Origin of the sequence: Alishewanella aestuarii B11, from assembly GCF_000280055.1 — a bacterium.
Taxonomy (GTDB): Bacteria; Pseudomonadota; Gammaproteobacteria; order Enterobacterales; family Alteromonadaceae; genus Alishewanella; species Alishewanella aestuarii.
This window is the reverse complement of the sequence record NZ_ALAB01000007.1, coordinates 1-57,291: the sequence shown is the minus strand read 5'-3', so window position 1 is coordinate 57,291 and position 57,291 is coordinate 1. Positions and strand designations below refer to the sequence as shown.

Sequence of the window (57,291 nt, the reverse complement as noted above, 5' to 3'; positions counted from 1 at the left end):
CGCCGATTCAGAGGTGCTGGTGGTAAATCACAGCCTGCTGCTATCTGATCTGCTGGCCGGTAATGCGGTATTACCGGCACCGGAAGACTGCATCTATGTGATAGACGAAGCCCATCATCTGGCTGATTGCGGCCGGGACTTACTCAGCGCCAGCGCGCAGTTAAACCAGCAACAAGCCTGGCTGGAGAAAGCCCGCAAGCAGCTACAGCTACTGCAAGGGCTGTTGACCGAGCGTAGCTTAAAAGATTTGTTAAAGTTAGATGATTTACTCAGTGACTTTGCCGCTGCGCTGAAACCTGTTGAGCGCAGTTTAAAAGACTTTCTGCCGCAGTGGTTTCAGCAAGCTGAACAAACCGAGTACCGTTTTCCACATGCGGCTTTACCACGGCTATGGCAGCAGCAGGCCGAACCCTTGGCAGAGGCCAGCAATAAAGCCTTAACGACCTCAGAGCGGCTACTGAACGAATTACAACAACAGTTGACTGAACAACCGAAATTGCTGCGCAGCCAACCGCAGCTGATCCATGAACTGGCCAGCCTGCGCTTAAGACTTGAGCAGCAACAACAACTGTGGCAACTGCTGGCGCAACCACAAAAAGACATTGCCAGCCAGGCACGCTGGCTAAGCCGCGCCAGTGCGCAGAGCCCGCTGTATTTACATGCCTGCCCGCTGAGTGTCAGTTATAAGCTACAACAGGTACTGTTTCAGCCGGCCTTTGCCGTGGTGCTGTGCTCAGCCACACTCAGGCTACTGAACAGCTTTGAGCATGCCAAACGCGAACTGGGCTTACTGGACTTCGAGGCACTGCAGTGTTTACAGGTCGACTCGCCCTTTGCCTATGCCGAGCAAGCGGAAATGATTTTACCTCCTACCCGCTGTGAGCCGACTGATCCCGCCTTTAGCCAGGAACTGATCCGTTTATTACCCAGTTATCTGGATCACACTGCTGGCACGCTGGTGCTGTTTGCCTCTTACTGGCAAATGCAGGAGGTCGCCAGTGCGCTGCGGAGCAGCGGTTTTTCGTTACTGGTACAGGGGGAAGCCTCACGGCAAGCCCTGTTGCAACTGCATCAGGAAAAGGTACAGGCCGGTGGTAGCAGTATTTTATTCGGCACCCAAAGCTTTGCCGAAGGTCTGGATCTGCCGGGCAAGTTGCTGACTAACCTGATTATCACCAAACTGCCGTTTGCGGTGCCGACCTCGCCACTGGAAGCAGCACAGAGCGAAGCGATTAGTGCCCGCGGCGGCAATGCGTTTTTACAACAGAGTTTACCGGCGACTGCGAAGAAACTGGTGCAAGCTTGTGGTAGACTGCTACGACAAGAGCAGGACCACGGTCGGATCGTGATCCTGGACCGGCGGCTGGTGACTAAAAGCTATGGCAAGGCTATGCTGGATACGCTGCCGCCGTTTCGCCGAACCATTCAATACTGACTGTTGCAGCAGTAAACCTAACAGGACCTGGCCTTGCTTGTGGATCTGAATCTGACCTTTGAACTCTTATTACTGCTCTGTGGTGTCGCCTTTATCGCCGGCTATATTGATGCCATTGCCGGTGGCGGTGGTTTATTGACGGTACCAGCCCTGCTGACGGCCGGTTTACCGCCGCATGTGGTACTGGGCACTAACAAACTGGCGGCAACCTTTGGCTCCTTTACCGCCTCCTTAACCTATTATCGTAAGCAGCTATTTAACCCACATTACTGGCGCAACAGTTTAGTCTTTACCGCCATCGGTGCCCTGCTCGGCACACTGGTGGTCGATCAGCTCAGCACCGCCCTGCTGGAAAAGATCCTGCCGTTACTGATCCTGTTTGCCGCCATCTATACCCTGTTCAACCGCATGCAGCCGGATGACCGCCTGACACTGCCAAACGCTGGGCCAAAACTTTACTGGCAACAACGGGCCCAGGGCCTGACGCTGGGTTTTTATGATGGCGTCGCCGGTCCTGGTGCCGGCGCGTTCTGGATGGTGTCGACCATGGCGCTGTATAAAATTAATTTGCTGCTGACCAGTGGCGTCGCCCGTACCATGAACTTTGTCAGCAATGGCTTTTCACTGGCGGCCTTTATCGTGCTGGGACACGTGCATTTTACGCTCGGTATTGCCATGGGGCTGTGCCTGATGCTGGGGGCTTATTTGGGCGCACACTCGGCGATCCGCTTTGGCAGCAAGTTTATCCGGCCAGTCTTTATCTGCGTGGTGATCGCCATAGCGGTGCGTCTGGCCTGGCAAGCCTGGAGTAACGGCGGATGAGCACCTTATCAAAGGCGCAACTGGCTAGGCTAGAACAACAACTACAACAGCTGTGGCAGCAGGCCAGTGAGTTAGATCGGCAACCGGCAGCAGGTAAACCGCAACATTGGTTTGATTCGGCTTTGTTTAGCGTACACTCGCCTTATCTGGCTGATTATGTGGCACAAAGCCAGCGCCATCTGGCGCATTTAGCTGAACAAGGACAGCAGTTATCGTCAGCCGCCAGGCAGCGGCTAACCGAGCGTTTGCAACAACAAATTGAGGCACTGCTTCGCGCCTTTGTAAATAGCCCGGTGCGGCAAAAGCATGCCAAAACCTTAAAGCAGCGCACCAAAGCTGTGGTACAACAGTTAACGACCTCAAGCCAACAGCTATATCAGCAATTATCCGACTATCAGCAATTTGAAAGCCGGTTACAGGATATGCTGCGCCTGGCGGCACAAGATCAGAGTCAGGACGGCACCACTAAGCAATTACAATTACAGGCCCGCCTCGGCCGCTGCCGGCGCGCTATCGATGAAGTGGAGCAGCAGATCCAGCGACTGGAAAGCGGGAAAAGCTAATGTCTGCCCTGCTACCGCCATTGATTTATCACCCTTGCTATAGTGAACTGACACTACCAGCAAACCATCGTTATCCGATTGGCAAATACCGCACCCTATATCAGCGACTGCTCGCGCTGGGCGTGCCGGATAGCGCGTTTTATCTGCCACAAGCCATTAAAGCGCAAGCGCTAGAGCTTTTACACGAGCCGGCTTATGTCAACGCCCTGTGTCAAGGCACCCTTGATGCCAGGGCAATGCGCCGGATTGGCTTTCCGTGGTCGCCAGAGCTGATTACACGTTCACTGACCTCGCTGGGTGGCACCTTACTTTGCGCTGAGCTGGCATTGGAGCAGGGTTTGGCACTACATTTAAGCGGCGGCTATCACCATGCCTTTTATGCTGAGGGCAGTGGCTTTTGCTTATTTAATGATTTGGCCTTTGCTGCCCTTAGCATACAACAGCGCGGCATCGGGCCGATTCTGATATTTGATTGTGATGTACATCAGGGCGATGGCAGCGCAGCACTGTTTGCCGATAACAGCGGCATTATTACCGCGTCACTGCACTGTGAAAAGAATTTCCCGGCGCGCAAACAACGCTCAGACTGGGATATCGGCCTGGAGCGGGACTGCACCGATCAGACTTATCTGGAAGCCGTAAGCCAGAGCCTGGATACCTTACTGCGCTGGTATCAACCGGAGTTGGTGCTCTATGATGCCGGCGTCGATATTCACCGCCAGGATGACCTGGGCCTGCTAAATATCAGCACCGCCGGAGTATTGGCACGCGATACGCTGGTATTGCAACGTTGTCATGACGCCGGTATTCCGGTCGCCGCAGTGATAGGTGGCGGCTATCAACGCGATCTGCAGGCGCTGACTCAGGTGCACCTGCAGTTGTTTAAAGCCGCCTTTGCCGTTCAGGGCTCAGCGCTGTGGCGCGAAATAGAAACCTAGCTGGCGTTTAATACTCAGCGGTAATTCCGGCAACGCCGACTTCGGCAATAAAAAGGTGGCCATGGTAAAGAGATCGGTAAAGATCCGGTTTTTCTCCGTGGTTCGCTTTAAATAGTCATGGCCGGAAGAACCGCCGGTGCCAATTTTACTGCCCAGCATCCGCTGTACCATCATCGCATGCTTGTAACGCCAGATGGTCAGCTGTTCATCAATTTCCGTTAAGCAAGTCAATAACTGAAACGGCAGGTTAAACAACGGCTCTTCCTGATAGAGTTTAATAAAGAGTGCCGACAGCATGGCCTTTTGGCTGAGCCGAAAACTGCCCTCTTGCTGTAACTGCTGATATTTACCGGCATCCAGTAAGGCGGCAAACTTTTCCCGGGTGCGACCGATCTCGGCCAGCTGCAGTTGCCGCTCAGATTCTGCAATTTGCGCAATTTGCTCAACTATCGCCTGGTCCTGCTGCAGCATCTGCTCGGTAGCCTGTTGATACATCTGCCAGAAGCTGAAATCATCAAACTGCAAAAACGGCATCCGCTCCAGCCATTTTTCAATCCGCTCAAACAGGCTTGGCGCTTGTTCCAGCTGCTGTAAAAACTCCCGGTCAGCCTGTTTTAGGCGGCTATAGAAGGAGTTCTTATCAAAATCGATGCGATATTCGCTTTTTAAACCCAGGCCAATTTCCAGCATCTTAAACTGAATGCTCTGGAAACCCGAGGCCGGCACCAAATAATCGCGAAACGCCATAAAATCCTGCGGTGTCATGGTTTCCAGTACCGCAATTTGTTGATTCAGTAATTGCTGAATACTGATAATGCGTTTTAGTTTATGCACTATGCCGGTCAGTTGCTGATCTTTGACTTCTGCCTCAGCAAATACTGCCATCACAGCCTTTAACTCATGCAGAATTTGCTTAAACCACAGCTCATACACCTGATGCACAATAATAAACAGGGTTTCGTCATGTGCTTCCTGGCCATAACGGGCGCTTTCCGGCGCCTGAGCAGTCAGGATTTTATCCAGCTGCAGATAATCGCCGTAATAACAGGGGGTGGTATTTTTTTGCATTTTTATGTTACCTGATGACCTTGACCGCGGCATTGTAACAAGGCCCTGACCTAACACAATCTTTCTGTGGCGTTTTGCCGGCAAGCTGATTATGCTTAAACAACATTATGACCGGAGTTAGCTATGAAACTCGATGATGATATTCACAACTATTATGAAAAACTGGTGCTGGACCATATTGTGGAATTAGGCCTGGAGCAAGACAAGGACGCCGAATATCTGGCCGATCTTTGTTGTATCAGTTTAAATCTGCTGCCACCGCGTTATATTCGCTTTGAAGTGGATATGGCGTTTTATCTGCCGCAAAGTGAACGCTTTGAAATGATGATGCGGGTAAAAGAAGCGGTAAAGCGGGCGAGAGAATTTTTAGATCATCAACCCTAAGAAGTCACAACCTGGTATAAAGTGGGCTGTTTGGGTGGCAGCCCCACCAGCCACATCCCGGCACATACATCATAAACTATGGCTGCTTCCTTCCGGACCTGACCAGGTTCGCTTACTAGTATTGCGAGAGGACCAATGGGGCTACCATTGAACTGTCGTGATGACAGGCGCGCATTATCCGCAAATGGCGGCGGCAATGCAAGGGCTGTTACACTCAAGCTGAGGGCCTTGCTCAGAAAAGCAGCAAGGCTCAATCTGTTGGCAGATTACTGCCGCAACTAATTGCCCAGCACCTGCTGATAAGTGCGTAATAAGGCTTTAAAGCGCTGCTGTTGCTGCGGCGATAAGCGCAGCACCTGTTTTTGTGCTTCCGGTAGCTTTTCCAGTGCCGGATCAGCATAGGTAAACATCACCGAAGGCCGGCTTAACTCAGCGCCGGGTTTGACCTCAGGCGTGCTTAATAAAACGCTAATTGCCTGCCGTAAGCGCTGATCAAAGGTCAGATCAGGGTACCCTAACTCGGCGAACGCCTCGTCCAATAACGGCTGATAGCGACGTTTTAACGCCAGGATTTGCCGGGCCGGCACGCTTTCCAATAGCTGAAGGTAAGGCTCATAGCGTAAGGTGTTATCCGCAGCAGTAACATAACGATCATCGCCGAGTTGCTGCACCTTGTAACCATCGGCGGGTTTTGCCAATACCGGGTGGCCGGCGACCAAACGCCCCTGCGCCACATTGTCCACCGTCACCACAAAATTACGGATCATCTCTTCGCGATTAAATAGGCCTGCTAAACCGGCTTTCCAGTTCAGTGCCAGTAGCGCCTGGCCAAGCTCGGTATCCGACTCGTCCAGCAGTGGTAGAGGTGCAGGCGGCGCTTGCTCCGACTCTATACTTTCGGGTTCATCCGTAACCGCGGGTACGGCTTCGGGTTCAGTGAGGGTAACGGGCTGCTCAGGCAAAGGAGTAGGTTCAACAATTTCAGGTAGCGTCACTGGCGGCAAGGGCGCTGGCTCCGTTACCGGTGAGCTGTCGCGAAATAACAGCCAGACCGCAAGCACTATTACCAGTGCTACCGCAGCCAGACCTGCATAGTAAAAGGATTGCGCAGTCGCTTGTTTTGTCATAACGGTTACCCGCAGGTTGAGAAAATTGTTGGCAATAGCAAAGTCGCAATTGCAATATCTTGCTAAATCAGCGATATATTAAACCAAGAACACCGGAGCGTAAAAAAGTTCCTTCGCGTTTATCAATAAAGGTCTTTATGTCAGACGCCAAAGTGTCAACCGAGAGTAAAACGGCATTGTTGCTTACCGGCGGCGGAGCCAGAGCCGCTTATCAGGTAGGGGTATTAAAAGCCATTGCCAGCGCCTACCCGCGCAGTAGCCCGCTACCCTTTAAAATATTGTGTGGCACCTCAGCCGGTGCCCTTAATGTTGCGGGCCTGGGTTGTTACGCCTCCTGCTTTCATCTCGGCGTAAAGAAAATTGAGTCCGTCTGGCGTAACTTCCATACTCAGCAGGTTTATTATGCGGATTACTGGCACCTGCTGTTGCATCAGGCCCGCAATTTATACAGTGCTTTCCAGGCCGACTATGCCAATAAAAAGCCGGTTAGTTTACTGGACAACCGGCCGTTAAAGCAGTTATTGCATCGGATCCTGGATCTGCCAAGAATTGATCGTAATATTATGCGCGGGCATTTATCGAGCTTGGCCGTAACAGCTTCCTGCTATAACAACGGCGACTCCATCACTTTTTTTCAATCCGATCGCGCCACCGACTGGCGGCGGGCGAAAAGATGTGGCCAGCGCACGCTGTTGGGGATCCATCATCTGATGGCCTCGGCAGCGATACCGCTGATTTTTCCTTCGGTGCGGATCCATCAGCAATATTTTGGCGATGGCTCGGTAAATCAACTGGCGCCGCTCAGTGCCCCGATCCACTTAGGTGCTGACAAAATTCTGATTATCGGGGTCGATGATCCGCGCCCTACTGAACCGGCAGATCGGCAATTACACCATCCGGATCTGGCAACCATCGCAGGCCATCTGTTGGATACAGTTTTTACCGACACACTCAATTTCGATATCGAGCGTATGCAAAGAGTTAATAAAACGGTTGAGTTACTGCAACAGCACCAGATTGCGACTGAGCTAAAGCCGGTGCAGAGTTTACTGCTAAACCCAAGCCAAAACTTTAATCAGCTGGCAAGTGAATATTTCCTTTGTCTGCCGATGGCAATCCGTACCCTGTTACGGGCCTGTGGTATCAGACAGCATTCAGATTCCAGTATGGTCAGTTATCTGCTGTTTGAACAGAAATACACCAGGCGTCTGATTGAACTCGGCTATCAGGACGGCCTGCAGCAACTTGACCAAATTTTGCCGTTTTTAGCCGCGCCAGGGACTTTAGCAGCGGCAAAAACTTGACGCCCACTGCCGACGAGCCTTTAAAAAAGCTTAATATCAATAACTTAAAATAATGGTCTAAATATTGCTTTAGCTTGCCTATGATAGGTTCTCAGGCAGAAACAGCAATGTGGCAAGATACAGCAGGTTTTAACTTCAGCAGTGCCGATTTAGCATTGGATAGTCAGTTACATGAGTTAGCCGATACCGGTGCCATTAGCTTGATCAGTCAGTTGCAAACTACGTTGGATCTGCAGCAACAGCTGGATATTTTTGCTATGCATGCCAGCCGGATCCTACCGCTCACGGCATTAAACCTTAGAACAGCACAGGGGCATTTTGCCGCGGCCGGCTCAATGGCCGGTCAGCATCAATACCACACTGAACTGCAGCTCGAGCAACACTTGCTGGGACAGCTTAGTTATCAAAGCAATCATCCGTTTAGCTCACTGGTGCAACGGCAGTTGCTGCTGCTGGAATCTGAATGGCTCTATGCATTGCGCAATGCGCTGCTGGTCAACCGCTTACAGCAAATGGCACTGAAAGATCCCTTGACCGGGCTCGGCAACAGACGATTTTTTGACGATAGCTACAGCAAAGCCATTCAATTGGCAAAGCGTCATCAACAGCCATTTGCGCTGCTATTACTGGATCTGGATAACTTTAAGCAGGTTAATGATCTCTCTGGTCACAGTACCGGCGATCAGGTGCTGCTGGCTGTTGCCGATTGTATGCGTGAAACGCTGCGCGCTACCGATAGCTTATTCCGCTTTGGTGGTGATGAATTCGCGCTGTTGTTACAGGATCAGGACGCAGACCATGCCGAGTTGATCGCTTGCCGCTTACAACAGAAAATCAACCAGCATCCACTGCTAAACCTGCATCAGGTTGGCTGCAGCATTGGTCTGGCATGGCTTGCTGCCGAACAACAGGAACGCGACCTGTTTCATCAGGCCGACGAAGCCCTGTATCAGGCGAAAACCACAGGCAAAGGCAAGGTGGCGGCAGAAAGGCTGAGCGTGAAAGGGCTGAGCCAGCCACGCTCCGGCATCAACAAAGTGAGCGCTAGCCTGGCTGCTGCCAGTTGATCCAGCAGCTAGCTGCACTCGCCGCAACACTACTTTGATAACCTGCCACTACTTGTAACTGTCCGTCTTGCAGCAATAGCGGGATCCGCTGTCGCTGCCACGGCGGCACCTGCCACAACTTAAACCATTGTTTTAACGGCTTGCCCGGTTGGTTAACCGGTTTAAATGTCTGGCTTAAGCTGCCAAAGGCTAACTGAAAGGCAGTTCCCGCCGCCGGCAAAGCTCCTTGTTCTGGCTGTAACTGACAGCTCAGCTCACCCAGGGCCGCCGGTAACAGCAGCCGCTGTCCACAATGCAAAGACGGCGTATAGTCTTTTGGCACGACAGGCAACTTAGGCAGCAGATATAAGCGCTGCTGGAAACGTCGCAACTGCCAGTGTCCCAATATTAAACAAGGCTGAGCATCTTCACTGGCTGCTATTACTTGCTGTTTCAGTGTGCTTAACCATTGAGTTGATGGGTTAAGGCCAGTGCGAGCCAGCCATTTTCTAAGTAACAGATCCTGCTGCAACGCCGGCTGTAACGCCAGTTGCTGTAAATCGAGGTAATCAGGGGTTGCACAGTCAGCCAAAGCCCGTTCGGTATAGTAATCGGCTAACTCAAGCGCCTGCTGCAAATGCCGACTGGTCCTGGCACTGGTGGTAATAAGAGCTGGCCAGCGCTCGCTAAGCTTGGGGATCACCTCAAGCCTTAAAAAATTCCGGTCAAATTCAGCACTTTGATTACTCTCATCTTCCACCCAACTCAACTGCAAAGCCCGGGCGACATGCTCTAGCTGCTGCCGGGAAAAGTTAAGCCAGGGTCTTAGCAGTAATCCCTTACCGAAAGGGCGGCTTTCTGCCATACCGGCCATACCAGCCAGGCCAGCACCACGCTTTAACGCCAGCAATAAGGTTTCCAGTTGATCATTGGCATGATGCGCCGTCACCAGGGCGCTATCGCGCGCAGTCACATAGTCAGTGAGGACCTGATAACGGGCATCTCTGGCCTGTTGCTCCAGAGCGCTGCGGCCTTGTAGTTGTACCCAATGCAACTTAAAGTTGACGCCGAGCTTTTGGCATTGCTGCTGGCAAAACTCAGCCCAGGCATCGGCATGGCGACTGATGCCATGATGAATATGCACCGCGGTCAGGGTAATACCGAGAGTCTGGCAGGGGGCAACCAGTAAATGCAGTAACAGTTGAGAGTCCAAACCGCCGCTGTAGGCCAGCGTCAGTTGGCGGGGAGCGTAGCGCCGCAGCAGTTGCTGCAGCGCCAGCTGCAAGTCTGAAAGGTCAGACAAGGGCCTCAGCCTTAGCAGTAACCGTAAGACATCAGTCGCTGGTAACGCTTTTCCAGCAGCTCTTTGGTGCTCAATTTTTGCAGTTTTTCCAGATCGCGCACCAGAGCTGTTTTTAACGTTGCCGCCATTTGCTCCGGCGAGCGGTGGGCGCCGCCCAGTGGCTCGGCAATGACTTCATCGATCAGTTTCAGCTCTTTCAAACGATCAGCAGTAATACCCATCGCATCAGCGGCCAATGGCGCTTTTTCGGCGCTCTTCCACAGGATAGAAGCACAGCCCTCCGGCGAAATCACCGAATAAGTACTGAACTGCAGCATATTGACCTTATCGCCAACACCAATAGCTAAAGCACCACCTGAGCCACCCTCACCGACCACAGTACAGATCACCGGCACTTTTAAACCAGCCATCACTTTCAGGTTACGGGCGATGGCTTCGGATTGGCCGCGCTCTTCGGCACCAATGCCCGGATAAGCACCCGGCGTATCGATAAAGGTAATAATCGGCAACTTAAAGCGCTCGGCCATTTCCATTAAGCGTAATGCTTTACGATAACCCTCGGGGCGGGGCATACCAAAATTGCGGCGGATCTTCTCTTTGGTATCGCGACCTTTCTGATGGCCAATCACCATCACCGCCTGCTCACCTAAGCGGGCAGTACCACCGACAATGGCATTGTCGTTAGCAAAGGCGCGGTCACCGCAGAGTTCATCAAAGTCGCTGAACATATGCGCGATATAATCAAAGGTATAGGGGCGGCGTGGATGGCGCGCCAACTGGGCAATTTGCCAGGCTCCTAACTCAGAGAAGATTTTTTTGGTTAGCGTCAGGCTTTTTTCTTTTAGTTTGTTAATCTCTTCTTCTAACCCAAGATCATAATCGCCATTGCGACTGACATTGCGTAATTCGTCTATTTTTGCTTCCAGTTCGGCAATCGGTTGCTCAAACTCTAAATAATTCAGCATCATCGACTATCACTACCTAAATTAGTTAAATTCCAATTCTATTGTCGCCAGCTGCTTAAGCTGATGCAACAAAGCGTCGGCGGGCGTCACCCACCAGGCTGTCCCTAACTGCAGTCTAACCTGCCCTTCCTCACGCTGGTACCAAAGATAAACCGGTACTGTACCGGCACGATACTCCGCCAGCGCGTCTTGTAACTTTTGCAGATAATTCTGGTCTATCTGCTGCGATTGTACAGTGATATTCAGAGATTTCAGCGATTTTTCGCGCATAGCGGTAATTTCGCTGACATCGCGGCCGGACATTGTAAGGCCACCATTAAAATCATCAAAGCTGACCTGTCCGGTTACTACTAAAATGCGGTCTTTTTGCAGCAGATGTTCAAAGCTTTCCAGCTGTTCCGGGAAAAAGCGCACATCCAGCCGTGCCGACTTATCATCCAGTGTCACAATAGCCCAGCGCCGGCCTTTTTTGTTAATCATCACCCGCACCGACACGACGAGGCCAGCTACCTGAATGCTTTGATCTTTCTTGGTAGGCTGCAATTCAACCAGCCGGCAGTTCACGTAATGCTTTAGCTCGTCGCGATAGCGATTGATCGGATGGCCGGTTAAATATAAGCCCAGCGTCTCCCGCTCGCCATCCAGCCAAATTTCATCCGGCCACAGCGGTACCAGCTTATAGCTACTGCTACTGCTGTCAGTATCTGCTGCCAATAAGCCAAACAGGTCGTCCTGCCCTACCGCCTGCGCCTTGGCATGTTGCTCCGCCGCCCGCATCGCCTCTTCCAGATTAGCCATCAAAATAGCCCGCTGCGGACCGGCATGCTGACCTTTAGCCAGTGGCGGGCCGAGGCGGTCCATGGCGCCAGACAGGATCAGTTTTTCCATCACCCTTTTGTTCAGCCGCTTTAAATCGACCTTGGCACAGAAATCAAACAGGTCGCTAAAGCTGCCATGCTGATTACGCGCTTCAATAATGGCTTCAATCGGGCCTTCACCGACCCCTTTAATAGCGCCGATACCGTAAACAATATGCCCCTGCTCGTTAACGGTAAACTTGTACTGGCCGGTATTGACATCCGGCGGGATCAGCGTCAGCTGCATCCGCTCACACTCATCAACCAGGGTTACGATCTTGTCGGTATTGTCCATATCAGCCGACATTACGGCGGCCATAAACTCAGCCGGGTAATGCGCTTTCATCCACAGCGTTTGGTAGGAGACCAGTGCATAGGCAGCCGAGTGTGACTTGTTAAAGCCATAACCGGCAAATTTCTCTACCAAATCGAAGATTTTCATCGCCAGCTCGGGGTCAATACCGTTTTGTACCGCCCCGTCGCGGAAGGTATCACGCTGCTTGGCCATTTCCTCCGGCTTTTTCTTACCCATGGCACGACGTAATAAGTCGGCACCACCAAGTGAATAGCCGGACAAGACCTGGGCAATCTGCATCACCTGTTCCTGATACAGGATAATACCGTAGGTCGGTTCCAGAATGGGTTTTAACGACTCATGCTGCCAGGTCGCATCCGGATAGGAGATTTCTTCTCGGCCGCGTTTACGGTCGATAAAGTTATCTACCATGCCCGACTGCAGCGGCCCCGGCCGGAATAATGCCACCAATGCAATCATATCTTCGAAGCAGTCCGGTTGCAGACGGCGGATCAGATCTTTCATGCCACGCGATTCCAGCTGGAATACCGCTGTGGTATCGGCCCGCATCAACATCTGATAGCTTTTGCTATCCTGCAGCGGGATGCTGTTGATATCGACCAGCGGCTTGCCTTCCTTGCGCAGCCGGGCATTGGCCATATTCACCGCCCACTGCAAAATGGTCAGGGTGCGCAGGCCGAGGAAGTCGAATTTGACCAGGCCGGCATATTCCACATCGTTTTTATCAAACTGGGTAACCGGGTTCTGACCATGCTCGTCGCAATACAGCGGTGAAAAATCAGTAATCTTGGTCGGGGCTATCACCACACCACCAGCATGCTTACCGGCATTACGGGTTACACCTTCCAGCCGGCGCGCCATATCAATCAGATCGCGGACTTCTTCATCCGAGTCATACAGCTCGGGCAGGCGTGGCTCTTCTTTAAAGGCTTGCTCCAGCGTCATGCCGGGCGTCGGCGGGATCAGTTTCGAAATGCGATCGACAAAGCCATAAGGATGGCCCAGTACCCGGCCAACATCGCGGATCACCGCCTTGGCTGCCATAGTACCGAACGTAATAATCTGTGACACCGCTTCGCGGCCATACAGCTCGGCGACGTGGTCGATCACCTCATCGCGGCGATCCATACAGAAGTCGACGTCGAAGTCTGGCATCGATACCCGCTCCGGGTTTAGAAAGCGTTCGAATAGCAGGTCAAACTCAAGTGGATCCAAATCCGTGATCTTTAGCGCATAGGCCACCAGCGAGCCGGCGCCGGACCCCCGCCCCGGGCCTACCGGAATATCATTATCCTTACTCCACTGGATAAACTCCATTACCACCAGGAAGTAGCCAGGAAAGCCCATCTGGTTAATCACATCGAGTTCAATCTGTAGCCGCTCGTCATATTCGCCGCGCCGCGCTGCCCTGACCTGCTCATCCGGGAACAGCTGTAATAAGCGCTGCTCCAGACCCTCACGTGATTTCAGTACCAGATAATCGGCATCCGACAAGCCGCCGGTCGGAAAGGCGGGCAGGAAGTATTCCCCGAGCCGGATGGTGACATTACAGCGTTTGGCAATTTCCACGCTGTTTTCCAGCGCTTCCGGCAGATCGGCAAACAGCTCGGCCATCTCCTCGCTGCTACGCAGATATTGTTCTGCGGAGTAATTTTTTGGCCGGCGCTTATCATCCAGCGTAAAACCATCATGAATAGCCACCCGGATCTCATGGGCGGCAAAGTCTTCCGGCTTTAAAAATACGACTTCATTGGTCGCCACCACCGGTAACTGCTCAGTCTCGGCCAGTAGCACCGCCTTTTGTAAATACCGCTCTTCATCCGGGCGATTAGTGCGTATCAGCTCCAGATAGAACCGCTCTGCAAAATACTGCTGATAAAAATCCACCAGCGCTCTGACACTGTGCGGATTTTCTTTTAGTAAGGCTTTGCCCAGCGGGCCATCTTTGCCACCGGATAATACAATAATGCCGCTGCTGTGCTCGGCCAGCCAGTCATGCTCCAGCTGTGGCTTGCCATCGACATGGCCACGCAAATAAGCTTTAGATATCAGCTGGGTTAAATTCTGATAACCAGCATTGTCCGCTGCTAATAGCAGCAACCGGCTGCTTTCACCCGGGAACAGCGGATGTAGCACCCAGCAATCGACGCCGATAATCGGTTTGATGCCTGCTTCATGCGCGGTACTGTAAAAACGCACCAAGCCACAGAAGTTCATCTGATCGGTCAGCGCCAAGGCAGGCATACCCTGCGCTGCCGCCGCTTTGATAATAGGTTTCGTTTTGGCCAGGCCATCGACCATTGAAAAGTCGCTATGCACCCGTAAATGGATAAAACGCGGTTCACTCATCAGCGACTGGCCTCCAGCTGCTCAGCGATCAGCCGCACCGGTTTAAAGCTGCGCCGGTGCGCCGGCAAAATGCCGTGTTCGCTAATGGCTTGCAGGTGTGCCGCAGTTGGATAACCTTTATGGGCGGCAAAACCAAACTGTGGGTACAGCTGATCCAAGTCGGCCATTTCCTGGTCGCGCGCTACCTTGGCCAGAATCGAGGCGGCACTGATTTCCGCTACCAGACTATCACCTTTGACGACGGCACTGGACGGCATCGCAAGCGCCGGACAACGGTTACCATCAATCAGCACCCACTGTGGCTGGATCGCCAAAGCGGCCACTGCGCGCTGCATCGCCAGCATGGTGGCATTCAGGATATTTAGCTGGTCAATTTCCGCCGGCTCGGCCCGGCCCAGCGCCCAGCACAGCGCCTTGGCTTTAATTTCTTCAGCGAGCAGCTGACGCTTTTTCTCGGTCAGTTTTTTTGAGTCATTTAATCCCAGGATCGGCTGTGCCGGATCCAGAATCACTGCTGCCGTTACCACAGCACCAATTAGAGGGCCGCGCCCTACTTCATCGACACCAGCGATTAACTTAACGTCGGGCCTTTGATAACTCATGGCGCCATCACCTCAGCGATGGTTGCGGCGGCAACCTGACTGGCATTCTGACGCAATACCTGATGTAAGCTCTGATATTCGGCCAGCAATGCCTCTGGTGCACCCGCGACCAGCGGTTGCATCGCCTGCAGCAAGGCCGGTACTGTTAAGGCATCCTGTAGCAGTTCAGTCACCAGCTCACGTCCAGCCAGTAAATTTGGCAGGCTGACATGCTGCAGTTTCACCAGTCGCTTGGCGATCTGATAGGTTAGCCAGTTGGTGCGGTAGCCTACGACCATCGCGCATTTTGCTAACATGGCTTCTAAAGTCGCGGTGCCGGAAGCAATAAAGGTGCTGTCTGCGGCCAGTAATACCTGCCGCGCCTGGCCGGTAAATTCGCTGATCTCAAGCTCAGGCGCCACCTGCGCTTTAATACTTTGCCAAAGCGCCGCTTTTTCGGCGGTGACCATATTGGTCACCAGCTGTAACTGTGGATTTTGCTGTTGCAGCGACGCTGCAGCTTTTAGAAAATCCGGCGCCAGCAGTTTGATTTCATTAGTCCGGCTGCCTGGCATAATCGCCAGCACTGGCCTTAACGGATCTAGTCCCAATTCGGCTTTGGCCGTGGTTTTATCTACCGTTAGCGGCATGCTGTCAGCAAGGGTATGGCCGACAAAGGTACAAGGCACCTGATAGCGGTCGTAAAAGGCTTTTTCAAAGGGTAATAGCGATAACACCATATTGGTGGCTTTGGCAATTTTAAAAATCCGTTTATGGCGCCAGGCCCAGACCGAAGGGCTGACATAATGCACGGTTTTAATGCCTTGTTGCTTTAATGCCAACTCGACCGGCAGATTAAAGTCCGGTGCATCGATACCGATAAATACTGCGGGTTGCTCAGCCAGAATAGCGGCTGTGATGTCTTTCTTAATTTGCAGCAAGCGTCTGAGCCGGCCCAATACTTCGACCAACCCCATCACCGCCAGCTCTTCCATTTCGAACAAGGCCCGAAAGCCGAGTGCCTGCATCCGCGGGCCGCCAATACCAAAAAACTCTGCATCCGGGTAGCGCTGTTTTAGCGCTGTAATCAAATCGGCACCGAGAATATCTCCGGAATGCTCACCGGCAATCAGCGCAATTTTTAACGGGGGTGTCTGTTGAACCATCATCCGGCGGTCTTTTCCTGAGTTCTGTGCTAAGCGTCACGCTATTATTCTTAGAAAGGTTTGCTATCTTAACGGCTCGTGACGGCGAGTTAAACCTTCAAATAAAAAACGCGCCATTAAAGCGCGCTTTCTAAGCTACAGTAAGCGTTAACGCACAATACCACGGCTGGCATTGGCGATAAAATCGGTAAAGACTTTTAACTCGGGTACCTGTTCCGCTTTATCAGCTAATGCCGCCAGCGCTTCTGGCACCGTCTGGCCTTTACGATAAACCTCTTTATAAGCCCGACGCAGTTCTAACAGCACGTCAGCGTTAAAACCGCGGCGCTTTAAACCTTCGGTATTCATGCCTGCCGGCACACAAGGTGAACCATGCACCATCAGGTATGGCGGCACATCTTTCAGCACAATAGAGCCGCCACCGCAGAAACTATGGGCACCGATATGCACAAACTGATGCACCCCAGTCATACCGCCTAAGATCGCCCAATCACCAATATGCACATGACCGGCCGCCTGCGCGCCACTGGCAAAAATAACATGACTGCCAATCACACAGTCATGCGCGACATGGGTGGTATTCATAAACAGGTTATGGCTTCCGATGATGGTCTGGCCTTTATCCTGCACTGTACCGCGGTGCACCGAACAGCCCTCACGGAATACGTTATAGTCGCCAATCACTAACTCCGTTGGCTCACCCTTATATTTTTTATCCTGACAGGCTTCACCAATACTGGCAAATTGATAAAAGTGATTACCTTTACCAATCTTTGACGGTCCTTTGATGGCGACATGCGATTCTAATACACAGTCATCACCCAGTTCGACATCATGGCCGACATAACAAAAGGGGCCAACTTTTACGTTCTGACCAATTTTAGCGCTTGCTTCAATTACCGCGGTAGCATGGATCACGTTACATCTCTCTTCTGGCACACATCAGTTCAGCGCAGCACACTACCTGGCCGTCGACCTTGGCTTCGCCATAGAATTTCCACATGTTCCGCCGCTCCTTAAGGAACTTCACTTCCAGGATCATGGTATCACCTGGTACTACCGGCTTTTTAAAGCGCGCTTCATCAATGGCCGCAAACAAATACAGCTCGTTGTCGCTACGCTCTGTGACGGTTTTAAAACCCAGAATACCGGTAGCTTGCGCCAGGGCTTCCAGAATCAGTACGCCCGGGAAAATTGGCATCCCCGGGAAATGCCCGGTAAATACCGGCTCATTCATGGTGACATTTTTCACCGCGGTCAGACTTTCACCCGGCGTATAATCCAGCACTTTATCAATTAACAAAAACGGATAACGATGCGGCAACAATGCCATAATTTCCTGAATATCCAGGCTATTAAGTTGATTAGCCAAAATTAATCCTCTGTGGCAGCAGGGGCGTCTTCACCACTGGCTGCAAATTGTTTTTCTAGTTGTTTAACCCGCTGATACAGCTGATCAATCTGCCGTAATTTCGCCGTGTTACGACGCCATTCGGCATTGGTCGTGGCTGGTAAACCTGAAGTATAGACGCCTTTTTCTGTTACCGGTTTCATTAACATCGCCATACCGGAAACCTGGGCACCATCACAAATTTCAATATGACCGTTAATGACGGCAGCGCCGCCTATTATACAGTATCGGCCGATAGTAGTACTGCCGGCAACAGTGGTACAACCAGCGATAGCTGTATGGTCACCAATCTTCACGTTATGGGCAATTTGGCAGAGGTTATCGATAATCACATTATTGCCAATTAGCGTATCTTCAATAGCGCCACGGTCGATACAGGTGTTGGCGCCAATTTCACAATCATCACCGATCCGAACCGAACCGGTCTGTGGAATTTTTAGCCAGCGGCCACGTTCATTGGCAAAACCAAAGCCATCGGCACCGATCACGGCACCACTTTGGATCACGCAACGCTGGCCAATCTTAACACGATGATAGATAGCAACATTGGCCCACACTTTGGTCGCGGCACCAATCTCGGCCCCTTCACCGATAAAGCAACCGGCACCAATCTGCGCACCGGCACCAATGACCGCCTGTGCTGAGATCACGGCCTTGGCACCGATGGCGGCATCAGCAGCAATGTGGGCACTGGGGTCGATAACGGCCGTCGGGTGAATACCTGTTTGCGCGCTGGCCGGCGTGGTATCCAATAACTGCGCCGCCTTAGCAAAGGCAACGTACGGATCGGCAACCACTAACACATTAACGCCAGGCGCAACAAAGGGCACATCATCGGCTTTTATCAAAACCGCAGTGGCATTGGTTTCGGACAGAAAAGGACGATACTTACTATTTGACAGAAAACTGAGTTCACCTGCTGCGGCATTTTCCAGGGACGCAACAGCAGAAACGCCGCAAGCGGCGTTTCCAATCAGCTCTGCGTTCAGCTTTTCAGCTAAGACAGATAATAAAATCACAGTTTAGTTCGCTCTGCCAACCTGCTGAATAACTTTTTCAGACAGGTCATATTCTGGTTTCGCATACACCGCAGCATTGGCGTTTAATACCACATCGAATTTCTCGCGCTCAGCGACAGCATCAATAGCGGTTTTGATCAGACCCAGAATACGATTGCGCTCTTCGTTCTGACGCTGACGAATTTGCTCATCCAATGGGCGGGCCAGTTCTTCGTATTGCTGACGCTGCTTGTTGATAGCTTCTGCCAGTTCTTGCTGTTGCTTTTCGCTCATGGTTGGGCCGTCACGACGCGCCTTTTCCATATTGAAATTGATATCACGTTCCAGCTTGTTAACTTGTTCAATCCGCGCGGCGAATTCAGTGCGGATAGTTTCCTGTACTTGCTGTGATTGCGGGATGCTGGCGGCAACCGCCTGTACATCAACGAAACCGATTTTTACTTCTTTTGCTTGCAGGCTGCCAGCAGCTAACATTGTCGCGACTACGAAGACTGCAGACTTAAATAAATTACTGTTAAACATCTTGATTCCCGTCATGTTTTAGAATGTTGTACCGATATTGAAACTAAAGTTTTCTTGTAAATCGCCTTCGTACTTTTTGATGATCTTCGCCAGGCTGAAGGTGAGAGGGCCCATTGGCGAAATCCATTGTACCGAAACCCCCGCCGTGGCGCGGATCAGACTAGGATCAGAATAATCCACAAGCAAAGGCTCACGGCTGTTTTCACTACGCAACTGTACCAAATTGGCATAGCGATTAATATCAAATTCTGTATCCCAGACATTACCAGCGTCGATGAAAATACTGGTACGTACTGAATTGCGATTTTCCTCTTTCAAAAATGGCGTCGGCGTAATTAACTCCAGTGTTAACATCGCCATCGCATTGCCACCAATTGACCGGGTCGACACATTATAAGTGTCGTTTTGCGGATCAGTTGGGAAGCTGCTGCCACCACCAATAGGATCCGGTACCCCAGGTACAAAGGTTGCGGAGCGGAAAATAGCTCGCGGACCGATAATCCGGCTTTCAAAGCCACGGATATTCTGACCACCACCGTAGAAATTCTCAGTAAATGGCAGCGTGAAGTCATAGCCATTCTTGCTACCATAACCATTACCATAGCCCAGCTCGAGCTTACTGCGGAATGACCACTGATGATCGCGGCTTAGCGGAATATATTGCTGCGCCTCAAACAATGTTTTGTAGTACTGAATATCTGAGTTTGGCGTGGTAGCGCGTAAAGTTAAACTTACCATACGGCCGGCCGTGGGGAACAAACCACGGTTTAACGTACTATGCAACCAGCCCGCGCTGAGTTCATAGTTAGTGAAGTTATAACCGCCGTCAGGATTACGGGCATCAATTAACACGGCCCGGAAATGCCGTAACTGATCATATTCATTAATCGAATTAATCTTATTCACCGTAATATTACCGCCAAAGTTTAAGCGGTTATATTCGTTGATTGGATAACCGATATTAGCACCTACGCCATAGCGACGTTGATTATAAGCTTCAAGGTTAGACGAGGCACGGGTGTAGTCGAGATCAGAATAGAATAACTGGCCACCCAGGCTGACACCATCCAGCGTAAAATACGGGTCCGTAAAAGATAAACTGACACCCTTCTGGTATTTGTTAGTGCTTAAACTAATACCAGCAGCATTACCCGAACCAAAGAAGTTGTTTTGCTCCACACCGATCTGGAACGACAACCCCTGGAAACTACCGTAAGAGATACCGGCATTAAAACTACCTGATGGCTGTTCTTTAATGGTAAAGCCGATATCGACTAAGTCATCAACACCGGGGACCGGAGTGGTGGCAAAATCCACTTTTTCGATATACATCAGGCGTTGGATCCGCTCTTTTGATAACTCCAGCGCATCATTTGATAACCAGGCACCTTCCATCTGCCGCAGTTCACGGCGAATAACTTCATCTTTAGTGCTGGCGTTACCTTTAACATCGATCCGTCTGACATAGACCCGCTTGCCCGGATCGACACTGATGGTCAAGGCGACTTCTTTGGTATCGTCATTGATATTCGGGATCGTACGGACCCGCGAATTCGCATAACCAAAGCGCGCCAGCACGCGGGCAATATTCTCTTCAGTAAAGGTGACCAAGGCACCGTTATACAGTTGGCCTTTTTGTAACGGCACTATGGCGCGGATAATTTCTTCCTGACCAATCAAATCACCGACAAAGTTAATATCACTGATATTGTACTGCTCGCCTTCGGTAACGTTGAGTGTGACATAGACTGAAGTTTTATCGGGGCTGACAGCGACCTGAGACGATTCTACGCCAAAGCGCAGATAACCACGATCCAGGTAGTAGCTGTTAATTTTTTCGATATCGCCCTGCAGCGTTTGTTTTTGATAGCGGTCGGAAGTCCAGAACCGCCACCAGGGCATATCCTGCTTCGATTCAACAACGCTTAACAACTCTTCATTACTGAAAATATTGTTACCGACGATATTAATCTGCCGTACTGAGGCCGCATCACCTTCTTCAAACTCGAAAGTCAGATTTACCCGGTTTCGCGGCAGGTAATTCACCTTAACTTCAACCTTGGCCTGATACTTACCGACGCCATGGTAAAACTCGGTTAAACCATTCTCGATATTACGCAGAATCGTCTTATCCAGTGGCTCACCCACTATGATACGGTTGCCGGTTAAGCTTTCTGTTAGCTGTTCATCCTTAATATCTTTGTTCCCTTTGAACTCGATATTATTGATAGTAGGCCGTTCACGCAGACGGTAAATGACGGTGTTACCATCACGAAATACCCGGATATCATCAAAGTGACCCGCACTGTAAAGCGTGCGGATACTGCGGGACAGGGTATAGTCGCTGACGGTGTCACCGATGGTAAAAGGCAAATTATTTAGCGCCGCACCCAAGGCAACGCGTTGCAGACCTTCGACCTGAATGTCCTGTACCGTAAAAGATTCTTCAGCAAACACTGAGTGGCTGCCTGTAGCAAGCAAGATCGCAGCTACTAATCGCTTAATTGTCATTATTTGAACTACTTATGATTAGTTTATTACAAACGAGAAATATCGTTGAGCAGCGCAATTCCCATTAACATCAGCAGGACTAAAGCACCGAAGCGAAAACCTATTTCCTGCGCTCTCTCAGAGACAGGTTTACCGCGTATTAGTTCCACCACAAGATACATTAAATGGCCGCCATCCAAAATAGGCAGCGGCAATAAATTGATAACCGCCAGGTTGACACTAATAAGTGCCATAAAGGACAGAAAAGCAATCAAACCAATACTGGCCGTAGTACCCGCCCCCTGCGCGATTGAAATAGGACCGCTCAGATGCTTAACCGACACATCGCCGGTAAGTAGCTTGCCAATCATCGCAAAGCTTAAGCGCGTCAACTGCCAGGTTTGGGCTATACCCTCGCCAATGGCGGCCAGTATGCCATAACGTTGGGTATAGAGCAGCCCTTCCGGCCAGGGTGATACCTGAGGTACTACCCCTAACAGGCCCTGACTAAAGCCATCTGCCGCTGTGGTTAATTGCGGTACAGCCCGCAATTCCAGTAACTCGCCGGCACGGCTGATCTGTAACACTAACTCGCGCTCCGCGCTATTGCGGATCCGTTGCTCCAGCTGCGACCATTCGCTAATGGTCTCACCATCAATAGCCAATACTGTATCGCCAGCCTGCAGACCGGCGCGCTCGGCGGCAGAATCAGGTGCGATCTGCGCCAGCGTTGTTGTCGCCTCCGGCAACAGCATCTTTAAGCCAAGACTTTGAAACACCGATTGTTGGTCAGGGTTAAATTGCCAGTTGCGGGTATCTAATACCAGTTCGCGCTCAGCCAGCGTCTGGCGCTGCTGCAGTTGCAAGCGGATTTGCGGCCGCCCCAACTGCTCAACCAGTAACAGATTGGCGCTGCGGATATCCCGTACTGGCCGGCCATTAATCGCCAGGATTTGTTCATCCGGTCTTACCCCGGCCTGATAAGCGATAGACTGCGGCGCTGCGCCTGCCAATACCGGTTTCACTTCCGGTACGCCAATCAGATACATCAACCACAACAGAAAGATCGCAAAAATAAAGTTAGCGCCTGGTCCGGCAGCGATAATCGCCATCCGTTGCCGCACTGTCTTATGATTAAACGCCAGATCCCGAAATTGCGGCAATACCGGATCAATCCGCTCGTCCAGCATCCGCACATAGCCGCCCAGCGGAATAGCCGCTATCACAAATTCAGTACCCTGACGATCGCGCCAGCTAAATAACGATTTGCCAAAACCAATCGAAAAACGTTTTACCAGTACACCGTTTTTGCGTGCCACCCAAAAATGACCGAACTCATGTACGGTAACCAATACACCGAGGGCAACGACAAAACTGAGCAGGTTCCACAACAACGCAGACATCAGAACTTTCCTATTAGCGCACGGGCAAAGGCACGGCTTTGTTGATCAACCTCCAATATAGCATCCAGACACTGCGCGTCATAGTGCGCAAATTCTGTCAGACAGCGCTGGTTAACCTCACTAATGCGGTTAAAGGCCAACTGCCCCTGTAAGAAAGCCGCTACCGCTTCTTCATTGGCGGCATTCAGCGCTGTGGTCGCCCCCTGTCCGGCGGCACAGGCATCGATTGCCAGATACAGATTGGGATAACGCGCCGGCTCGGGTTCGGTAAAGGTAAAGGCCGCCAACTTACTAAAGTCCAAAGCCGGGACCGGACTACTGATCCGCTGTGGATAGGCCAGAGCATGTGCGATAGGAGTGCGCATATCCGGTTGTCCCAGCTGCGCCAGCACTGAGCCGTCACTGTACTGCACCATAGAGTGAATAATGCTTTGCGGGTGGATCACCACCTGGATATCTTGCGGCACACAGTTGAATAGCCAGCGCGCTTCAATAAACTCCAGCCCCTTGTTCATCATGGTGGCACTATCAACTGAAATTTTCTGCCCCATACTCCAGTTCGGATGCGCTACCGCTTCCGCCGGCGTAATCGCAGCAAAACTGTCCAACGGCCGGGTTAAAAAAGGGCCGCCACTGCCGGTAAGCAGCAAACGGCTAATACCATGCTCAGCTAACTGACCCTGGCTGGCCGCTTGTTGCAGTGCCGGAGGTAAGCATTGAAAAATCGCATTATGTTCGCTGTCAATTGGCAGCAAGGTTGCGCCATGCTGCGCCACCTTGGCCATAAAGAGGCCACCGCTCATCACCAGCGCTTCTTTATTGGCCAGCAAAACCTTTTTGCCGGCTTCAACTGCCGCCAGGGTTGGAAGCAAGCCGGCCGCACCGACAATAGCGGCCATCACGATATCCGCGTCCGGATGCGCCGCCAGTACCGTTAAACCGGCGGTACCCGATAACACTTCTGTTGTCAGCCCGGCTTGTTGCAAGCGGAACTTGAGCTCAGCCGCAGCCTTACTATCTTGCATAGCTGCATAACGCGGTTTTACTGCCAGACACTGTTCGAACAGCTTATCGACTGCGGTCGATGCCGTTAGAGCCAGCACCTGAAACTTATCCGGATGCGCTGCGACCACCGATAAGGTACTGCAGCCGATAGAGCCGGTTGCGCCAAGGATCACCAACTGCTTCATAAAAATTGGTTACCCAGAAACGCCAGCAGTAACGCATACAGGGGTGCTGTGGCGGTTAAGCTGTCGATACGATCCAAAATTCCACCGTGTCCCGGTAAAAAAGCACCGCTGTCCTTTTTACCCGCCACCCGTTTAAACATACTCTCACTCAGATCGCCAAATACCGACAATACCGTTAGCGCTATAGCAGCCAGATACCAGTGCCAGCTTACGCCTGGCCAGTCACGCCAGACCAGTAACGCCGTCAGCACCAAGAGTACAAAACCAAGACCGCCAAGCATACCTTCCAGCGTTTTACCGGGGCTGACTTTAGGCAACAACTTAGTTTTACCAAAGGGCTTACCGACCAGATAGCCACCGATATCGGCGGCCCATACCAGACCCAGTAACGCGAAAATCAGCCAGGCACCATAGAAAGAGGACTGCTCGTAACCAAGACCGCGGATATATAACAGTGCAGCCCAGGCCGGCAACAAGGTGCACCAGCCCATCAGTGCGCGACGCCAATCACTGCTGGCCCACAGCCGCTGACTAGCCGGAAAGGTTAATACCAGCACAATGGCCAGTAACCACCAGGCGGCGCCAAGCATTAAAATTGAAAATAACGGCAAGTTATGTAACACCTGTTGGTTGGGATCGAGTGGCGTTACGGCATAGAACAAGGCCATTAGCGCGGCGGTTAATACCACATACAGTGCCCGGCTGCGTTTATTGGCCAGGCCACAAAAACCACTCCATTCCCAGGCACCGAGTAAAAAGGCTGCAGACAACACGGCAGCAAATAAATACAGGGGCAGATAAAATACCGCTGCCAGCGCCAGTGGCGCCAGGATCAGGGCTGTTATCAGACGTTGTTTAAACAATATGCTTATCCTTTATTATTATTGATAGCGGCAAGCTCACGGATCTGGGCACCGGTACAGCCAAAGCGGCGCTCCCGGTTGATATAGGCGGCAATGGCTTCAGAGAATACCTGCTGATCAAAATCCGGCCATAAGGTTTCGGTAAACCACAGCTCCGCGTAAGCGGCCTGCCACAGCAAAAAGTTACTGATGCGTAAATCGCCACCGGTACGGATCAATAGATCCAGCTCCGGTTGCTCCGCCATTTGCATCTGGCTACCCAGTAGCTGCTCATTAATCTGTGCTGGCTGCAAAGTGCCGCTTTGTACCTGCTCCGCCAATTTCCGGCTGGCTGCGACGATATCCCAGCGCCCACCATAATTAGCCGCAATATTCAGCGTCATGGCGGTATTTGCCGCCGTCAATTGCTCTGCCTTGCGGATACTTTGTACCAGCTTATCGCTAAATGCCGATAAATCACCAATTATTTTTAACCGGATATTATGCTTGTGCAGGGCTTTGACTTCTTTCTGCAGCACCATTAAAAACAGCTGCATCAGCGTACTGACTTCGTCTTCTGGCCGCCGCCAGTTTTCACTGCTAAAAGCAAATAACGTCAGCGACTGGATGCCCAACTCACGGCAAAAACTAACACTACGCCGCACCGCTTCCACACCTTTTTTATGGCCCCAGACCCGCGGCTTACCTTGCCGCTCGGCCCAGCGTCCATTGCCATCCATGATAATGGCCACATGTTGTGGCAAATTTTGCTGTTTCAGCTGGGGTACTGCCGTCATCCGTAAAACCTGTGTAAGAATAGTGCCATAAACCGCTTAGTCAGCTGTTCCCGTTGCAGAGTTCAGCTTGCGCTTAACAAAAAGCGCCGCGAAGTAAAACTGGCACGGCGCTTTTTTAAGTATTCAACCGAACAGTAGCAACAGAAGTCTACAATCAGACTTCCATCAGCTCCCGCTCTTTTTCCGCTAACACTTCATCGATTTTCTTTACAAAGATATCGGTCAGCTTTTGAATTTCATCTGCAGCTTTACGCTCATCATCTTCACTGATTTCTTTATCTTTCAGTAAGGCTTTAAAGTCAGCATTGGCATCACGACGAATATTACGCACAGCAACCCGGCCGCCTTCCGCTTCGCCACGTACCAGCTTGACCAGATCTTTACGACGCTCCTCGGTCAGCGGTGGTAATGGCACCCGGATCACAGTACCGGCTGACATCGGATTTAATCCCAGATTCGAGGCCATAATGGCTTTTTCTACCGCCTGGGTCAGGCTTTTATCAAATACGGTGATCGCCAGCGTACGAGAGTCTTCAATCGACACGTTAGCAACCTGGCGTAACGGGGTGTCGGCACCGTAGTACGACACTTGAATACCGTCCAGCAAGCTGGGGTGGGCCCGGCCAGTGCGAACCTTAGTAAGTTGGCTTTTCAGCGCTTCAACGCTTTTATCCATCCGGACTTTTGCATCAGCAATAATGTCGTTAATCACGATCGTTATCCTTTTATTGATCCAGCTGTGGCGCCAACGGCGCCATTAGGCCGGCTAGTTTACTGTAAATTTTCCTGATGGTCGATGGTTGTGCCTTCGGCCTCACCCATAATCACCCGCTTCAGCGCGCCAGGTTTGTTCATATTAAAGACGCGGATTTGCAGATTATGGTCACGAGCCAGAGTAAAGGCCGCCAGATCCATGACCTTCAGTTCTTTATCCAATACCTCGTTATAGGTCAGTTGGCTGTATAGCGTCGCGGCAGGATCCTTTACCGGATCCGCAGAATAAACGCCGTCCACCTTGGTGGCTTTTAAAACTGCATCGGCTTCAATCTCGATACCGCGTAAACAGGCAGCTGAATCCGTAGTAAAGAACGGGTTACCGGTACCGGCGGAGAAAATGACTACCCGGCCCGATTTTAATAAACTGATGGCCTCAGCCCAGCTATAGGCATCACAGACGCCGTTTAATGGGATGGCGCTCATCATCCGCGCGTTGACATAAGCCCGGTGCAGGGCATCACGCATCGCCAGGCCGTTCATTACAGTAGCCAACATGCCCATATGGTCGCCGACGACACGGTTCATACCGGCTTTGGCTAAACCTTCGCCACGAAAGATATTACCGCCACCTATGACGATACCTACCTGCACGCCCAGTTCGACTAATTCTTTGATTTCCTGAGCCATCCGATCCAACACCTTAGGATCGATACCAAAGCCTTCATCCCCCATCAGGGCCTCGCCACTGAGTTTTAACAGGATGCGCCGATACATTGGTTTTGGATTGATACTCATGGTTACCCCTAGTGCTGTTGGTGTTGTTATGCAGTTATACCCTTTAACCCTGCAGATGCGGGGTGTTGGCTACCCGGATCTGCGAGGTTTTTGGGTGTATGCGAGCCGGGCAAAAAAAAACCGCGACTTAGGTCGCGGTTATTTTAGCGGTTTTACGCCATTTGCTAAAGCGCAAATTACTTCTTAGCAGCAGCGATCTGAGCCGCAACTTCAGCTGCGAAGTCTTCTTCTTTCTTCTCAATACCTTCGCCTACTTCCAGACGAATGAAAGAAATGGCTTTCGCGCCGTTTTGCTTCAGGAATTCGCCAGTAGTGATTGACGGATCTTTCACGAATGGCTGGCCAGTTAAGCTGACTTCGCCAGTGAACTTGGTCATCCGACCGGCAACCATTTTCTCAGCGATTTCTTGTGGCTTGCCTGAGTTAACTGCGATTTCAACCTGGATTTGACGCTCACGCTCTACCACTTCGGCAGATACGTCTTCCGGGTTAACATAACCTGGGTTATTCGCTGCAACGTGCATTGCCACATCTTTAGCGATATCTTCGTTACCGCCTTCCAGCACAGCTAATACACCAATGCGGCCGGAGTGGATATACTGACCAATCACCGCGCCTTCAACTTTGGCAATGCGACGTACGTTGATGTTTTCACCGATTTTGGCTACCAGAGTAGCGCGGGTATCTTCCACAGAAGTACCGTTCAGATCCGCGGCTAACAGCGCTTCAACGTTGTCGATGTTCTGAGCCTGGGCCAGATCAGCAACGCTATTGGCAAAGGCCAGGAAGCTGGTGTCACGTGCTACGAAGTCAGTTTCGCAGTTAAATTCAATCGCCAGACCAACACCGTTAGCAACGCGGGTTAATACCACGCCTTCAGCAGCGATACGGCCAGCTTTTTTAGCCGCCTTGGCTAAACCGCTTTTACGCATGGCGTCGATTGCCGCTTCGATATCACCTGCGGTTTCTTCCAGCGCTTTTTTACAATCCATCATGCCAGCGCCAGTGCGCTCGCGTAATTCTTTTACTAATGCGGCAGTTACAGCCATGGGAGCTTCCTCGTAATTTAGTTCAGACAAACAGGGGCGAGACGCCCCTGTTGCAAAGTGATCCTGAATCTCAGCCGAGCTTACACCCGGCTGATGACAGAATAATTATTCTGCTTCAACGAAGGCTTCGGCTTCAGCCTGGACTTCGATGGTTTTGTCACGACCTTCCTGGATCGCCTGGCCAACAGCGCCCAGATATAACTGGATAGCGCGGATAGCGTCGTCGTTACCAGGGATTACGTAGTCAACACCTTTAGGATCTGAGTTAGTATCTACAATAGCTACTACCGGAATACCCAGGTTGTTGGCTTCTTTGATCGCGATATGCTCGTGGTCAGCGTCGATAACGAACAGTACGTCCGGTAAGCCGCCCATCTCTTTGATACCGCCTAAGCTCTTTTCCAGCTTGTCCATCTCACGGGTACGGTCTAAAGCTTCTTTCTTGGTCAGCTTGTCGAAAGTACCGTCCTGGCTTTGTGCTTCCAGGTCTTTTAAACGCTTGATTGACTGACGAACAGTTTTCCAGTTAGTCAGCATACCACCTAACCAGCGGTGGTTTACGTAGAACTGGTCAACTTTAACTGCGGCTTCTTTGATCGCTTCTGAGGCAGCGCGCTTGGTACCTACGAACAGGATCTTGCCCTTTTTCGCTGATACTTGCTGAATGAAAGCCAGGGCGTCATTCATCATTGGAACAGTTTGTTCCAGGTTGATGATATGTACACGGTTACGGGCGCCGAAAATGAATGGCTTCATTTTTGGGTTCCAGTAACGGGTTTGGTGACCGAAGTGTACGCCCGCCTGGAGCATGTCGCGCATTGAAACTTTTGCCATGATAATTTTCCTGTTTAGGGGTTAGGCCTCCATGCATCCCATATGCCGACCCGGTTTTCACCAGGCACCCCGGAATACGTGTCGATGCATGTGTGTTGTTTAATTAAGTGTTTTGCAGTTTGCTAACGTCAAAAACGACTCACTTATAACCAGAAATTCTGTAAAGCTACAGCACTCCGGCGCTAAGTTAGGGTACAATGTCATTTGCGAAATTGCGGCGCGCTTTATACCATAATGCCGTATTAAATACAATCTGATGGGCAAATAAACAGCAGTTTAGCGCCAATGGATTTCAAGATGCACGGCGATAGCCGCACAATAAGTTAGAGAGAACAAGCATGACAGCACCGATTAAAACTCCGGCCGAAATAGAAAAAATGCGCATTGCAGGTCGTTTGGCCGCCGAAGTGCTGGAAATGATCGAACCCCATGTCAAAGCCGGTGTCACTACCGATGAGCTGAATACCATCTGCCATGACTATATTGTCAATGTGCAGCAGGCTGTACCGGCACCATTGAACTACCACGGTTTTCCAAAATCCATCTGTACCTCAGTGAACCATGTGATCTGTCACGGTATCCCTGGCGACAAGGTGCTAAAAGACGGCGATATTATCAATATCGATATCACCGTGATAAAAGATGGCTATCACGGCGATACCTCTAAGATGTTTGTGGTGGGCAAACCGAGCATTCTGGCTGAGCGCTTAATTCGTATCACCCAGGAAGCCATGTACCTGGGTATCAAAAAAGTCAAAGACGGCGCCCGTTTGGGTGATATTGGCCATGTGATCCAACAACATGCCGAAAAACATAGCTATTCGATAGTACGTGAATACTGTGGCCATGGTATCGGCGCCGTGTTCCATGAGGAACCTCAGGTACTGCACTATGGCAAGCCGGGAACCGGTGAGGTGTTAAAAAGCGGCATGTGTTTAACCATCGAACCGATGATTAATGCCGGTGCCCGTCACAGCAAGCTGTTAAAAGATGGCTGGACAGTCGTTACCAAGGATCGCAGTTTATCCGCCCAGTTTGAACATACCATTCTGGTCACCGATACTGGTTGCGAAATTTTAACGCTACGCAGCGATGACACCATCGAGCGGATTGTTACCGCAGAGTAACCTAACAATACACAGCAGAAGGAGTTCCTCTTGAGTCAGGTCTTAAGTTTTAACCGCCCCCTGCCCGAGCGGTACTCCCTGGATGCCTATAAAAAGCACTTCGCTGAGTTTCAGGAATTTCAGGCCCGCGCCTTTCACAGCCAGCCAATTAATGCGCTGGTCAAAGCCCGCGCCCGCTTTGTCGACGAAGTACTGCTGCAGCTGTGGCAATATTGCGATCTGGCAAAAGATAAAAGTATCAGCCTGCTGGCCGTTGGCGGTTATGGCCGTGGCGAGCTGCATCCCTATTCCGATATCGATTTATTACTGCTGGTCGAAAAAAGGCCCGGCAGCGCGCAGCACGAAGCCATCGGCCGCTTTATTACACTGCTGTGGGATCTGCGGCTGGAAGTCGGCCACAGTGTCCGCACCCTAAAAGAAACCCTGAGTCTGGGCAAAGAAGACATTACCATTGCCACCAATTTGCTGGAAATGCGACTGCTCACTGGCAATAAGCAACTGTTTAACGAGTTGCACGAAGCCGCGATGAGTGAGAGTTTCTGGACCAGTCAGGCGTTTTTTCAGGCGAAACGACATGAACAGCAACAGCGCCATGCCCAGTATCATGGCACCGCCTATAACCTGGAACCGAATCTGAAAGCCAACCCGGGCGGACTGCGTGATATCCAGACCATCGGTTGGGTTGCCAAGAAACACTTTAATACCCGTACCATGCGCGAGCTGGTGGCCTATCAGTACCTGACGGAAGATGAATATCAGGAATTGATGGAGTGTGAAGCTTATCTGTGGCAAATGCGTTTTGCACTGCATCTGGAAGCTGGCCGTAACGAAAACAGGATCCTGTTCGATTATCAGCCAGCTGCCGCCGAACGGCTGGGTTTTGGTGCCGATGGTAAGGCCTCGGTCGAGCGGATGATGAAGCGGTTTTTCCGCACCGTACAGCGGGTTAGCGAACTGAACGAAATGCTGTTACAACACTTTGAAGGCAGCATTCTGAATTCGCAGCAAAAAGTTAAAGTCAGTCAACTGGACGATTACTTTGAATTACATGGCCATCTGATTAAAGCCAGTGATAATGCGGTCTTTGCCAAACGCGATAATTTACTGCGGCTATTCTGGCATATTGCCAATAACTCCAATATTACCGGCGTACACTCGACGACCATCCGGCTTATCCGCCAGGTGCGGCGGCGTTTGATGGGTGACCTGCAGGATTATGAAGCCTGTCGCCAGTTGTTTCTGGCACTACTGCGCCACCCGCGCGGCATGGACAAAGCCATTACCCTGATGCACCGCTACGGCATTCTGGCCGCTTATCTGCCACAGTGGCGTAATATCGAAGGCCAGATGCAGTTTGACTTGTTTCATGCCTACACCGTGGATGAACATACGCACCGGCTGTTAAAAAACCTGTATAAGTACAGCTTGCCAGAGCATGACAGCGAATTTCCGCTCTGCTCCGATATTGTCAAAAAAATGGAGAAACCGGAGCTGCTGTACCTCGCCGGCATCTTCCACGATATTGCTAAAGGCCGCGGCGGCGATCACTCCGAACTGGGCGCCATGGATGTGCGCGAGTTTGCCAAGCTGCATAAACTCAGTGACTTTGACAGCAAGCTGATTGCCTGGTTAGTCGAAAACCATCTGTTAATGTCGGTGACGGCACAGCGCCGCGATATTCATGACCCGCAGGTGGTGGCCGAATTTGCCGAAAAGGTGCGCGATGAAACCCGGCTCAATTATTTGTATTGCCTGACCCTAGCTGACATCCGCGCCACCAATGATAATTTGTGGAACGACTGGAAAGGCTCACTGTTACGCGAACTGTTTTTAGCGACCCAGAAAGCCTTCCGCCGCGGTTTGGAAAAACCGATGGATCTGCGCGATCTGATCCGTGAAAACCAGGCCGAAGCCCTGCCGCTGCTGATAAAACAAAGCTTTATCGAAAGTGAGATCCTACAGTTGTGGAGCCGGATCAAAGCCGATTATTTTGCCCGTTACAGCCCGAAGCAAATTGTCTGGCATACCGAACATATTCTGCGGCACAAAGATCCCAATGAACCCCTGGTGCTGGTCAGTAAGGCGCCGATTAAAGGCGGCACCCAGGTGTTTGTTTATACCCGCGACCAGGCTGGCCTGTTTGCGCGGATGGTGGCGGCTTTAGACAGTAAAAAGGTAAATATTTACGACGCCCAGATTATGACCAATAAAGATGGCTTTGCCATGGATACCTTTGTGGTACTGGAGCAAAACGGGGAAGCAGTGACCTCGCCCAGCCGCCAGCAAAGTATCAAGAAAGCGCTGGAGCAGTTTATTGCTGGCAAACCGGATCTGTCGCGGCAAAAACCGCGGCTATCACGCCAGATGCGCCAGTTTAGTGTGCCACCCAAGGTGGTGTTTTTACCCGGTAATACCAAACACCGCACCATGCTGGAAATCGCCGCGCTGGATACGCCAGGCCTGCTTTGCGATCTTGGCCAGGTGTTTCAGCAATGCGGGGTCAATATCCATGCCGCAAAAATTACCACTATCGGCGAGCGTGCCGAAGACTTTTTCTTAATATCCAACGCAGCAGATGATGCATTAACCGCCGAGCAGCAAAGCGAGTTAAAACGCAGCCTGATTGCACAACTCTCACAGCAAACAGAAGGTTAAGTAACGAATGTCTGATTTAAAAAGCATTATTGAAACCGCATTTGAACAGCGTGCCGACATTACGCCGAAAACAGTCAGCGCCGAAGTCAAACAGGCGGTGGAGCAGGTGCTAAGCATGCTGGACAACGGCAGCGCCCGTGTCGCCGAGAAAATTGCCGGCGAGTGGGTGGTCCATCAATGGCTGAAAAAGGCAGTGTTACTGTCATTCCGGATCAATGATAACGAAGTAATGGACGGTGCCGAAAACCGCTTCTTCGACAAAGTACCGATGAAATATGCCGGCTACACCGATGCGCAGTTTCGCGCTGATGGCGTAAGAATTGTACCGCCAGCCGCAGTGCGTCGCGGCAGCTATATCGGCAAAAATGTGGTGGTAATGCCTTCATACGTCAATATTGGCGCCTATGTCGGCGAAGGTTCCATGGTGGATACCTGGGCCACCGTCGGTAGCTGTGCCCAAATTGGTAAAAATGTGCACCTCTCTGGTGGTGTTGGTATCGGTGGCGTATTAGAGCCACTGCAGGCGAATCCAACCATTATCGAAGATCACTGTTTTATTGGTGCCCGCTCTGAAGTGGTGGAAGGCGTGATTGTGGAAGAAGGCGCTGTGCTGTCAATGGGCGTCTACATCAGCCAGAGCACGCGGATTTACGATCGCGAAACCGGCGAAATCAGCTATGGCCGGGTACCTGCCGGCGCCGTAGTGGTACCAGGTACTATTCCAGCTAAAGATGGCAGCCACAGCCTGTATGCCGCCATTATCGTGAAGAAAGTCGATGCCCAAACCCGCGCCAAAGTCGGCATCAATGCCCTGCTGCGCAGTATTGAAGAGTAACTAAAATGGCAAATTGGTTAGCAGTACTTTGCCCGGCGCTGTGGTTTACACTGCAGCTGCTGTTATTACTGGCAGCGCTGATTTGCGCTGTGTTAATCGTTTTTCCGTCGAGCAGCGAGGATCCTGAAAAGCGCTTTGAGCAGCGGCTGGAATATGTGATCTTTACCATCGGTATGACGGTGCTGTGGTTATTAGTGACCTTTGCCCCGCGCTAGCAGTATCAACAGGAGCCTGATTCGGGCTCCTGCCTTTCCCCTGACATAGCTTGTTACGCTTTCCTGCTCGGCGCTGACCGAACTGCAGGCTATACTCCGATTTCAACATCAGGGGAGGCTGTGTATGGGCTTTTTTTTAAAAGGCTTACTGCTATTAAAGCAAAAAGGCTTAAAGCGTTTTGTGCTGATCCCACTGTTAATTAATATCGTGCTGTTTAGCATCGCCTTTTATTGGCTGTGGCAATTACTGCGGCAACTGATTACAGCGGTGCAAAGTGCGCTGCCGGCCTGGCTACACTGGCTGGAGTATTTGCTGATCCCGCTGGGTATCATGTCACTGCTACTGAGTTTTGCCTATAGCTTTACCATGCTAGCCAATTTTATCGCCGCGCCCTTTAATGGCCTGCTGAGTGAAAAAACCGAAGCCCTGCTTACCGGCAAACCACTGCACAACAACTGGCAACAATTTCTGCAGCAGGCGGGCCGCACACTGGGCCGGGAATGGCAAAAGCTCTGTTATGTGCTGCCTCGGTTGGTGGTCCTGTTTATCCTGTGCTGGTTTATTCCGGTGGTTGGTACCCTAGTGTGGTTTTTCTGCAGTGCCTGGTTTTATAGCCTGCAGTATCTGGATTATCCCTACGATAACCATCAGGTGGCCTTTATTGAACTGCGTAAAAATATGCGTCAGCAACCCCTACTGAGCCTGTCTTTTGGCAGCGCGGTTGCGCTCTGTAGTATGGTGCCCGTGCTGAATTTGCTGGTGATGCCGGCTGCGGTCTGTGGCGCCACCGCGCTCTGGTGTGAGCGCTTAAGCGAGCTACACGACCCGGCCTTACAGGCACCGGGCGCGCGCAGCTATCGTAAGCTGGACAAGTACTGCTAAAAAATACGTCTAAATAGTACTGCTATAAATACTGTTAGAAATTAGCGGCTAACCAGGGTAAGGCGACATCTTCCGCCTGCAGGGTTTCGCCGGCGTCGATTTCCAGCATCTCGGCTTTCGGGCTGCCTTGCAGTTCGGTCAACAGCTCAAACCACTGGCGGCCAGCAGCACAGAAGGTATCACCATAGCTGCTGTCACCCAGACCAATTACCGCAAACTGCTTGCCGGTTAATAATGGAAAACGATCGCGGCAGTCGGCATAAAATGGAAACAGATTATCCGGAATATCGCCCTGCCCGGTGGTCGAAGTAATCACTAACCAGCAATCGGCCGCAAAGGTCTGCACGGCATCCAGCTCTGCGGGCTGAAACCACCTGGCCTGATAGCCTTTTTTTGACAATAATTCCACGGCCTGCTCGGCCACATACTCGGCGCCACCGTACACACTACCGACCATAATGGCGATTTTTTGCATGCTACCCTACTCCAAAAATTGCTGAAAAACCTGTTGATAATACGCGATGTTATCCGGCCAGCCAAATTGCCGGCACAAGGCAGCCAGCTCCGCCAGACCAGCCTGTAACTGCAGCGTTACGCCGCTGACCGGATGCGGCAGCTGCAACATAACAGCGCAAAGCAGTAAGCGGTCACTATCAAATTGCTGGCGGAAAAACGCGTTGTGTTTGCCATCGCCATGGCTGGTATCGCCGACAATCGGATGGCGCAAATGCGCCAGATGACGGCGCAGCTGATGCTTACGGCCGGTTAACGGCTGCAGCGCCACTAAACTATAGCGGCTGGTAGGATAACGACTCACCGCAAACGGCAGCTCAACCTGCTGCAGCGGTAAATAGCGGGTTAATGCAATTTGCGCCGCTTTATCACTGCGGGCCTTTTTATCAGCAATCGCATCCAGCTGCTCCTTTAACGGATAATCCAGGGTACCGGCCGTTTTCACCACACCCCGAACTATTGCCAGATAGCCTTTGCGCCATTGACCGGCTTCAATTTGCTGGCTGAGTAGCCGCGCGACCTCCGGTGATAACGCAAACACCAGTACGCCGGAGGTTGGTCGATCCAGCCGGTGCACCGGATACACATGACACCCCAGCTGATCGCGCAGGCTTTGCAGCACAAAACGGGTTTCATGTTTATCTAAAAAAGAGCGGTGTACCAGCATGCCACTGGGCTTATCCACCGCCACCAGGTACTGATCCTGATACAGAATGGTCAGTAGCGGTTCGGTAGCGGCTGGCACCGGACTCAGGCTTGATTCAGACACTGATCAATCTCCCCGATTACGCTGAGTAAAACGCCCAGCTGCTGAGCACGCTCTGCATAAACAAGTTCTGCCAGCGGCAGGATCGCGACCTTAGTGGGTAGTGGCAGCTTGCCATCTAACAACGCATTAAGCCTTGGGATCAGGATAAACTGTAACCACTGCTCTAAAGGCAGTGTATCGCAGCAAAAAGGGGCGGTACTGGTAAGCGCGTCTGGCGCCGGCGGCTGGGCCGACCATAGCGCTGCGGCTCTGAGTTCAGTTTCCAGTTGCTGTAACAATAGCGGGAGTTGTTGCCGGGACATAGCATCCTTTTGCGGTCAGACTGCGGCTAATCAGGGCTGGCAGTTTAGCAAATAACAGCCCGGGTCGCAGCCAAAGCCTTGTAAAAAGCCAGCACCGCCAGCATTATGCTTTACCCCGGACAGAGGTATTCATGACCAGTATTATACTTTTACTTATTGTTATCACTATCGGTTACGGCTTTTGGTTGCAACGTAAACAGGACGAACGCGCCATCCTGTTAGCGCGCCAATTATGCCGTCAGCATCAATTACAGTATCTGGAATGTGGTCGCAGTTGCTATCGCTTTCGCAAAATCGGCCAACGCCAGCGCTTTGTCACCTGCTATCAGGTCGATTTTAGCGCTGACGGCGAAAGCCGGTATCAGGCTGAATTGGTTTTAAGTGGCTTGCATCTGGCAGCCTTTAACCTGCCGCCCCACCGGATCCCATCCTGATCCGGTGCCACACCCTATGCCTGCGCCAGCGCGGCCTTGAGTTTGCGCTCCAGTTGCCCGGTAAGAAAGTCTTTATACATCACCCAATCGGCGGCCAGACTATAAAACGGATACTTAAAGGTAGCCGGCCTGTTATGTTCAAAGCCAAAATGACCCAGCCAGGCAAAGCCATAGCCGATTAGCGGCAGGCTCCAAAGCCAGAGCCACTGCTGGCTTAATATCACCCATGCCAGCACCAGTAACACCAGGCTACTGCCAATATAGTGCAAGGCCCGGCAGATCGGATTAGCATGCTCCCGCAGATAAAATGGGTAAAAATCCTGAAAACGTTGGAATGGTTGCTCTGACAATTTCTGCATCGCCTCCCGCTTAATGTTGTTGCCGTGACCGGAACATCAGACTGCCCTGCACGGTATTAAAGCTCAGTGTCGTGACGTGTTGATAATGATCATCGGCAAAAAACGCCTGATATTTTTGCAAGGTCACGAAAACCCCGATGCCGGCAGACGATGGATCTTCATCTACCAGACTGTCAACCGCCTCCAGTAAGTAATGCCCCAGACCCGCATGCTGATACTTTGGCACCACGGCAATAAAGGCCAGCATATGATAGCGTTTAGCCGGCATCGCGGCATGAATTTTCTCTTCTTTATTTAGCATCTGGCGGGTAGACAGTAGGCCCGCAGTCAGCAACATCTTCAGACGCCAATGCCAAAGCCGGCTGCTGCCAATACCGGAGTCAGGGCCAACCACACAGGCGACGCCCAGCAGTTGTTCGCCCTGAAACAAACCAATAATCGGCTGCCCGGCCTGCCAAAAGGTGCTGAGCTCTTCCCGGATCGCCGAGCGCAGCCGTGCCTCATATTCCCGCTCTGCCGCGCGAAAGATTTCCATAAAAAGCGGATCATCGTGATAAGACTGGTACAGCACCGAGGCGGCAAGTTTAAGATCTTCACCGCCTAATAGCGCGGCCTTTAATTGACTGGGTTCGATATGACTGACCTGGGCTAACATCGCTCACCTGTTATTGTTGTTTTTTTATTCACAATAGCAGTCGCCTCTGAGCTTGCCAAGCACGATTTCATTAGCACAAACTCAGCTATACTTTTTAAAGCGAAAGCCAAAACGGAGGAGCACCATGGATACCAGTAAACACACTCTGAGCACCCTGTTTGCCCAGCTGGGTTTAGAAAACAGCCCGGAACAGATCCAGGCGTTTGTGCGGCGGCATAAACTTAGCGCCGGGATGGAGCTGGCCGATGCGCCGTTCTGGAACCGCGCTCAGGCCAGCTTTTTACGCGAAGCCTGGCGCGCCGATTCCGATTGGTCAGACGTCATCGATGAGCTTAATACCTTACTGCATTAAGCTAAATCCGCCCGGTGAGAAAGCTCGCCCTAATAGACCACTTACAGATATTGATAAGCCTTATCACCCCAACCGCTTAAACGGTTATCTTTAAACACCAAAGGCGTACATTCGTCTTTGGTGGTTTTACCATCGCTATGCCGGTGATGAGTGCGATAAAACAAAACTTGCACCTGCTGGCCATCTTTTTGAAACAGCTCGGTGAAATCCGGCGCCCCCAGCATATTGCGCACCTCTTCACTGCTCACGCCCAAGGCCAGTTGATTAATGGTTTGCAGATTAAATTGCTGGGTTTTACGCCAGCCACTTTCCGATGAGGTTTCGGTTTTATCACCAATGGCAACCACACAGCCAGATAATGCCAGGGTGGCAGCAGTAACGATAAGTAATTTTTGCACGGCGGCAGCAGAAAACATAAAAAACTCCTGAATTATTGTTGTTTTGGCGCTATTAGCACCGACAATGCCAAACTAAGCAAAACTAAGGCCAAAATAAAATAGTGTTACAATACAGAACCTTAACAAAAATCCGCTATTCAGCATCAGGCTAAAGTGCTAAATTAAACGAAATTTTAGCGAAAATGACGAAACGAATGAGCAAAGCGCTGCAACTGGTGCAAGTCACCGCCAGACAACTGCAACAAGAGGGTAAAACCGTCAATCTGGCATTGTTACGCGGCCGCCTGGCAGGACAGTTAGCAGGGCCGGATTTATTCAGCGCCTATCAGCAGTGGCGTAATAATCCCGGCTTGCCGCCGGCAGACGAGGCACAGGGCGGCGAGACAACACCCATCGTAGCAGAAGAGCCGCTAAGCGCCCGCCTGACACGGATAGAGCAAAAACTCGATCGGCTATTACAGCTGCTGGAACGCCCTGATGTATCTGGCTGAGCTGCGCTTTACACTGATTGCCGATACCGAGTTTAGCCTGGCCGAGCAAGCCATTCGCCGCTATCTGGAAGCCTTAATTTTCAATGGTCAGATGCTGGGGCGTGAGTTTCCTACTGCCTTTACCGGCGAAGCATTTTGCAGCCGGCTGGTGTTGCCAACTGCGGATGCGCTAAGCGGTCAGCACGCCAGTACCCGCGTTAAGGCCGCAGAACAGCAATTAGCGGCAGCAGGCCTGGGTTACCCGCAATGCCAACTGCTGGGCCAGGATCTGATGTCGCAGCAAACTGTCACAGAACTACCGGCTGAGCTGGTGCTCTTTACCACCTATGCCGATACCTGCTCGCCACTGCGCTGCGCCGATACGCTGCAACCTGTGCCCTTATTTTGGCTTAAAGCAGCAGCGGCCGATTATGAAGCACTGATCCGCTGGCAGCTGCAGTTTCAGGCGCTGGACGAAATTCAGCTGCAGCAAGATCGGGTGCTGCACAAAACCGCTGAAAACAGTCTGCAGCAATACCAGAGCAAACTTAACCGCCAGGGCCGAAAGTTGGCGGCACAATTGGCCAGACAAAACCAGCGGCCGATTTGGTATGCGCTTTATAGCGGCAGTAGTGCCGATTGCCAGGCTGAAGCCGATAAATGCTGCCCCGGCTGTGGTGGTAACTGGCGTTTAGCCGCGCCGCAAGCCGGAGTCTTCGATTTTCGCTGTGACAACTGTCAGTTGCTGTCGAATATCGCCTGGGAATGTCAGTCAAACAGCGGCGAATAAGCCAGCGGCTTTAGCTCGGCCAGAAAAGCGGCCAAATTGTCGGCCAGCTTCACCTTCACCTCCTGGCCGACACTTTCCTGAAACACTTCGCCACTGCTATTGAGCACCGACAACATAATATTCTCATCATCGGTTACCGCAAAAAACACCGTTGCCTGCTGGCGTAAACGGCGCTTCATCAAAATATGACCGATAATATTTTCCTGTAAGCGGGCGATATCGGCGGCATGCCAGGGCATTAATAATGCCAGCTTGCCTTTGGTATGCTCCGCTGCCAGATTGGCGCCAAACCAGCTACTGTAAAAGGCTTTAATGTCAGGGTGCAGTTCCAGCTCCAGTGCCAGCTCGACATTACTAAAATCTGCGGCCGGTTGCTGCGGTACCGGTTGCCAGCTTACCTGCTCGTCATTTAGCTGCGACACTTCACAGGGCGACACCTGAGCCGGATCGCGCCAAGTTTGCATGCTAATACCCTGAGCACTGTGCCAGGCCAGACTTTGTTCGATAAATTTTGCGTAAGCTTGTTCGACAGACACCTCTACTCCCGGGGTTGGTTATGCTAAAATCAGCCCATTGTAGCGAAAAACGCCTGATAGCGAAAAACCTAGCGAAAAAGAATCCGAAATGACCAAAAGCCACACCGATGTTCTGGCCGAGCTCAGTCTTGGCAAAATCACTGAGTATGTTGATCAGTACGATGCTGCGCTGTTACAGGCTGTTCCCCGCAGCCTTGGCCGCGAGGCTATCGGTCTTAGTCAGCAACTGCCCTTTGTCGGGCAGGATATCTGGCATGGTTATGAACTGTCGTGGCTTAATAGCAAGGGTAAACCGCAGGTGGCGCTGGCTACCTTTGTGGTGCCGTTCGACTCACCAAATCTGATTGAATCCAAGTCATTTAAGCTGTACCTGAACAGCTTTAATCAAAGCCGCTTTACCGACGTCGGTCAGGTTTATCAGACGATGCAAGGCGATCTGTCGGCCTGTGCCGGTAAAACGGTCAAGGTTAGCTTGCATAATGTCAGTGAGATCATGACGTTCCAGCCCACCTGGATCCCGGGTGTCTGTCTGGATGAGCTGGACATCAGCGTCGAGCAGTATCAATATCAGCCGGCGTTGCTGGCACTGGATCCCGCCCGTGGTCAGGTGGAAGAAAAGCTGCACTCGCATCTACTAAAATCGAACTGTTTGATCACCTCTCAGCCAGACTGGGCCAGCGTCTTTATTCATTACCGCGGCACCGCCTTGTCGCACGAAGCGCTGCTGAAGTATCTGATTAGCTTTCGCAGCCATAACGAATTTCATGAACAATGTGTCGAGCGCATTTACAACGATATCTGGCAGCTGGCGAAACCTGACTTTCTGGCGGTATATGCCCGCTATACCCGCCGTGGTGGCCTGGATATCAACCCGCTACGCAGCAGTGAGCCTTACAGTCCGCCGAATATCCGCTTAAGCCGGCAATAAATTGTAACCCAAGCTGTCGCAACACAACAAAAAGCACCTTTTTCAGGTGCTTTTTTGCTTTCTTTAACCATAAAACCGCAAAATGCCCGCCAAAAACTGAAAGCCAAAAGGTAAACTTTCATAACCACTTTCATTTTTGCACTTTTTTTGCTCTAATAGCAGCGCCTGTCCCAACAGGCGCTGACTAACAGGGAAGCCGAAATATGTTACATCTTACCTCTACCGAAGAAAGCAGCTGGCTGCCGTACTATCTGACAAAATAAGTCAGAATCGTAGCAAGCTCAGCTCAAAAACAGCGCCATTGGCGCTGTTTTTCATGTTGAGCGAAGATTTGTTAATTCTTTATAAAAAAGGTCCAGCTTTTATCGGCGAACACTATTACATTCACGCTAAGGCAAGATATACTGGAAATATCAGGGACTTTCTGAATACTTCGAGTGCAGATGAATAATCAACAGCCGGATCTGAAACTGCAACTACAGGACGCCATTGGCGCACGCAAAGCACTGGAGCAAACTTACGAGCGGCAATTTCAACTTTTAGCGCAATTTGTGCAACGTTTATCTTATCTGTGCAAAGGTATCGACCTTGATCTTGACAACCGCTTAGCCAAATTACGTGCTGAGCTCGCCCGAAGTGTTGATCTGGAAAAACTACTGCCTTTTATCGAAGAAACCAGTCAGCAGATTAAACTGTTAGAACAGCGCCAGCAGCAGGAAATCCGTCAAGTGCAGTCAGAACTGACCGAAGCGGGCCGGCTGTTGCAAAAACAACGCGGCCTACCGGATCAGTTGCGCCGCGATCTGCGCCAATTACTAACCAAGGTTGAACAGCCAGCGGCCACTTTACAGGCTTTCTTGCCCCATCTCAGTAATCTGACGCAACTATACCAACTGGCTTTAAAAGCAAAACAACAGCTTGAACAACCTGATGCCGATGAAGATCGTTACTCACATATTTGCCGCCAGATCACGTTAGAACTAACCAACCTGCTCAGTGAACTGTCGTTTGCCGGTAAAGGTGCCATTGAAGTTGAACAAATCAAAGGCAGTTTACTGGGTAATCTCAGCGTTGAAGCCCTGTTAGATGCTTGCTTGCGCACCATAGGTATTATCGTACGTGGCATTAATGAAGAACGGCTGTCGGCTGAAGGCTTCCTGTTGCGCTTAAACGATGCCTTAACCGGGGTGCAACAAGCGGTAGAGGCAACCTTGCTCGGCTCCGATAAACTGGCCGAGAAATTACTCAACCTAAACCAGAAAATTGATGCACAAATTGATCATTTGGGTAAACAAAGTCAGCAGGCAGAAAACCTGGAGCAACTGAAAAAACTGGTGATCCAGCGGATGAATGAACTGACGCTATCGCTGCAGGAAAAACAGTTGCTTGAAGAGCAGCAACGGCAGCAAATTCAGCTGACACTGGCCACCATGGAAACTAAGGTGCGGGAACTGGAACTGGAAGCCAGTAGCTTCCGCGAACGGCTGGCCGAGCAAACCTTCCGTAGTTTGCGCGATAGCCTGACCGAGATCCCAAACCGGGCCGCTTATGACGAACGTTTACAATTGGAATTCAAACGCTGGCAGCGTTTTGGCTCACCGCTATGTATTGTGCTGGCCGATGTCGATCACTTTAAAAATATTAACGACAACTATGGGCACAGTGCTGGCGATAAAACGCTGAAAATTATTGCCAAGACCTTACAACAATCGATCCGGCAGACCGATTTTATCGCCCGCTACGGTGGCGAAGAGTTTGTGATCCTGCTACCGGATTCCAAACTACAAGACTTGCTGGAACCGCTAAACGCACTGCGGGAAAAAATCAAACAGATCCCGTTTAAATTTAAAAACAAACGGGTGCCAATCACCATTTCCTTTGGCGTAACTGAACTTAAAACTGGTGATACGCTGCAACTCGCTTTCGAGCGGGCAGACGAGGCACTCTATCAAGCGAAAAAAGCTGGCCGCGATCGGGTTGCCACCCGCTAGAGACCGCTTTTTCGGAGGAGACTCATTATGCAAGTACATCTGAACCCCTTAGGGGCTATGGACCTATTATCACAGTTAGAAGTTGAACGCCTGCAACAAAATACCGAGCAGGAAACCTTTCAGCTATTTAGAAATTGTGCGCTGGCAGTACTGAACGTCGGCAGCGAAACCGACAGCTCTGCCGAGATCTACGACCAATACCGTGATTTTACCATTAACTTACTCAGCCGCGAGCGCGGCATTAAGATTGAGCTGAACAATCCGCCGGCCAGCGCCTTTGTTGATGGCCAGATTATCAAAGGCATTCACGAGCATCTGTTCGCAGTTTTGCGTGATATTCTGTTCTACCACACCCGCCATATTGCAGATACTAACCCACTGGATCTGACCAATGCTGTTCACTTAACGCATTCGGTATTTGATATTCTGCGTAACGCCAGGGCCATCGATGCCACCAGCGAGCCGAATATGATCGTGTGTTGGGGTGGCCACTCGATTAAAGAAGTGGAGTACGATTACACCAAAGAGGTGGGCTATCAACTGGGTTTACGTGGTCTGAATATTTGCACCGGTTGCGGCCCAGGCGCCATGAAAGGTCCGATGAAAGGCGCCACCATTGGCCATAGCAAACAACGGATCCGTAACGGTCGTTATCTGGGCCTTACTGAGCCAAGTATTATTGCTGCCGAACCGCCGAACCCCATTGTTAACGAGTTGGTGATCCTACCGGATATTGAAAAACGGTTGGAAGCCTTTGTCCGGGTGGCGCATGGCATCATTATTTTCCCGGGTGGCGTCGGCACGGCTGAAGAACTGTTATACCTGCTGGGCATTATGCTGGATGAGCGCAATCAGGCACAGCAGTTACCGGTGATCCTGACCGGCCCGGCCAGCAGCGCGGCCTACTTTACCGAAATCGCCCACTTTGTCGAGCAAACCCTGGGTAAGGCCGCTTTAGATCTGTTCGAAATCATTATCGACGACCCGGCAGCCGTAGCGAAGCGGCTAAAAACCGGCTGTCAGGAGGTGCGAACCTATCGCAAGGCGGTCGGGGATGCTTACCACTTTAACTGGACCTTGCAAATCCAGCCGGAATTTCAGCTACCCTTTATCCCGAATCATCAGAATATGGCCGCACTGGACTTGCATCTGGATCAGGATAAAGCCAAGCTGGCAGCCAATTTACGCCGCGCCTTCTCTGGCATAGTGGCAGGTAACGTTAAAGATGAGGGCATTCGTGCAATCCGCCAACATGGCCCCTTTATCCTCAGAGGTGAACCGCGGTTAATGCAAATGATGGATAATCTGTTACAGGCCTTTGTTGAACAGGGGCGGATGAAACTGCCTGGCAGCAAATATGAGCCATGCTACCGGATTGAGCGCTAACACATGGCCAGGGTTGTGCTGATCGATGCCTTAAATCTGATCCGGCGCTTATATGCGGTGCAGGAGCGCCCGTATTTGCCGCTGGCAGAGGATGTCGCCGACACAACCCGGGCGCAGATCCAAAGCAATACCCGCCAGATGCTGAAGCAGGCGATTGCCCGGTTACGCCAGGAACTGCAACCCAGTCATGGCCTGATGGTATTTGACGGTGGCGGCAGCCAGTGGCGGCAACAGCTTTGTCCTTGCTATAAAGCGAACCGCAAACCGATGCCGGCACTGCTGGCCGAAGTGTTGCCTGAGTTACAACAAGACACCGAGCAGCTGGGGCTGCGCTGCTTTAAGCAAAATGAATATGAAGCCGATGATGTGATTGCCACTATCGCCTGTAAAGTGCGCTTACATCAGCATGAAGCCATTATCGTTTCAACCGATAAAGGCTACTTGCCCCTGCTAAATCAGGGCGTACAGATTTACGATGCCTTTGGCCGCAACTTTGCCAGCGTTGCCAGCGTAAAAGAGAAATTTGGCGTGGCCCCGGAGCAATTAGTCAGCTGGTGGAGCCTGGTGGGCGATAGCACCAATAATATTCCCGGCGTGGCTGGCATCGGGCCGAAAAGCGCAGAAGAACTGATGCAGTTGGGCAACAGCCTAAATCAGGCATTGCAGCATCCGGATTGCCCGAAAAAACTGAAACAGAAAATTATTGATCATAAACAGGATATTCTGCTCTATACCCAGGTGCTGGCGTTACAAACCAATCTGGAACTGGGAATTAATCTGCAGGATATCCGCTTGTCGGTACAGGAACCGGGATGAAACTGAAGTTGTTAATGCTGTTAATTGGCGGAGCGCTGCTATATGTGCTGGCGACATACAGCGTATTGCGCTTTTATCCTGATGATCCGGCGCAAATGAACTGGATGGACCGTGAAGCCTTTAATGCCCGCTTTATTGGCCGCCTGCAACCTGATGCCAACATGCGGCAGGAGCTGCTGATTAGTCGTCTGGGTAGCCCGGATATCACAGAAGCCTTTCGCAGCGAGCAACAAATCTATCAGTTACTCTATTATCGCACGCACCGCAAAGCAGCTGATGGCATTACCACCGCAGATGAATGCACTGCCCTGTTGTTTGTTGACCGACAGCTGGTTGCGGTGGGCGAAGCAGCCGTAATCCAGTATCAGGCAGCAAAAGCCGATGTCAGCGGTCGCAGTTAACTGGCTTAACGCCTATCAGCAACTCAGTACCCTCAGTGAGCGGCTGCGCCAACCTGCCGACAACGACCTGCATCAATGCCTGCGCCAGGCGGCAGAGATCAATAAGACACTTTGTGACCTGCTCAGCGTACAACCGGCTGCCGCCATCGCCCAACTTTCTTTTATTCCGGCAGAGACATCGCTGCCGGCCGCACAAGCCGTCAAAAGCTGGGTGTTGCTGGCGTTATGGGCCCGACTGAAGCAATGGCCGGCACAGCGTCGTGATACCCTCTGTACTGCTGGCTTACTGGCGGCCTGTTATACCGGCAATGCTAAGGCGCCAGCCGCCTTGTTATTGGCCAATAAACTGAAAAAACAACAGGTCGGTGGCATTACCACCAGTATTCTGGCTGGCAGCTACACAGAGCTACAGCATCGTCGTCCCTGGCAGGTGCATCATGACAGTCCGTTATTAACTCTGGCATTACAGCTGGCACAGGCGGTACAACCGGCGGCGTCTTCGGCTCAGGCACTGTCTACTGTGATTAGCTCTCTGATCCTCGAGCCGCCGTCAGAGCAGGTGCTGCAGGAGCTAAATCAACTGGCCAGACTGGCACCTGCACTGTATTTATGTGGCCGGCTGGCCCGGGATCAAGTTGGCCGTTACTGGCTGATTTGCCAGGTCGAGTACAGCGACTTTCTGACCGTGCAGTATTGGCCGGAGCAACAACGCTGTGCCACTGAGCTGCACAAAATGCCGCGCGAAGAGCTGGAGTTATTACCCCCTGCGGTATTGTTGCCTCAGCATTGGCTGGACTGGCTCCAAATGCCGGCACTGGCAGAAGCCGTGATCCCAACCCCGAAGCAGTTACTGGAACATTCGGTATTACAGCGGCTGCATACGCAGGATCTGGATGCCCAGGTGCAGTTGCTGCAAAAGCAACCTCTGCTGGCACAGTATTTACTTGAGAACGCCAGCCACAGTAACCGCCGGCAAACACTGGTACACCGGCTGCGCCATGCCTTAGCGATCTTTGGTCAACAGCAGCTACCGCTGGCCGTAGCCCGCGCCGAACTGTTGCAATACCTGCAGCTACAAGCCAGCAGTCAGCAGCTGTTTCTGCGTGATTTACAGCAATTGCTATTCGAGGCACTGTTGCTATTGGGGCGCTATTTACCGCAGCCACTGACGTCACAACAAGCCGGCGTACTGGCAGCCTGTTTAAGCGCGCCGCTGTGGCACCATCCAACATTAAATGCAGTGCCGTTAAGCCGCTGTACGGACCAAGGCTGGCTGCTGCCTGAGCTGGCGCAGCAGTATTTATTGGAGCCACAACGCAGCCAACGGCTAAGTGCTGCTCTGCTGCATCATTATCAGCTCCCCTTCTGGGCCGAAGCGGCCTTATGCCAGTACCTGCCACTGGATAACGCCAGGCAGCAGGCCCGTGGTCAACATGGCTTTTTCCTGCGCTGTTGCTGGCAACTTTGCTTTAGTCTGTTGCGTTATCCCGACGCCCAGCCGGCAACAGCACAGTTGTTACAACAACTGCAGCAGTTATTTGCACTGCCAGAATCGTCCATCGCCTTCTGGCAGCAAGAATTATTGGCGGCGGCCAATCCGCACTGCTCACTCTGACCCACTACTATTCATCATATTTATATTGCTTATTCGCAAACCGACGCAAGTCTGGTTGGCATAATCTGGCTGCAAACTGGCATTTTTGCTATAATCCTGCCGTTCAGCGCCAGCCAGCCTGGCCATAAATTAAAAAAATGTTGCAGCTAAGGATCCCCATGAGTAAGCAAACGATTACCGTCATCAAAGGTGATGGCATTGGCCCAAGTATTGTAGAAGCCGCCATTCAGGTATTAGAGAAGGCCGGTTGTGATTTTAACTACGAGTATGTCGATGCCGGTTTAACCGCACTGGAAAAAACCGGTGAGTTATTACCACAGGCGACACTGGATGCGATTGCCCGCAATAAAATTACCTTAAAAGGCCCGTTAACTACGCCGGTAGGCGAAGGTTTTACCTCAATTAACGTTACGCTGCGCAAAAAATTCAACCTTTACGCCAACGTACGTCCGGTAATTTCTTTTAAAGGCACCAAGGCGCGTTACGAGAATATCGACATTATCACCATCCGGGAAAATACCGAGGGGATGTACTCAGGGCACGGTCAGACCCTGTCGGAAGACGGTCAAACGGCGATGGCGTCCAGCATTGTTACCAAAGAAGGTGCACGCCGCATTGCCGAATTTGCCTTTGAAACAGCCCGCCGTGAAAAGCGCAAAAAGGTTACCATAGTACATAAGGCGAATATCCTGAAATCAACCTCAGGTTTATTCCTGAAAACGGCGCGCGAAGTGGCACAGCAGTATCCGGATATCGAAGCCCAGGAAATGATCGTTGATAATACCTGTATGCAGCTGGTGATGAACCCACAGCAGTTTGATGTTATCGTGACAACCAACCTGTTCGGCGATATTTTATCCGATCTTTGTGCTGGCTTAGTCGGTGGCCTAGGTATGGCACCGGGCGCCAATATCGGCAAAGATTGCGCGATTTTTGAAGCCGTGCACGGCAGTGCGCCGGATATTGCCGGTAAGAACCTGGCCAACCCCAGCTCAGTGATCCTGGCGTCAATCCAGATGCTGGAATATCTGGAAATGAAAGATAAGGCTGAGAAAATCCTGACCGCACTGCGGGATGTGATTGCCTCCGGCGACCGTACTACCCGCGATCTGGGCGGCAGCTTCGGTACCACCGACTTTACCCAAGCGGTACTAGAGCGGCTGTAACAGCACTTTGGTAATACCACCTGAACTGTTAAGATAGCCACCTTGAGTGGCTATTTTTTTGGAACGAACATGACCCAGGCCAATAATCCGCTACACGGCGTAACACTGGAACAGATTGTGACGGCACTGGCCGCGCACTATGGTTGGGATGGCCTAGCCCGACAGATTGATCTAAATTGCTTTAAAAAAGATCCCTCGGTAAAAAGCAGCCTGAAATTTCTGCGTAAAACCCCCTGGGCGCGGGAAAAAGTCGAAGCCCTGTTTATTGCCACTAAGCTGCAACCTAAGTCTTAGCCCTAAGTTTTGTCGCCGGTACTTTGCGATAGCGGTAATCATAGTCAAAAACTTAGCCTGGCTATTTCGCAAATAGATCCGTTAAAACATTTTTGACAAAATAGGATACGGCGGCAACTACAGTAATAGGTGCCAGCAAAGGAATAACATGAAGTGCCATCTGCTCATAGAAACCAATCAGCAACATAAAGATAAGTGGCGCCATTGCTATCAGTAGCGTCATGCCGTAATGTTTTTTAACGCTAGTCGCTATTTCTGCCTCGGTTATTCTATCCATTAAAGCTGTGCTCCTGTTAAAGCGTAAAACTTGTCGACTTAAATATCAGTGAAAGGTGCAGCCTGACTCAGCAGAATAGGTAACATATGCTCTCTGCTTAGCCGATGATGGGTAGCATTAGCATATTTATTGTTATGCGCATTAAGTAGCAACACCAGCAGTAAATCCCGTTCGGGTACAAACTGGATCAGGGCAGTGTAGCCATAATCAGTGCTGCCGCCCATCTGGATAATCACTTCGTCGCCGCTGCTTGTCTGCGCCAGGCTACCGAGCAGCCAGCGTTCATTTGCCGGGCTAAATACCAAATTAGGTGCCCCGGCAACAAAGAGACTGCCTTGTTTAAGGGCCATCGACCAGCGCTGCAAATCATCGATGGAGCTAACCATCCCCCCTGCCCCCACCAGTGCCCAGGTAAGACCTTTTTCATAGGTGGTGCTACCCTGCGCATCACCACCGTAACCGCGGGCAAGGTTAGCCTGCGCCAGCCGGCGATCCTGATAAAAACCGGTGTTATCTAACTGGAGTGGTGTTAGCAGCTGCTGCTGAATATAGGTTTGAAACGGCTGCCCGCTTACTGTTTCAACAATAGCCGCTAACAAGGTATAGCCAGCGTTAGAGTAAGCAACTTTTTCACCCGGCCCGGCAAGCAGCGGCAATGCTAAGATACGGGCTTCGGCTTGCGCCTTATCCATTACCTCAAAGTCAGAGTCATTATGGAAGTTATCTAAACCGCTACTATGCCCCAGCAATTGTTGGATGGTAATGGGCTTTAAGGCCTCAGGCGCCGTGGGGTAATAGTGTGCGAGGGTATCAGACAAGCTAAGCTGCCCGCTCTGCGCCAGCTGCAACACCGCCGCCGCGGTAAAGGTTTTTGCGATAGAACCCATATCGGAGATCACGGCCGACTGATTTGCGATAACTCCGCCCCGATCAGCGCAGCCATAAGCAGTTTTAAAAACCACCTGTTCGCCTTGCGCAACCAATATCAGGCCATCGAAAGTACCGGCCAGATGCTCACGCTGCAATTCAGCAGCCAGCGCCGTGATCACAGGATCGCCGGCCTGAATAATAGGAGTAACAGTGCGGCACTCAGGAATGCTGCTACAGCCCGCCTGCATACTGACAATAAGCAGCAAGCCGCCCCACCCTACAAAGTACCGCATACACACTCCTGTTTAGTCTGGTATCGCGAGCTAGGCCAAAGCCCACTCGGCGGCGATCCGGCCCACTTCAGCCAGAACAGCCTGGTGTCGATCTTCAATTTGCCCGGTATATTCGCCACTATCAAAATACGCCGCGATAATAATTGGGCTGCGACCCGGCGGAAAGGTAATGGCGATATCATTATATTTATTGGTCGTGCCCTCGGTCCGCCCGGTTCCGGTTTTATTACCGCTACGCCAGGTGGTAGGAAGCCCGGCACGCAGCCGTTTCGAGCCAGTATTGGTGCTTTCCATCCATTGCAGCAGGCGCTGCCGCGAGTCTGGTTGCAGTAGTTCACCGCTGGTTATCCGTTGCACCAGCTGCGCCATCGCCCGCGGCGTGGTGGTATCACGCAGATCTGCCGACAGTACTAAGCCAAGATCAGGTTCATAGCGATCAAGCCGGGTGATATTGTCGCCCATTTCGCGAAACTTAGCGGTAACCGCAGCAGGGCCACCTAGGCGTTTCACCAGCAGATTGGCGGCAACGCCATCGCTGAACTGCTGGGCCGCCTGCAGCAGCGCTATGATAGTCATACCACCTTTGGCCAGATGCTCTCGCGTTACCGGAGCCCAGGGTAACAGGTCAGCTTCAGAGTATGGCAACATTTCGTCCAGATCTAGCCTGCCCTGATCCGCCTCGCGCAAATAGGCCGCGGCGAGTGCCAGCTTAAAGGTTGAGCACATAGCAAAGTATTCATCCATGCGATTACCGCTAACTTCGCCGGTTGCGGTATCAAGCAAGCACACACCCAGCCGGGCGTGGCCTACTTCAAGCGCCTGTAACCTTTGGGCAGCATCAAAACGGCGGGAAGGCAGGCCGGTGGCGGAGACATTGGCGGCAGTCGTAGCCGCCATTGCCGGGATAGCCAGCAAGGTTGTTGTGGCGGCGCAGCTAAGTAAGAAATCTCGTCTGGTGAGCATCTGGTTTCTTCTCTAGCGGGTTATGAAGTGATATTGGCTGCAGCAATCATGCTGAAACCATGCCAGGCATGACCGCAAAAACGTTAACGCGATATTTTGGTTTTGGGAACACCAAAACCAATTATTGTGGTCGTTGATACCCACCTACGAACAAAAATGCATTACTAATCTCGATGAAATGTTGCGTGGTGACAAGCCCTGCTTCCAAATCTTGCTTCAGAAACTCAGTTGCATTTTCACTAAATATTTTAATGTTGTCAGCACCACCAGCTTTGTACTGCCTGACGAAATCAATGCAGGCATCAGATTTTGTCGTTTGTTGCTCAAGACAGCGTGTTGCCACTGTTGCTAAAGCCTCGATATCGTGTCGGAGTACATCCCAGTCAACGGCATTTTTCGTTTTATGAGAACAGGCAGTCAATGCAGCGATTAAAAAGACAGCCAGGGATAATTTAAAACTTTTTTTCAACTTTCCTCCAGGAATAAACTACGCGCTGTTGTGACAATAACAGCCGATGGTTAGGCATCTTGCTCCGGCAGGAGCTGAGGATTCCAAACAACCTCCCACAAATGGCCATCAAGATCCTGAAAATAGCCAGCGTAACCGCCCCAAAACGTTACCGCTGCAGCTTTAACAATGTTGGCGCCTGCATGTTCAGCTTGCACCATGACAGCATCAACCTCGGCTTTAGACATCACATTGTGCCCGATAGAAAATGCTGTTGCACTCTGACGTTGCAGTGGTAATCCCGAGTCATGCGCAAGGCTCTGTCTCGGCCAAAGTGCCAGTTTAAGACCAGCACTGAGATCGAAAAACGCAACAGCCCCATACTCGAATTCCTTTCCAACAATGCCTGCTGTCGGCAACCCGAGACCGTCGCGGTAAAACCTGACCGCGTTCTCCAGGTTATCTACGCCGAGTGTAATAACAGAAATCCGGGGCTTCAAAGTTATAGTCTCCATGCTGCATAATGTAAGGCCAGGGCAACGGAGTACAGACTGAATTTTTCGTGGTCATCACCACAAAAAAACCGACAGAACAGCGCCCGTGCATAAGCCGGTTATTAAGCCTTGAAGGCGATAGAAAGCAGCTCATTGAGCACCTTAAGCAAGTTTTTTAGCCATTTCGGTAACCACTTGCCGAGCAGGTCTTCCAAACTGTCTTTTCCCGTTTTTGCATCTTCTGCAGCGTCCAGGTTTGCTTCGTCGGTAAGGAGGAACGTGTGGTCACTCGGAAGATTGGCGTTAATATAGCGCAGCTCATATCCGAGTGCAGCTACTGAAACAGGGTCAAGCCTTGACGCCGCATAGGACACAGCTGTCTGTGCCTGCACAGACACTAAGTTTGCAATGGTTAAGTCGGCTGAAATTTGCAAATCGTCGGTGCCGGATTTATTACGCTGCTGAAGGCTATGTATTGCATAATTAAGTAATCTACCGGCCCCTTCTATCAGCCGCAAGTATTCAGCAGTAATATCGATATTTGGTGGAGCCGTTGTTGTTTGCGCAGTTGTGGCCACGTTGTGGTCCCCCTTCCAATCAACACATTAGTTTCAATAACTATAGATATTTTTACAGTTTTACTCTAATGCCTGGTCAGCGACACCCAATTTGCGTAATGCCATACCCCAGATTGAAATAAAGCGTCCAAATACAATAAAGCCAGGATGGGCAAGTGCGGCTACAACACCACATATTGCCGCTGCCACCCCGTATTTATTAGCAGCAGAATGCCTCTTTAACCGGAATGTCTAATCGTAAATTAAACGCTTCTCTGGATTAGGATAGCGTCATGCTCCAACACCACTTGCGCTCCAACCATGACATAATTAGCTCCTGCTATTTTATAAAGTAACGGATACTAATATTGTAGCGCTGGATAAAGGCGATATCGTCTGTTCTGAGATAAAACCATTAAAATCCATTTAAATCCCTTTTTAAATTTTAAAGTGATGTGTCGGGCTCCGGTAAGATGGCTGGCGTGCCATCCATAAAACTTAAAAAGCTTTTCCAGATGTCATGGCTTCTTTGCTTAGTTAACTGGGTTTTGCAAGAAAGTGCCATCACACCGCGAATTGAACCGTCGCGCCATTGCATGTAGACCGAATTGCAATGAGATAACCGATAAGCCTGCCAGTCCGTTTGAGCAACGTTGATTGCATTAACTAACTCAAGATCATCTGCGTTATGTGCTAAGCTGGCGGCAAGGTATCTGGCCAACTCTGCTTCTGCCGAGTCTAAAGCCATGCTCGCACACCGATTCATCTCAAGCGTACTCATCGCATTCTGACAATCAAGAGGCGGGTTCTCTGCCATGGCTGAACATGAAAAGCCAAAGAGGACCAGCAACAGCCAGGTTTTCATAAGTTTCTCCAGATGCAAAAGTTCCCGCATCAAAGGTTTGCCACTAACCATCTGAGTTGCTCCCAGCAGCGAGTAATACGCCTTATCAAACGCCTTCCTTAACCGCCTCGATTTGCGAAATATCTGCTACCCGGATATGAGTCTGAAAGTAATATTTACCTGACGGTTGGCGCTGAGCATTGATAAAGTCAATTCTAACGCGTTGTGCATCCCCTTTTACCCGTATTGTTTTACCGATAAAAAACTCTTCCGGCGTCACACCGTACTGTCCTTTTAATAACGGGATGATATTGGGGTGCAAAGCGACCGTGACGTTACGTTGGTCACGATAGTCGAGTTCTGTATTCAGATATACTACAGGGCCTTGTTTGCCGCCGGCTTTAATATTTAATACATATTCGCCCGTCACTCCCGCTGGCGCAGAGGCCGCTGCATTTCTGATAATCTCCATGGTATCTGATGCTGTAACAGCGTGCCCAGTTGCAGGTTGGTTAGTAGTGACACTGCAGCCAGTCAGCATGAAAACACCAGCTAAAACTACCCATTTCATTTTTACTTCCTTATAAAAGTTTAGTGTTTAAATTAGGCGCAGGAAATTTGTCTGGATTTCGCAGCATCTTCTATGTAAGCACCTAAAAATATAAATACTTTAATATTCGGCTGCCGGCAAAACTCAATACCCCCCGAGAAACCCCGCCCAAGTAATTAAATGCCGAAAACACCTATCGTAAGCTTTCTGCCAACGATGCAAGCGTTCCAGACCTGGCAAGCAAACCTGTTCACCGCTTGCGGTTGCAGCTTGTGCTATTTGCTAATGATAAACTTTAATTGTTAACAATAGCTGCGAAGGCCACTGCAACACGCGCGCCTTCTTAGTTGTTTTTATACCTGATTGTTATTACATCTTTTAATACTATGATTTTTACGTACAGCGTTTCGGCTACTCTGAAGTTTGCACACGTTCTCTCAAGTTCGCTAAAACTGAAAACTTTAAACATATTGCAGTATACGACCTCAGGAAAGGTAAGTTTATCGTTAATAACTTGCATTTTATCAGTTAAAGTTTTTAACTCAACACAATGCTGACTTTTTGCCGCGGGCTCTAAGGAACAAATAACGTCGTCAGGCTTTGTAATGCCTGTAAAACTATTCCTAAGTGACACGGCTTCGATAAAAGTTATCACCGCATAAAAGCCAATCATAAAGACAATACCGGATAAAATTTTCATAACTGTCTGCATAACTAAGGTCATCATAAAAGCGTTATTGCAAAGCCCTATTCCTGTTATGGATTGGCGTAGCTAACTAAGCTCACTGGCATCAAGCCGGGCTGCGGGTTGGCGTAGTAGCCAGCGCTTTCGCTGGCCGTAAAATTTGATTACTGCTTGCTGCTAAAAGCAAAAATGATTGCTGATGAACTGAACGATAAAATCACAACCTTTGAAATTATGACGAATAACTGACTCAAACCCACGAAGCCAGCAAGCATTGAGAGCATCACAACCAGAAGTATTATTATAACGAAGGCCAATAATTCAAATGCTTTAAAGTGACTAATTCTGGCAAAGTGTTCGGCGACAATTAGGATGACCGGTTGACGACAATTATCTTGGCCGGTTGGGTGTCACAATAGGTACCTTGTTTTCTGTTCGGAGTTCAAGGTGTGCCTGGACAACATATCACCCAACGACAAGAGGAGCTGTATATGCAGCATCGCCAAAATGGTATGACTCAAGAAATCGCTGCCGCGAAGTCTGCCATTTCCACCCGAACTGCCCGACGTATTGAGCAGTCCAACACCTTACCCCGCGCTAAAGCTGATAGAGATTGGCGCACCCGCGAAGATCCACTGGAAGCTGTATGGGAAACCGAATTGGTTGTGCTGTTAAACGCCAAGCCCGAGCTCACGCCCATTACTTTGCTGGAGCATTTGCAGGCGCACTACCCAGACCAATATGACCAGCGAGTTCTGCGCACCCTGCAGCGGCGGGTTAAGCAGTGGAAAGCGCTACATGGCCCGGAGAAAGACGTCATCTTCCGCCAGCAAGCCCAAGCCGGTTTACAGGGCTTCTCCGATTTCACTCATCCTGATAGCCCGGTCACCATTAAGCAGCAGCCCTTTGCCCATTTACTGTATCAGTTCCGCCTCGCTTATAGCGGCTGGCGTTCAGTGACGGTGGTTCAGGGGGGTGAGAGTTATTCTGCCTTGTCTACCGGCTTACAGCGTGCGCTGACGCAGGCCGGTGGCTGTCCGGTAGAGCACCGCACCGATAGCCTCAGTGCCGCCAGAAACAACACACAAAACGTTTGGACAGATGCCTATCAGGACTTGTGCGAGCATTACAACATGACGCCGACAAGGAATAATTTAGGGCAATCGCATGAGAATGGCGTGGTGGAATGCGCTAATGGCTCATTTAAGCGCCGCCTGGCGCAGCACCTGCTGCTTCGTGGCCACAGTGACTTTGACAGTATCGAAGCCTATCAGGCCTTTATTGACCAAATCGTCGGCAAGCTGAACCAGCGCTCACGCAGCCGCTTTTTAGAAGAGCAGCAAGCCCTGCAGGCCTTACCGGAGTATGGTGCTGTTGATTACACCTTACTGAGCATTAAAGTCACCCGTAGTGCCACCATCGAAGTGCGTCGTGTGGTGTACAGCGTGCCATCCCGGCTGATTGGTGAGCGCCTGCAGGTACGACTGTATCATGACAAACTGGTGCTCTATGTGGGCCAGCAGGTGGCATTGACCTTGCCAAGAATTTACCCGGCACCCGGCCAAAGCCGCGCGAGGTGTATTAACTACCGGCATATTATCGGCTCACTGGCGGCTAAACCGCAGGCGTTTCGTTTCTCGCAGCTGCGGGATAACATCTTACCTGACGACAATTACCGTGAGCTGTGGCAGTTAGTGGATGATGCCTTACCAGCACAGGAGGCCTGTAAATGGATCGTCACGGTGCTACGGTTGGCCTGTGAATATGATAGCGAACACGCACTGGGTGAAACTCTGCTGCAACAGGCCAGAGTGGGGCAATTTGAGTGTACCCAGACTATCCAGGCGCGCTTCTTTACACCGCAACGTGCGCCAGAGCTGAAGAGTCAGCAGCACAGCCTGCAAAGTTATGATGCGCTGCTGTCTTCATTAAAGGCCCAGGCGAAACACGATGTGGAGGTGCCATTTTGACCTCCTCCGTTGCATTACTGCTCAAAGAATTACGGCTGCCGGCGTTCGTCAGACACTATGAAAAACTCTGGCAAACCGCGGTAGAAAAAGGCTGGTCGCACAGTGACTATCTGGCGGCCTTATGCGAATACGAGCTCGCAGAGCGCTTTACACGGCG

Annotated in this window: 61 protein-coding genes and 1 other RNA gene (1 of these 62 only partly in view); 25 read left to right on the top strand and 37 right to left on the bottom strand. The window is 51.1% G+C overall.

What is annotated here, in order from left to right; translation table 11 throughout:
* The 4 genes in view from dinG to AEST_RS04715 are tightly spaced (at most 33 nt apart) and all read left to right on the top strand, a layout consistent with a single transcriptional unit that may run on beyond the window.
* Positions 1-1,435: the 3' portion of an ATP-dependent DNA helicase DinG gene (gene dinG / locus AEST_RS04730; RefSeq protein ID WP_008607423.1), read on the top strand. 626 nt of this gene lie to the left of the window's left edge; 1,435 of the gene's 2,061 nt are visible here — the last part of the coding sequence; the start codon falls outside the window, past its left edge; it ends in the stop codon at positions 1,433-1,435.
* 33 nt (positions 1,436-1,468) lie between these two features.
* Complete coding sequence (locus tag AEST_RS04725; RefSeq protein WP_039925101.1) at positions 1,469-2,257, top strand: sulfite exporter TauE/SafE family protein; 789 nt, start codon at positions 1,469-1,471, stop codon at positions 2,255-2,257.
* Positions 2,254-2,820, top strand: coding sequence for a primosomal replication protein PriC (gene priC, locus AEST_RS04720; protein ID WP_008607421.1), 567 nt, complete (start codon positions 2,254-2,256; stop codon positions 2,818-2,820). Before AEST_RS04725 ends, priC begins: the two co-directional genes overlap by 4 nt.
* Complete coding sequence (locus tag AEST_RS04715; protein WP_008607420.1) at positions 2,820-3,758, top strand: histone deacetylase family protein; 939 nt, start codon at positions 2,820-2,822, stop codon at positions 3,756-3,758. The genes priC and AEST_RS04715 overlap by 1 nt, the downstream gene beginning before the upstream one ends.
* Here AEST_RS04715 and AEST_RS04710 read toward each other — a convergent pair.
* Positions 3,729-4,826, bottom strand: coding sequence for a tryptophan 2,3-dioxygenase family protein (locus AEST_RS04710; protein WP_008607419.1), 1,098 nt, complete (start codon positions 4,824-4,826; stop codon positions 3,729-3,731). The genes AEST_RS04715 and AEST_RS04710 overlap by 30 nt on opposite strands.
* A 123-nt stretch (positions 4,827-4,949) precedes the next feature.
* On the opposite strand from AEST_RS04710, the gene AEST_RS04705 reads away from it, so the two are divergent.
* Entirely contained in the window at positions 4,950-5,210 is a 261-nt protein-coding gene (locus AEST_RS04705) for a late competence development ComFB family protein (protein WP_008607418.1), read from the top strand.
* A 41-nt stretch (positions 5,211-5,251) separates the two neighbouring features.
* Here AEST_RS04705 and ffs read toward each other — a convergent pair.
* Together ffs and AEST_RS04700 are read right to left on the bottom strand one after the other, a co-directional pair.
* Positions 5,252-5,348: signal recognition particle sRNA small type (ffs, locus tag AEST_RS16975), an RNA gene on the bottom strand.
* Between the two features lie 140 nt (positions 5,349-5,488).
* Positions 5,489-6,337, bottom strand: coding sequence for a DUF3014 domain-containing protein (locus AEST_RS04700; protein ID WP_008607417.1), 849 nt, complete (start codon positions 6,335-6,337; stop codon positions 5,489-5,491).
* A 137-nt stretch (positions 6,338-6,474) separates the two neighbouring features.
* Between AEST_RS04700 and AEST_RS04695 the strand changes: the two genes are divergently transcribed.
* A complete protein-coding gene (locus tag AEST_RS04695; protein WP_008607416.1) occupies positions 6,475-7,641 on the top strand; it encodes a patatin-like phospholipase family protein in 1,167 nt (388 codons plus the stop codon).
* A gap of 107 nt (positions 7,642-7,748) precedes the next feature.
* A complete protein-coding gene (locus AEST_RS04690) occupies positions 7,749-8,708 on the top strand; it encodes a GGDEF domain-containing protein (protein WP_008607415.1) in 960 nt (319 codons plus the stop codon).
* On the opposite strand, the gene tilS is transcribed toward AEST_RS04690, so the two are convergent.
* The 18 genes from tilS to rpsB form a co-directional block, all read right to left on the bottom strand.
* Positions 8,686-9,990 (bottom strand): tRNA lysidine(34) synthetase TilS, encoded by a 1,305-nt coding sequence (gene tilS / locus AEST_RS04685; protein WP_008607414.1) that lies wholly within the window; start codon positions 9,988-9,990, stop codon positions 8,686-8,688. The two genes, AEST_RS04690 and tilS, sit on opposite strands and share 23 nt — an antisense overlap.
* Positions 9,991-10,001: 11 nt before the next feature.
* Positions 10,002-10,958, bottom strand: a complete 957-nt coding sequence (gene accA, locus AEST_RS04680; protein ID WP_008607413.1) for an acetyl-CoA carboxylase carboxyl transferase subunit alpha — start codon at positions 10,956-10,958, stop codon at positions 10,002-10,004.
* 18 nt (positions 10,959-10,976) lie between these two features.
* Positions 10,977-14,477, bottom strand: a complete 3,501-nt coding sequence (gene dnaE / locus AEST_RS04675) for a DNA polymerase III subunit alpha (protein WP_008607412.1) — start codon at positions 14,475-14,477, stop codon at positions 10,977-10,979.
* Positions 14,477-15,079 (bottom strand): ribonuclease HII, encoded by a 603-nt coding sequence (gene rnhB, locus AEST_RS04670; RefSeq protein ID WP_008607411.1) that lies wholly within the window; start codon positions 15,077-15,079, stop codon positions 14,477-14,479. The genes dnaE and rnhB overlap by 1 nt, the downstream gene beginning before the upstream one ends.
* Positions 15,076-16,227 carry a lipid-A-disaccharide synthase gene (gene lpxB / locus AEST_RS04665; protein ID WP_008607410.1) on the bottom strand — a complete coding sequence of 384 codons (1,152 nt, stop codon included), beginning with the start codon at positions 16,225-16,227 and terminating at the stop codon, positions 15,076-15,078. The genes rnhB and lpxB overlap by 4 nt, the downstream gene beginning before the upstream one ends.
* Positions 16,228-16,371: 144 nt before the next feature.
* On the bottom strand, positions 16,372-17,142 hold the full coding sequence (gene lpxA / locus AEST_RS04660) for an acyl-ACP--UDP-N-acetylglucosamine O-acyltransferase (protein WP_008607409.1): 771 nt from the start codon (positions 17,140-17,142) through the stop codon (positions 16,372-16,374).
* A gap of 1 nt (position 17,143) precedes the next feature.
* Positions 17,144-17,596 carry a 3-hydroxyacyl-ACP dehydratase FabZ gene (gene fabZ / locus AEST_RS04655; protein ID WP_008607408.1) on the bottom strand — a complete coding sequence of 151 codons (453 nt, stop codon included), beginning with the start codon at positions 17,594-17,596 and terminating at the stop codon, positions 17,144-17,146.
* 2 nt (positions 17,597-17,598) lie between these two features.
* Positions 17,599-18,654 carry a UDP-3-O-(3-hydroxymyristoyl)glucosamine N-acyltransferase gene (gene lpxD / locus AEST_RS04650; RefSeq protein ID WP_008607407.1) on the bottom strand — a complete coding sequence of 352 codons (1,056 nt, stop codon included), beginning with the start codon at positions 18,652-18,654 and terminating at the stop codon, positions 17,599-17,601.
* Between the two features lie 3 nt (positions 18,655-18,657).
* Entirely contained in the window at positions 18,658-19,176 is a 519-nt protein-coding gene (locus AEST_RS04645; protein WP_008607406.1) for an OmpH/Skp family outer membrane protein, read from the bottom strand.
* A gap of 18 nt (positions 19,177-19,194) precedes the next feature.
* Positions 19,195-21,687, bottom strand: a complete 2,493-nt coding sequence (bamA, locus tag AEST_RS04640; RefSeq protein WP_039925096.1) for an outer membrane protein assembly factor BamA — start codon at positions 21,685-21,687, stop codon at positions 19,195-19,197.
* Positions 21,688-21,713: 26 nt separating this feature from the next.
* Positions 21,714-23,069 carry a sigma E protease regulator RseP gene (rseP, locus tag AEST_RS04635; RefSeq protein ID WP_008607404.1) on the bottom strand — a complete coding sequence of 452 codons (1,356 nt, stop codon included), beginning with the start codon at positions 23,067-23,069 and terminating at the stop codon, positions 21,714-21,716.
* A complete protein-coding gene (gene ispC / locus AEST_RS04630; protein WP_008607403.1) occupies positions 23,069-24,259 on the bottom strand; it encodes a 1-deoxy-D-xylulose-5-phosphate reductoisomerase in 1,191 nt (396 codons plus the stop codon). The genes rseP and ispC overlap by 1 nt, the downstream gene beginning before the upstream one ends.
* Positions 24,256-25,122 carry a phosphatidate cytidylyltransferase gene (locus AEST_RS04625; RefSeq protein ID WP_008607402.1) on the bottom strand — a complete coding sequence of 289 codons (867 nt, stop codon included), beginning with the start codon at positions 25,120-25,122 and terminating at the stop codon, positions 24,256-24,258. The genes ispC and AEST_RS04625 overlap by 4 nt, the downstream gene beginning before the upstream one ends.
* Before the next feature lie 5 nt (positions 25,123-25,127).
* On the bottom strand, positions 25,128-25,898 hold the full coding sequence (gene uppS, locus AEST_RS04620; protein ID WP_008607401.1) for a polyprenyl diphosphate synthase: 771 nt from the start codon (positions 25,896-25,898) through the stop codon (positions 25,128-25,130).
* A gap of 154 nt (positions 25,899-26,052) precedes the next feature.
* On the bottom strand, positions 26,053-26,610 hold the full coding sequence (gene frr, locus AEST_RS04615) for a ribosome recycling factor (RefSeq protein ID WP_008607400.1): 558 nt from the start codon (positions 26,608-26,610) through the stop codon (positions 26,053-26,055).
* A 59-nt stretch (positions 26,611-26,669) separates the two neighbouring features.
* On the bottom strand, positions 26,670-27,410 hold the full coding sequence (pyrH, locus tag AEST_RS04610) for a UMP kinase (protein ID WP_008607399.1): 741 nt from the start codon (positions 27,408-27,410) through the stop codon (positions 26,670-26,672).
* A 176-nt stretch (positions 27,411-27,586) separates the two neighbouring features.
* Complete coding sequence (gene tsf, locus AEST_RS04600; RefSeq protein WP_008607397.1) at positions 27,587-28,459, bottom strand: translation elongation factor Ts; 873 nt, start codon at positions 28,457-28,459, stop codon at positions 27,587-27,589.
* 105 nt (positions 28,460-28,564) lie between these two features.
* Entirely contained in the window at positions 28,565-29,293 is a 729-nt protein-coding gene (rpsB, locus tag AEST_RS04595; RefSeq protein ID WP_008607395.1) for a 30S ribosomal protein S2, read from the bottom strand.
* Positions 29,294-29,631: 338 nt separating this feature from the next.
* On the opposite strand from rpsB, the gene map reads away from it, so the two are divergent.
* The 5 genes from map (at position 29,632) to cysZ (ending at position 35,008) form a co-directional block, all read left to right on the top strand.
* The gene (map, locus tag AEST_RS04590) at positions 29,632-30,420 is read left to right on the top strand and encodes a type I methionyl aminopeptidase (protein WP_008607394.1); all 789 of its coding nucleotides are present in this window, start codon (positions 29,632-29,634) and stop codon (positions 30,418-30,420) included.
* A gap of 30 nt (positions 30,421-30,450) precedes the next feature.
* Complete coding sequence (glnD, locus tag AEST_RS04585; RefSeq protein ID WP_008607393.1) at positions 30,451-33,075, top strand: [protein-PII] uridylyltransferase; 2,625 nt, start codon at positions 30,451-30,453, stop codon at positions 33,073-33,075.
* A 7-nt stretch (positions 33,076-33,082) separates the two neighbouring features.
* Positions 33,083-33,910, top strand: a complete 828-nt coding sequence (dapD, locus tag AEST_RS04580) for a 2,3,4,5-tetrahydropyridine-2,6-dicarboxylate N-succinyltransferase (RefSeq protein WP_008607392.1) — start codon at positions 33,083-33,085, stop codon at positions 33,908-33,910.
* A 5-nt stretch (positions 33,911-33,915) separates the two neighbouring features.
* Positions 33,916-34,125 carry a hypothetical protein gene (locus AEST_RS04575; RefSeq protein ID WP_008607391.1) on the top strand — a complete coding sequence of 70 codons (210 nt, stop codon included), beginning with the start codon at positions 33,916-33,918 and terminating at the stop codon, positions 34,123-34,125.
* Between the two features lie 124 nt (positions 34,126-34,249).
* Positions 34,250-35,008 carry a sulfate transporter CysZ gene (cysZ, locus tag AEST_RS04570; RefSeq protein ID WP_008607390.1) on the top strand — a complete coding sequence of 253 codons (759 nt, stop codon included), beginning with the start codon at positions 34,250-34,252 and terminating at the stop codon, positions 35,006-35,008.
* Between the two features lie 34 nt (positions 35,009-35,042).
* Here the strand turns inward: cysZ and AEST_RS04565 are convergent, their stop codons facing one another.
* From AEST_RS04565 to AEST_RS04555, 3 genes are read right to left on the bottom strand one after another with little or no spacing between them, the layout of a single operon-like run.
* Entirely contained in the window at positions 35,043-35,483 is a 441-nt protein-coding gene (locus AEST_RS04565) for a flavodoxin domain-containing protein (protein ID WP_008607389.1), read from the bottom strand.
* 6 nt (positions 35,484-35,489) lie between these two features.
* A complete protein-coding gene (gene truC / locus AEST_RS04560) occupies positions 35,490-36,290 on the bottom strand; it encodes a tRNA pseudouridine(65) synthase TruC (RefSeq protein WP_008607387.1) in 801 nt (266 codons plus the stop codon).
* The gene (locus AEST_RS04555; RefSeq protein WP_008607385.1) at positions 36,272-36,592 is read right to left on the bottom strand and encodes a YqcC family protein; all 321 of its coding nucleotides are present in this window, start codon (positions 36,590-36,592) and stop codon (positions 36,272-36,274) included. The genes truC and AEST_RS04555 overlap by 19 nt, the downstream gene beginning before the upstream one ends.
* 131 nt (positions 36,593-36,723) lie before the next feature.
* Here AEST_RS04555 and AEST_RS04550 point away from each other — a divergent pair, with 131 nt between their 5' ends.
* Positions 36,724-37,026, top strand: coding sequence for a DUF3301 domain-containing protein (locus AEST_RS04550; protein ID WP_008607383.1), 303 nt, complete (start codon positions 36,724-36,726; stop codon positions 37,024-37,026).
* Positions 37,027-37,040: 14 nt separating this feature from the next.
* On the opposite strand, the gene AEST_RS04545 is transcribed toward AEST_RS04550, so the two are convergent.
* Together AEST_RS04545 and AEST_RS04540 are read right to left on the bottom strand one after the other, a co-directional pair.
* The gene (locus AEST_RS04545; RefSeq protein WP_008607381.1) at positions 37,041-37,385 is read right to left on the bottom strand and encodes an Mpo1-like protein; all 345 of its coding nucleotides are present in this window, start codon (positions 37,383-37,385) and stop codon (positions 37,041-37,043) included.
* A 10-nt stretch (positions 37,386-37,395) separates the two neighbouring features.
* Complete coding sequence (locus tag AEST_RS04540) at positions 37,396-38,040, bottom strand: GNAT family N-acetyltransferase (RefSeq protein WP_008607379.1); 645 nt, start codon at positions 38,038-38,040, stop codon at positions 37,396-37,398.
* 124 nt (positions 38,041-38,164) lie between these two features.
* On the opposite strand from AEST_RS04540, the gene AEST_RS04535 reads away from it, so the two are divergent.
* Positions 38,165-38,392: a DUF2789 domain-containing protein gene (locus tag AEST_RS04535; protein ID WP_008607378.1), complete on the top strand. Its 228-nt coding sequence runs from the start codon at positions 38,165-38,167 to the stop codon at positions 38,390-38,392.
* Between the two features lie 41 nt (positions 38,393-38,433).
* On the opposite strand, the gene AEST_RS04530 is transcribed toward AEST_RS04535, so the two are convergent.
* Entirely contained in the window at positions 38,434-38,808 is a 375-nt protein-coding gene (locus AEST_RS04530) for a DUF3192 domain-containing protein (protein WP_008607377.1), read from the bottom strand.
* 176 nt (positions 38,809-38,984) lie between these two features.
* Here AEST_RS04530 and AEST_RS04525 point away from each other — a divergent pair, with 176 nt between their 5' ends.
* Positions 38,985-39,281 (top strand): hypothetical protein, encoded by a 297-nt coding sequence (locus AEST_RS04525; RefSeq protein WP_008607376.1) that lies wholly within the window; start codon positions 38,985-38,987, stop codon positions 39,279-39,281.
* Positions 39,268-40,050, top strand: coding sequence for a DUF2310 family Zn-ribbon-containing protein (locus AEST_RS04520; RefSeq protein WP_008607375.1), 783 nt, complete (start codon positions 39,268-39,270; stop codon positions 40,048-40,050). Before AEST_RS04525 ends, AEST_RS04520 begins: the two co-directional genes overlap by 14 nt.
* Here AEST_RS04520 and syd read toward each other — a convergent pair.
* Positions 40,029-40,586, bottom strand: a complete 558-nt coding sequence (gene syd / locus AEST_RS04515; protein WP_008607374.1) for a SecY-interacting protein — start codon at positions 40,584-40,586, stop codon at positions 40,029-40,031. The genes AEST_RS04520 and syd overlap by 22 nt on opposite strands.
* Positions 40,587-40,674: 88 nt before the next feature.
* Here syd and queF point away from each other — a divergent pair, with 88 nt between their 5' ends.
* The 8 genes from queF (at position 40,675) to AEST_RS04475 (ending at position 49,183) form a co-directional block, all read left to right on the top strand.
* Positions 40,675-41,514: an NADPH-dependent 7-cyano-7-deazaguanine reductase QueF gene (gene queF, locus AEST_RS04510; protein WP_008607373.1), complete on the top strand. Its 840-nt coding sequence runs from the start codon at positions 40,675-40,677 to the stop codon at positions 41,512-41,514.
* 443 nt (positions 41,515-41,957) lie between these two features.
* A complete protein-coding gene (locus tag AEST_RS04505; protein WP_008607372.1) occupies positions 41,958-43,505 on the top strand; it encodes a GGDEF domain-containing protein in 1,548 nt (515 codons plus the stop codon).
* Positions 43,506-43,532: 27 nt separating this feature from the next.
* Positions 43,533-44,891 carry a nucleotide 5'-monophosphate nucleosidase PpnN gene (gene ppnN, locus AEST_RS04500; protein ID WP_008607370.1) on the top strand — a complete coding sequence of 453 codons (1,359 nt, stop codon included), beginning with the start codon at positions 43,533-43,535 and terminating at the stop codon, positions 44,889-44,891.
* A gap of 3 nt (positions 44,892-44,894) precedes the next feature.
* Complete coding sequence (xni, locus tag AEST_RS04495; RefSeq protein ID WP_008607368.1) at positions 44,895-45,707, top strand: flap endonuclease Xni; 813 nt, start codon at positions 44,895-44,897, stop codon at positions 45,705-45,707.
* Positions 45,704-46,108 (top strand): DUF3192 domain-containing protein, encoded by a 405-nt coding sequence (locus tag AEST_RS04490; RefSeq protein WP_008607367.1) that lies wholly within the window; start codon positions 45,704-45,706, stop codon positions 46,106-46,108. The genes xni and AEST_RS04490 overlap by 4 nt, the downstream gene beginning before the upstream one ends.
* Positions 46,089-47,723 carry a hypothetical protein gene (locus AEST_RS04485; RefSeq protein ID WP_008607366.1) on the top strand — a complete coding sequence of 545 codons (1,635 nt, stop codon included), beginning with the start codon at positions 46,089-46,091 and terminating at the stop codon, positions 47,721-47,723. The genes AEST_RS04490 and AEST_RS04485 overlap by 20 nt, the downstream gene beginning before the upstream one ends.
* 158 nt (positions 47,724-47,881) lie before the next feature.
* Positions 47,882-48,889 (top strand): isocitrate dehydrogenase, encoded by a 1,008-nt coding sequence (locus AEST_RS04480; protein ID WP_008607364.1) that lies wholly within the window; start codon positions 47,882-47,884, stop codon positions 48,887-48,889.
* A 69-nt stretch (positions 48,890-48,958) separates the two neighbouring features.
* The gene (locus tag AEST_RS04475) at positions 48,959-49,183 is read left to right on the top strand and encodes a VF530 family protein (RefSeq protein ID WP_008607363.1); all 225 of its coding nucleotides are present in this window, start codon (positions 48,959-48,961) and stop codon (positions 49,181-49,183) included.
* 61 nt (positions 49,184-49,244) lie between these two features.
* On the opposite strand, the gene AEST_RS04470 is transcribed toward AEST_RS04475, so the two are convergent.
* From AEST_RS04470 to AEST_RS04430, 9 genes are all read right to left on the bottom strand, one after another.
* The gene (locus AEST_RS04470) at positions 49,245-49,460 is read right to left on the bottom strand and encodes a hypothetical protein (protein WP_008607362.1); all 216 of its coding nucleotides are present in this window, start codon (positions 49,458-49,460) and stop codon (positions 49,245-49,247) included.
* Positions 49,461-49,498: 38 nt separating this feature from the next.
* On the bottom strand, positions 49,499-50,623 hold the full coding sequence (locus AEST_RS04465; RefSeq protein WP_008607361.1) for a serine hydrolase domain-containing protein: 1,125 nt from the start codon (positions 50,621-50,623) through the stop codon (positions 49,499-49,501).
* 30 nt (positions 50,624-50,653) lie between these two features.
* Entirely contained in the window at positions 50,654-51,586 is a 933-nt protein-coding gene (gene bla, locus AEST_RS04460) for a class A beta-lactamase (RefSeq protein WP_008607360.1), read from the bottom strand.
* A gap of 121 nt (positions 51,587-51,707) precedes the next feature.
* Positions 51,708-52,055, bottom strand: coding sequence for a hypothetical protein (locus AEST_RS04455; RefSeq protein ID WP_008607359.1), 348 nt, complete (start codon positions 52,053-52,055; stop codon positions 51,708-51,710).
* A gap of 50 nt (positions 52,056-52,105) precedes the next feature.
* Positions 52,106-52,534: a VOC family protein gene (locus AEST_RS04450; RefSeq protein WP_008607358.1), complete on the bottom strand. Its 429-nt coding sequence runs from the start codon at positions 52,532-52,534 to the stop codon at positions 52,106-52,108.
* A gap of 116 nt (positions 52,535-52,650) precedes the next feature.
* Positions 52,651-53,106 carry a hypothetical protein gene (locus AEST_RS04445; protein WP_008607357.1) on the bottom strand — a complete coding sequence of 152 codons (456 nt, stop codon included), beginning with the start codon at positions 53,104-53,106 and terminating at the stop codon, positions 52,651-52,653.
* 424 nt (positions 53,107-53,530) lie between these two features.
* Complete coding sequence (locus AEST_RS04440; protein ID WP_039925106.1) at positions 53,531-53,950, bottom strand: lysozyme inhibitor LprI family protein; 420 nt, start codon at positions 53,948-53,950, stop codon at positions 53,531-53,533.
* Between the two features lie 85 nt (positions 53,951-54,035).
* Positions 54,036-54,500 carry a hypothetical protein gene (locus AEST_RS04435; RefSeq protein ID WP_039925086.1) on the bottom strand — a complete coding sequence of 155 codons (465 nt, stop codon included), beginning with the start codon at positions 54,498-54,500 and terminating at the stop codon, positions 54,036-54,038.
* Between the two features lie 322 nt (positions 54,501-54,822).
* Positions 54,823-55,179, bottom strand: coding sequence for a hypothetical protein (locus AEST_RS04430; protein WP_008607353.1), 357 nt, complete (start codon positions 55,177-55,179; stop codon positions 54,823-54,825).
* A 434-nt stretch (positions 55,180-55,613) separates the two neighbouring features.
* On the opposite strand from AEST_RS04430, the gene istA reads away from it, so the two are divergent.
* Positions 55,614-57,134 carry an IS21 family transposase gene (istA, locus tag AEST_RS04425; protein ID WP_193759641.1) on the top strand — a complete coding sequence of 507 codons (1,521 nt, stop codon included), beginning with the start codon at positions 55,614-55,616 and terminating at the stop codon, positions 57,132-57,134.
* Positions 57,135-57,291: the final 157 nt, after the last annotated feature.

Bases quoted from the DNA above. Each gene is read 5' to 3' on its own strand.
- priC (WP_008607421.1), top strand. From the start codon at position 2,254: ATGAGCACCTTATCAAAGGCGCAACTGGCTAGGCTAGAACAACAACTA.
- AEST_RS04715 (WP_008607420.1), top strand. From the start codon at position 2,820: ATGTCTGCCCTGCTACCGCCATTGATTTATCACCCTTGCTATAGTGAA.
- AEST_RS04710 (WP_008607419.1), bottom strand. From the start codon at position 4,826: ATGCAAAAAAATACCACCCCCTGTTATTACGGCGATTATCTGCAGCTG.
- AEST_RS04705 (WP_008607418.1), top strand. From the start codon at position 4,950: ATGAAACTCGATGATGATATTCACAACTATTATGAAAAACTGGTGCTG.
- AEST_RS04700 (WP_008607417.1), bottom strand. From the start codon at position 6,337: ATGACAAAACAAGCGACTGCGCAATCCTTTTACTATGCAGGTCTGGCT.
- AEST_RS04695 (WP_008607416.1), top strand. From the start codon at position 6,475: ATGTCAGACGCCAAAGTGTCAACCGAGAGTAAAACGGCATTGTTGCTT.
- AEST_RS04690 (WP_008607415.1), top strand. From the start codon at position 7,749: ATGTGGCAAGATACAGCAGGTTTTAACTTCAGCAGTGCCGATTTAGCA.
- accA (WP_008607413.1), bottom strand. From the start codon at position 10,958: ATGATGCTGAATTATTTAGAGTTTGAGCAACCGATTGCCGAACTGGAA.
- dnaE (WP_008607412.1), bottom strand. From the start codon at position 14,477: ATGAGTGAACCGCGTTTTATCCATTTACGGGTGCATAGCGACTTTTCA.
- rnhB (WP_008607411.1), bottom strand. From the start codon at position 15,079: ATGAGTTATCAAAGGCCCGACGTTAAGTTAATCGCTGGTGTCGATGAA.
- lpxB (WP_008607410.1), bottom strand. From the start codon at position 16,227: ATGATGGTTCAACAGACACCCCCGTTAAAAATTGCGCTGATTGCCGGT.
- AEST_RS04645 (WP_008607406.1), bottom strand. From the start codon at position 19,176: ATGTTTAACAGTAATTTATTTAAGTCTGCAGTCTTCGTAGTCGCGACA.
- bamA (WP_039925096.1), bottom strand. From the start codon at position 21,687: ATGACAATTAAGCGATTAGTAGCTGCGATCTTGCTTGCTACAGGCAGC.
- rseP (WP_008607404.1), bottom strand. From the start codon at position 23,069: ATGTCTGCGTTGTTGTGGAACCTGCTCAGTTTTGTCGTTGCCCTCGGT.
- ispC (WP_008607403.1), bottom strand. From the start codon at position 24,259: ATGAAGCAGTTGGTGATCCTTGGCGCAACCGGCTCTATCGGCTGCAGT.
- uppS (WP_008607401.1), bottom strand. From the start codon at position 25,898: ATGACGGCAGTACCCCAGCTGAAACAGCAAAATTTGCCACAACATGTG.
- pyrH (WP_008607399.1), bottom strand. From the start codon at position 27,410: ATGAGTATCAATCCAAAACCAATGTATCGGCGCATCCTGTTAAAACTC.
- tsf (WP_008607397.1), bottom strand. From the start codon at position 28,459: ATGGCTGTAACTGCCGCATTAGTAAAAGAATTACGCGAGCGCACTGGC.
- rpsB (WP_008607395.1), bottom strand. From the start codon at position 29,293: ATGGCAAAAGTTTCAATGCGCGACATGCTCCAGGCGGGCGTACACTTC.
- map (WP_008607394.1), top strand. From the start codon at position 29,632: ATGACAGCACCGATTAAAACTCCGGCCGAAATAGAAAAAATGCGCATT.
- dapD (WP_008607392.1), top strand. From the start codon at position 33,083: ATGTCTGATTTAAAAAGCATTATTGAAACCGCATTTGAACAGCGTGCC.
- AEST_RS04575 (WP_008607391.1), top strand. From the start codon at position 33,916: ATGGCAAATTGGTTAGCAGTACTTTGCCCGGCGCTGTGGTTTACACTG.
- cysZ (WP_008607390.1), top strand. From the start codon at position 34,250: ATGGGCTTTTTTTTAAAAGGCTTACTGCTATTAAAGCAAAAAGGCTTA.
- AEST_RS04565 (WP_008607389.1), bottom strand. From the start codon at position 35,483: ATGCAAAAAATCGCCATTATGGTCGGTAGTGTGTACGGTGGCGCCGAG.
- AEST_RS04555 (WP_008607385.1), bottom strand. From the start codon at position 36,592: ATGTCCCGGCAACAACTCCCGCTATTGTTACAGCAACTGGAAACTGAA.
- AEST_RS04550 (WP_008607383.1), top strand. From the start codon at position 36,724: ATGACCAGTATTATACTTTTACTTATTGTTATCACTATCGGTTACGGC.
- AEST_RS04545 (WP_008607381.1), bottom strand. From the start codon at position 37,385: ATGCAGAAATTGTCAGAGCAACCATTCCAACGTTTTCAGGATTTTTAC.
- AEST_RS04540 (WP_008607379.1), bottom strand. From the start codon at position 38,040: ATGTTAGCCCAGGTCAGTCATATCGAACCCAGTCAATTAAAGGCCGCG.
- AEST_RS04535 (WP_008607378.1), top strand. From the start codon at position 38,165: ATGGATACCAGTAAACACACTCTGAGCACCCTGTTTGCCCAGCTGGGT.
- AEST_RS04530 (WP_008607377.1), bottom strand. From the start codon at position 38,808: ATGTTTTCTGCTGCCGCCGTGCAAAAATTACTTATCGTTACTGCTGCC.
- AEST_RS04525 (WP_008607376.1), top strand. From the start codon at position 38,985: ATGAGCAAAGCGCTGCAACTGGTGCAAGTCACCGCCAGACAACTGCAA.
- AEST_RS04520 (WP_008607375.1), top strand. From the start codon at position 39,268: ATGTATCTGGCTGAGCTGCGCTTTACACTGATTGCCGATACCGAGTTT.
- queF (WP_008607373.1), top strand. From the start codon at position 40,675: ATGACCAAAAGCCACACCGATGTTCTGGCCGAGCTCAGTCTTGGCAAA.
- AEST_RS04505 (WP_008607372.1), top strand. From the start codon at position 41,958: ATGAATAATCAACAGCCGGATCTGAAACTGCAACTACAGGACGCCATT.
- ppnN (WP_008607370.1), top strand. From the start codon at position 43,533: ATGCAAGTACATCTGAACCCCTTAGGGGCTATGGACCTATTATCACAG.
- xni (WP_008607368.1), top strand. From the start codon at position 44,895: ATGGCCAGGGTTGTGCTGATCGATGCCTTAAATCTGATCCGGCGCTTA.
- AEST_RS04490 (WP_008607367.1), top strand. From the start codon at position 45,704: ATGAAACTGAAGTTGTTAATGCTGTTAATTGGCGGAGCGCTGCTATAT.
- AEST_RS04485 (WP_008607366.1), top strand. From the start codon at position 46,089: ATGTCAGCGGTCGCAGTTAACTGGCTTAACGCCTATCAGCAACTCAGT.
- AEST_RS04480 (WP_008607364.1), top strand. From the start codon at position 47,882: ATGAGTAAGCAAACGATTACCGTCATCAAAGGTGATGGCATTGGCCCA.
- AEST_RS04475 (WP_008607363.1), top strand. From the start codon at position 48,959: ATGACCCAGGCCAATAATCCGCTACACGGCGTAACACTGGAACAGATT.
- AEST_RS04470 (WP_008607362.1), bottom strand. From the start codon at position 49,460: ATGGATAGAATAACCGAGGCAGAAATAGCGACTAGCGTTAAAAAACAT.
- AEST_RS04465 (WP_008607361.1), bottom strand. From the start codon at position 50,623: ATGCGGTACTTTGTAGGGTGGGGCGGCTTGCTGCTTATTGTCAGTATG.
- bla (WP_008607360.1), bottom strand. From the start codon at position 51,586: ATGCTCACCAGACGAGATTTCTTACTTAGCTGCGCCGCCACAACAACC.
- AEST_RS04440 (WP_039925106.1), bottom strand. From the start codon at position 53,950: ATGAAAACCTGGCTGTTGCTGGTCCTCTTTGGCTTTTCATGTTCAGCC.
- AEST_RS04435 (WP_039925086.1), bottom strand. From the start codon at position 54,500: ATGAAATGGGTAGTTTTAGCTGGTGTTTTCATGCTGACTGGCTGCAGT.
- AEST_RS04430 (WP_008607353.1), bottom strand. From the start codon at position 55,179: ATGAAAATTTTATCCGGTATTGTCTTTATGATTGGCTTTTATGCGGTG.